54 protein-coding genes, 2 pseudogenes and 3 riboswitches (2 of these 59 running past the window's edge) are annotated in these 55862 nt (G+C 69.4%); of the genes and pseudogenes, 29 read left to right on the top strand and 27 right to left on the bottom strand.

Features of this window, described 5'->3' with window-relative positions:
• On the bottom strand, positions 1-476 hold the start of the coding sequence (locus K2224_RS17695) for a sugar ABC transporter substrate-binding protein (RefSeq protein WP_221907478.1). It extends 583 nt beyond the left edge of the window; only the first 476 of its 1059 coding nucleotides appear in the window; it begins with the start codon at positions 474-476; its stop codon lies beyond the left edge, outside the window.
• 257 nt (positions 477-733) lie between these two features.
• Here K2224_RS17695 and K2224_RS17690 point away from each other — a divergent pair, with 257 nt between their 5' ends.
• A complete protein-coding gene (locus tag K2224_RS17690) occupies positions 734-1408 on the top strand; it encodes a FadR/GntR family transcriptional regulator (protein ID WP_313904781.1) in 675 nt (224 codons plus the stop codon).
• Positions 1409-1614: 206 nt separating this feature from the next.
• Positions 1615-3696 (top strand): alkaline phosphatase family protein, encoded by a 2082-nt coding sequence (locus K2224_RS17685; protein WP_221907476.1) that lies wholly within the window; start codon positions 1615-1617, stop codon positions 3694-3696.
• Positions 3697-3839: 143 nt separating this feature from the next.
• Here the strand turns inward: K2224_RS17685 and K2224_RS17680 are convergent, their stop codons facing one another.
• Positions 3840-4277 carry a hypothetical protein gene (locus K2224_RS17680; RefSeq protein WP_221907475.1) on the bottom strand — a complete coding sequence of 146 codons (438 nt, stop codon included), beginning with the start codon at positions 4275-4277 and terminating at the stop codon, positions 3840-3842.
• A gap of 783 nt (positions 4278-5060) precedes the next feature.
• On the opposite strand from K2224_RS17680, the gene K2224_RS17675 reads away from it, so the two are divergent.
• Entirely contained in the window at positions 5061-5294 is a 234-nt protein-coding gene (locus tag K2224_RS17675; RefSeq protein WP_221907474.1) for a hypothetical protein, read from the top strand.
• Positions 5295-5409: 115 nt separating this feature from the next.
• Here the strand turns inward: K2224_RS17675 and K2224_RS17670 are convergent, their stop codons facing one another.
• A complete protein-coding gene (locus K2224_RS17670; RefSeq protein ID WP_221907473.1) occupies positions 5410-5748 on the bottom strand; it encodes a helix-turn-helix transcriptional regulator in 339 nt (112 codons plus the stop codon).
• A gap of 197 nt (positions 5749-5945) precedes the next feature.
• Positions 5946-6668, bottom strand: coding sequence for an MBL fold metallo-hydrolase (locus tag K2224_RS17665; protein ID WP_221907472.1), 723 nt, complete (start codon positions 6666-6668; stop codon positions 5946-5948).
• Between the two features lie 120 nt (positions 6669-6788).
• Between K2224_RS17665 and K2224_RS17660 the strand changes: the two genes are divergently transcribed.
• The 4 genes from K2224_RS17660 (at position 6789) to K2224_RS17645 (ending at position 10640) form a co-directional block, all read left to right on the top strand.
• Positions 6789-7349: an SDR family NAD(P)-dependent oxidoreductase gene (locus K2224_RS17660; RefSeq protein WP_221907470.1), complete on the top strand. Its 561-nt coding sequence runs from the start codon at positions 6789-6791 to the stop codon at positions 7347-7349.
• Positions 7350-7622: 273 nt separating this feature from the next.
• On the top strand, positions 7623-8426 hold the full coding sequence (locus tag K2224_RS17655; RefSeq protein WP_221907469.1) for a hypothetical protein: 804 nt from the start codon (positions 7623-7625) through the stop codon (positions 8424-8426).
• Positions 8427-8550: 124 nt separating this feature from the next.
• The gene (locus tag K2224_RS17650; RefSeq protein ID WP_221907467.1) at positions 8551-9168 is read left to right on the top strand and encodes a class F sortase; all 618 of its coding nucleotides are present in this window, start codon (positions 8551-8553) and stop codon (positions 9166-9168) included.
• A gap of 230 nt (positions 9169-9398) precedes the next feature.
• A complete protein-coding gene (locus tag K2224_RS17645) occupies positions 9399-10640 on the top strand; it encodes a sensor histidine kinase KdpD (protein ID WP_221907466.1) in 1242 nt (413 codons plus the stop codon).
• 27 nt (positions 10641-10667) lie between these two features.
• On the opposite strand, the gene K2224_RS17640 is transcribed toward K2224_RS17645, so the two are convergent.
• Positions 10668-11891, bottom strand: a complete 1224-nt coding sequence (locus tag K2224_RS17640; RefSeq protein WP_221907465.1) for an amidohydrolase family protein — start codon at positions 11889-11891, stop codon at positions 10668-10670.
• Positions 11892-11957: 66 nt separating this feature from the next.
• On the opposite strand from K2224_RS17640, the gene K2224_RS17635 reads away from it, so the two are divergent.
• Together K2224_RS17635 and K2224_RS17630 are read left to right on the top strand one after the other, a co-directional pair.
• A complete protein-coding gene (locus K2224_RS17635) occupies positions 11958-12578 on the top strand; it encodes a TetR/AcrR family transcriptional regulator (protein WP_221907464.1) in 621 nt (206 codons plus the stop codon).
• 31 nt (positions 12579-12609) lie between these two features.
• Positions 12610-12945, top strand: coding sequence for a hypothetical protein (locus K2224_RS17630; protein WP_221907463.1), 336 nt, complete (start codon positions 12610-12612; stop codon positions 12943-12945).
• A 145-nt stretch (positions 12946-13090) separates the two neighbouring features.
• On the opposite strand, the gene K2224_RS17625 is transcribed toward K2224_RS17630, so the two are convergent.
• Positions 13091-13891, bottom strand: coding sequence for an alpha/beta fold hydrolase (locus tag K2224_RS17625; RefSeq protein ID WP_221907462.1), 801 nt, complete (start codon positions 13889-13891; stop codon positions 13091-13093).
• Positions 13892-14066: 175 nt separating this feature from the next.
• Here K2224_RS17625 and K2224_RS17620 point away from each other — a divergent pair, with 175 nt between their 5' ends.
• On the top strand, positions 14067-14921 hold the full coding sequence (locus K2224_RS17620; RefSeq protein ID WP_313904780.1) for an AraC family transcriptional regulator: 855 nt from the start codon (positions 14067-14069) through the stop codon (positions 14919-14921).
• Between the two features lie 242 nt (positions 14922-15163).
• Here the strand turns inward: K2224_RS17620 and K2224_RS17615 are convergent, their stop codons facing one another.
• Together K2224_RS17615 and K2224_RS40645 are read right to left on the bottom strand one after the other, a co-directional pair.
• A complete protein-coding gene (locus K2224_RS17615; RefSeq protein WP_260692737.1) occupies positions 15164-15799 on the bottom strand; it encodes a VOC family protein in 636 nt (211 codons plus the stop codon).
• Positions 15781-15918, bottom strand: a complete 138-nt coding sequence (locus tag K2224_RS40645; RefSeq protein WP_260692736.1) for a hypothetical protein — start codon at positions 15916-15918, stop codon at positions 15781-15783. Before K2224_RS40645 ends, K2224_RS17615 begins: the two co-directional genes overlap by 19 nt.
• A gap of 320 nt (positions 15919-16238) precedes the next feature.
• On the opposite strand from K2224_RS40645, the gene K2224_RS17610 reads away from it, so the two are divergent.
• The 3 genes from K2224_RS17610 to secY all read left to right on the top strand — a co-directional run bounded on the left by K2224_RS17610 (position 16239) and on the right by secY (position 19188).
• Positions 16239-16745 carry a SigE family RNA polymerase sigma factor gene (locus K2224_RS17610; RefSeq protein ID WP_221907460.1) on the top strand — a complete coding sequence of 169 codons (507 nt, stop codon included), beginning with the start codon at positions 16239-16241 and terminating at the stop codon, positions 16743-16745.
• A gap of 10 nt (positions 16746-16755) precedes the next feature.
• Positions 16756-17151 carry a cellulase gene (locus tag K2224_RS17605; protein WP_221907459.1) on the top strand — a complete coding sequence of 132 codons (396 nt, stop codon included), beginning with the start codon at positions 16756-16758 and terminating at the stop codon, positions 17149-17151.
• A 726-nt stretch (positions 17152-17877) separates the two neighbouring features.
• Complete coding sequence (secY, locus tag K2224_RS17600; protein ID WP_221907457.1) at positions 17878-19188, top strand: preprotein translocase subunit SecY; 1311 nt, start codon at positions 17878-17880, stop codon at positions 19186-19188.
• A gap of 128 nt (positions 19189-19316) precedes the next feature.
• On the opposite strand, the gene K2224_RS17595 is transcribed toward secY, so the two are convergent.
• The gene (locus K2224_RS17595; protein ID WP_260692735.1) at positions 19317-19937 is read right to left on the bottom strand and encodes a GrpB family protein; all 621 of its coding nucleotides are present in this window, start codon (positions 19935-19937) and stop codon (positions 19317-19319) included.
• Positions 19938-19997: 60 nt separating this feature from the next.
• Between K2224_RS17595 and K2224_RS17590 the strand changes: the two genes are divergently transcribed.
• Complete coding sequence (locus tag K2224_RS17590) at positions 19998-20306, top strand: WYL domain-containing protein (RefSeq protein WP_221907455.1); 309 nt, start codon at positions 19998-20000, stop codon at positions 20304-20306.
• 43 nt (positions 20307-20349) lie between these two features.
• On the opposite strand, the gene K2224_RS17585 is transcribed toward K2224_RS17590, so the two are convergent.
• A complete protein-coding gene (locus K2224_RS17585) occupies positions 20350-21075 on the bottom strand; it encodes a dienelactone hydrolase family protein (protein WP_221907454.1) in 726 nt (241 codons plus the stop codon).
• A gap of 234 nt (positions 21076-21309) precedes the next feature.
• On the opposite strand from K2224_RS17585, the pseudogene K2224_RS17580 reads away from it, so the two are divergent.
• Positions 21310-22284 (top strand): annotated as a pseudogene (locus K2224_RS17580) (PLP-dependent cysteine synthase family protein); the annotation flags it as partial.
• A gap of 423 nt (positions 22285-22707) precedes the next feature.
• Positions 22708-23250, top strand: coding sequence for a DUF2231 domain-containing protein (locus K2224_RS17575; protein WP_221907452.1), 543 nt, complete (start codon positions 22708-22710; stop codon positions 23248-23250).
• A 248-nt stretch (positions 23251-23498) separates the two neighbouring features.
• Here the strand turns inward: K2224_RS17575 and K2224_RS17570 are convergent, their stop codons facing one another.
• Entirely contained in the window at positions 23499-24206 is a 708-nt protein-coding gene (locus K2224_RS17570) for a TetR/AcrR family transcriptional regulator (protein ID WP_260692734.1), read from the bottom strand.
• Between the two features lie 224 nt (positions 24207-24430).
• Positions 24431-24991: a class I SAM-dependent methyltransferase gene (locus K2224_RS17565; RefSeq protein ID WP_221907451.1), complete on the bottom strand. Its 561-nt coding sequence runs from the start codon at positions 24989-24991 to the stop codon at positions 24431-24433.
• Positions 24992-25567: 576 nt separating this feature from the next.
• Here K2224_RS17565 and K2224_RS41695 point away from each other — a divergent pair.
• Together K2224_RS41695 and K2224_RS40640 are read left to right on the top strand one after the other, a co-directional pair.
• Positions 25568-25774 (top strand): SDR family oxidoreductase, encoded by a 207-nt coding sequence (locus K2224_RS41695; protein WP_399018848.1) that lies wholly within the window; start codon positions 25568-25570, stop codon positions 25772-25774.
• A complete protein-coding gene (locus K2224_RS40640) occupies positions 25771-25896 on the top strand; it encodes a hypothetical protein (protein WP_260692733.1) in 126 nt (41 codons plus the stop codon). Before K2224_RS41695 ends, K2224_RS40640 begins: the two co-directional genes overlap by 4 nt.
• Before the next feature lie 137 nt (positions 25897-26033).
• Here K2224_RS40640 and K2224_RS17555 read toward each other — a convergent pair whose 3' ends face one another.
• From K2224_RS17555 to K2224_RS17535, 5 genes are all read right to left on the bottom strand, one after another.
• Positions 26034-26885: an LLM class flavin-dependent oxidoreductase gene (locus tag K2224_RS17555; RefSeq protein WP_221907449.1), complete on the bottom strand. Its 852-nt coding sequence runs from the start codon at positions 26883-26885 to the stop codon at positions 26034-26036.
• A gap of 267 nt (positions 26886-27152) precedes the next feature.
• Positions 27153-28019: a TauD/TfdA family dioxygenase gene (locus tag K2224_RS17550; RefSeq protein ID WP_221907447.1), complete on the bottom strand. Its 867-nt coding sequence runs from the start codon at positions 28017-28019 to the stop codon at positions 27153-27155.
• 14 nt (positions 28020-28033) lie between these two features.
• Positions 28034-28993 (bottom strand): threonine/serine dehydratase, encoded by a 960-nt coding sequence (locus tag K2224_RS17545; RefSeq protein ID WP_221907445.1) that lies wholly within the window; start codon positions 28991-28993, stop codon positions 28034-28036.
• Positions 28994-29037: 44 nt separating this feature from the next.
• The gene (locus tag K2224_RS17540; protein ID WP_221907444.1) at positions 29038-29835 is read right to left on the bottom strand and encodes a GNAT family N-acetyltransferase; all 798 of its coding nucleotides are present in this window, start codon (positions 29833-29835) and stop codon (positions 29038-29040) included.
• A gap of 369 nt (positions 29836-30204) precedes the next feature.
• A complete protein-coding gene (locus K2224_RS17535; protein WP_221907442.1) occupies positions 30205-30399 on the bottom strand; it encodes a hypothetical protein in 195 nt (64 codons plus the stop codon).
• A gap of 178 nt (positions 30400-30577) precedes the next feature.
• Here K2224_RS17535 and K2224_RS17530 point away from each other — a divergent pair, with 178 nt between their 5' ends.
• Together K2224_RS17530 and K2224_RS17525 are read left to right on the top strand one after the other, a co-directional pair.
• Positions 30578-31237 (top strand): hypothetical protein, encoded by a 660-nt coding sequence (locus tag K2224_RS17530; protein WP_221907441.1) that lies wholly within the window; start codon positions 30578-30580, stop codon positions 31235-31237.
• Positions 31238-31475: 238 nt separating this feature from the next.
• Positions 31476-32660: an FAD-dependent monooxygenase gene (locus tag K2224_RS17525; protein WP_221907439.1), complete on the top strand. Its 1185-nt coding sequence runs from the start codon at positions 31476-31478 to the stop codon at positions 32658-32660.
• 23 nt (positions 32661-32683) lie between these two features.
• On the opposite strand, the gene K2224_RS17520 is transcribed toward K2224_RS17525, so the two are convergent.
• Complete coding sequence (locus K2224_RS17520; protein WP_221907437.1) at positions 32684-33766, bottom strand: PLP-dependent cysteine synthase family protein; 1083 nt, start codon at positions 33764-33766, stop codon at positions 32684-32686.
• A gap of 123 nt (positions 33767-33889) precedes the next feature.
• Positions 33890-34800 (bottom strand): annotated as a pseudogene (locus K2224_RS17515) (MFS transporter); the annotation flags it as partial.
• 388 nt (positions 34801-35188) lie between these two features.
• On the opposite strand from K2224_RS17515, the gene K2224_RS17510 reads away from it, so the two are divergent.
• Positions 35189-35647 carry a hypothetical protein gene (locus tag K2224_RS17510; protein WP_221907436.1) on the top strand — a complete coding sequence of 153 codons (459 nt, stop codon included), beginning with the start codon at positions 35189-35191 and terminating at the stop codon, positions 35645-35647.
• A gap of 20 nt (positions 35648-35667) precedes the next feature.
• On the opposite strand, the gene K2224_RS17505 is transcribed toward K2224_RS17510, so the two are convergent.
• Entirely contained in the window at positions 35668-37569 is a 1902-nt protein-coding gene (locus K2224_RS17505; protein ID WP_260692731.1) for a divalent metal cation transporter, read from the bottom strand.
• On the bottom strand, positions 37566-38867 hold the full coding sequence (locus K2224_RS17500; RefSeq protein ID WP_221907434.1) for a magnesium transporter MgtE N-terminal domain-containing protein: 1302 nt from the start codon (positions 38865-38867) through the stop codon (positions 37566-37568). Before K2224_RS17500 ends, K2224_RS17505 begins: the two co-directional genes overlap by 4 nt.
• Before the next feature lie 351 nt (positions 38868-39218).
• Here K2224_RS17500 and K2224_RS17495 point away from each other — a divergent pair, with 351 nt between their 5' ends.
• Both K2224_RS17495 and K2224_RS17490 read left to right on the top strand, forming a co-directional pair.
• Positions 39219-39932, top strand: a complete 714-nt coding sequence (locus tag K2224_RS17495) for a lytic transglycosylase domain-containing protein (protein WP_260692730.1) — start codon at positions 39219-39221, stop codon at positions 39930-39932.
• Between the two features lie 75 nt (positions 39933-40007).
• Complete coding sequence (locus K2224_RS17490; protein WP_221907433.1) at positions 40008-40430, top strand: metalloregulator ArsR/SmtB family transcription factor; 423 nt, start codon at positions 40008-40010, stop codon at positions 40428-40430.
• 10 nt (positions 40431-40440) lie between these two features.
• On the opposite strand, the gene K2224_RS17485 is transcribed toward K2224_RS17490, so the two are convergent.
• Entirely contained in the window at positions 40441-41823 is a 1383-nt protein-coding gene (locus tag K2224_RS17485) for a nitrate/sulfonate/bicarbonate ABC transporter ATP-binding protein (RefSeq protein ID WP_221907432.1), read from the bottom strand.
• Between the two features lie 28 nt (positions 41824-41851).
• Positions 41852-43609: an ABC transporter permease subunit gene (locus K2224_RS17480; protein ID WP_221907431.1), complete on the bottom strand. Its 1758-nt coding sequence runs from the start codon at positions 43607-43609 to the stop codon at positions 41852-41854.
• A 583-nt stretch (positions 43610-44192) separates the two neighbouring features.
• Positions 44193-44366: riboswitch (M-box (ykoK) riboswitch) on the top strand.
• 299 nt (positions 44367-44665) lie between these two features.
• On the opposite strand from K2224_RS17480, the gene K2224_RS17475 reads away from it, so the two are divergent.
• From K2224_RS17475 to K2224_RS17465, 3 genes are all read left to right on the top strand, one after another.
• Positions 44666-46318: an NRAMP family divalent metal transporter gene (locus K2224_RS17475; RefSeq protein ID WP_221907430.1), complete on the top strand. Its 1653-nt coding sequence runs from the start codon at positions 44666-44668 to the stop codon at positions 46316-46318.
• A 77-nt stretch (positions 46319-46395) separates the two neighbouring features.
• Positions 46396-46737 (top strand): hypothetical protein, encoded by a 342-nt coding sequence (locus K2224_RS17470; RefSeq protein ID WP_260692729.1) that lies wholly within the window; start codon positions 46396-46398, stop codon positions 46735-46737.
• A 131-nt stretch (positions 46738-46868) separates the two neighbouring features.
• The gene (locus tag K2224_RS17465; protein ID WP_221907429.1) at positions 46869-47144 is read left to right on the top strand and encodes a hypothetical protein; all 276 of its coding nucleotides are present in this window, start codon (positions 46869-46871) and stop codon (positions 47142-47144) included.
• A gap of 279 nt (positions 47145-47423) precedes the next feature.
• Here K2224_RS17465 and K2224_RS17460 read toward each other — a convergent pair whose 3' ends face one another.
• The 3 genes from K2224_RS17460 to K2224_RS41400 all read right to left on the bottom strand — a co-directional run bounded on the left by K2224_RS17460 (position 47424) and on the right by K2224_RS41400 (position 48708).
• The gene (locus tag K2224_RS17460; protein WP_221907427.1) at positions 47424-47822 is read right to left on the bottom strand and encodes a helix-turn-helix transcriptional regulator; all 399 of its coding nucleotides are present in this window, start codon (positions 47820-47822) and stop codon (positions 47424-47426) included.
• Positions 47806-48189, bottom strand: a complete 384-nt coding sequence (locus tag K2224_RS17455) for a hypothetical protein (RefSeq protein ID WP_221907425.1) — start codon at positions 48187-48189, stop codon at positions 47806-47808. Before K2224_RS17455 ends, K2224_RS17460 begins: the two co-directional genes overlap by 17 nt.
• Before the next feature lie 75 nt (positions 48190-48264).
• Positions 48265-48708 (bottom strand): winged helix-turn-helix domain-containing protein, encoded by a 444-nt coding sequence (locus K2224_RS41400; protein ID WP_221907424.1) that lies wholly within the window; start codon positions 48706-48708, stop codon positions 48265-48267.
• 464 nt (positions 48709-49172) lie between these two features.
• A riboswitch (M-box (ykoK) riboswitch) is annotated at positions 49173-49346 on the bottom strand.
• Positions 49347-49759: 413 nt separating this feature from the next.
• Positions 49760-49934, top strand: a riboswitch (M-box (ykoK) riboswitch).
• Positions 49935-50237: 303 nt separating this feature from the next.
• Here K2224_RS41400 and K2224_RS17445 point away from each other — a divergent pair.
• The 3 genes from K2224_RS17445 (at position 50238) to K2224_RS17435 (ending at position 53820) form a co-directional block, all read left to right on the top strand.
• The gene (locus K2224_RS17445; protein ID WP_221907422.1) at positions 50238-51605 is read left to right on the top strand and encodes a magnesium transporter MgtE N-terminal domain-containing protein; all 1368 of its coding nucleotides are present in this window, start codon (positions 50238-50240) and stop codon (positions 51603-51605) included.
• Complete coding sequence (locus tag K2224_RS17440; RefSeq protein ID WP_260692728.1) at positions 51602-52894, top strand: NRAMP family divalent metal transporter; 1293 nt, start codon at positions 51602-51604, stop codon at positions 52892-52894. The genes K2224_RS17445 and K2224_RS17440 overlap by 4 nt, the downstream gene beginning before the upstream one ends.
• A 146-nt stretch (positions 52895-53040) precedes the next feature.
• Positions 53041-53820, top strand: a complete 780-nt coding sequence (locus K2224_RS17435; RefSeq protein WP_221907420.1) for an SDR family NAD(P)-dependent oxidoreductase — start codon at positions 53041-53043, stop codon at positions 53818-53820.
• A 148-nt stretch (positions 53821-53968) separates the two neighbouring features.
• On the opposite strand, the gene K2224_RS17430 is transcribed toward K2224_RS17435, so the two are convergent.
• On the bottom strand, positions 53969-55862 hold the 3' portion of the coding sequence (locus tag K2224_RS17430) for a M56 family metallopeptidase (protein WP_221907419.1). 1721 nt of this gene lie beyond the right edge of the window; the window shows 1894 of its 3615 coding nt (coding positions 1722-3615); its start codon lies beyond the right edge, outside the window; its stop codon occupies positions 53969-53971.

The following is a 55862-nucleotide window of genomic DNA, read 5'->3' as shown; positions in this document are numbered from 1 at the left end:
AGGTACTCGCAGGCCCTCTGGCCGTACGCCTTGTTGTCCGCCCGTACGACCATGGCGACCCTGCCCTTTTCCGGAGCGACGTCCACGGCGACCACCGGGACACCCCTGCGCTCGGCCTGGTCCAGGCCCGCGGCGATCGCGGCACTGTCCAGTGGGGCCACCACGAGACCCTTGACGTCCTGGTTGAGCTGGTTGTCGATGTCGGTGATCTGCTGGGACGGGTCGCTGTTGGAGTTCACCGCCTTCAGGGCGTCCACGCCCTCCGACGTCGCCATCTTCGGCACATAGTCGTTGTACGACTGCCAGAACGGCGATGTGAGCAGGGGCAGCACGACGCCGACCTTGCCCTCGCCGCCTCCTTTGCCGCCGGCGGCGTCTCTGGTGCTTCCGCACCCTGCCAGAGCGAGAGCGGCACAGGCTGCCGCAGCCGCCGCGCGGGCTGTCCGCGAGGAGAATCTCGGGGTCTTGCCGGCCATAGCTGCAGCTCCTCACCGATGGCGGTGCACTGAGTCATGGGGGTTGCGGGACGCCAAGGAGGTGGACGGCCGGGTTGCTTCACCGGTCGGCACGACTATTCATCGGACCATTCAGCCGTGTCAATGGGCCCTCATCGGTTTTCTCGCCAGAAAAAGCCGTAGTGGTCCGACCAATTGCGGAACTAGACTCCGCGCAGCGAACCTGGGAGGCGGAAGTGACGACGCGCGCGGAGCAGGCGGAGGAGCCGAAGGGAACGGTGACGCAGCGCGCCATCGACCAGATCAAGTCGATGATCGGGGAGGGACGGCTGGCGCCGGGGCAGCGCCTGCCCACGGAACGCGAGTTCGCGACCCGCCTCGGGATCTCCCGCAACTCGATGCGTGAGGCGGTCCGTGCGCTGACCACCATGGGCGTACTGGAGGCCCGACACGGTTCGGGGATCTACGTGACCCAGCTCGAGGCGGGCAACCTCCTGGGGACCTTCGGCGCCGTCGCGGACCTCTCGCCGGGCCCGCGAATGCTCGAACTCCTGCAAGTGCGCCGGGTGTTGGAGTCCACCGCGACGGCCCTCGCCGCCGCGCGCATCGGTGCGGAGCGCCTGGCCGAGGTGGCGCAGCACCTTGCGGCGATGCGGGCGAGCGCCGATCCGGAGGAGATCCTCGCGCACGACGTCGCCTTCCACCGCGCGATCGGGAGGGCCTCGGGCAACGAGTCCATGGCGGCGATCCTCGAAGGGCTCTCGTCACAGACGTTTCGCACGCGGGTGTGGCGCGGCTACGAAGAGGAGGGCGCTTTTGAACGGACCCACATCGAACACACGCGGATCTACGAAGCCCTGGTCGACCGCGATCCCGACTCGGCGGCCGCCGCGGCGTCCGTACACGTGGCGGGTGTCGAACGCTGGCTGAGAAACCAACTGGACGGCGCATAGCCGCACCTGCCGACAAGGCGGTCCGACAGGGCCGCCGACGCCCTCCGCGCAGACGAACCACCAAGGCCGCAGACTGCGACGCCCATTGCGGTCGACGTCCGGCTGACCACCGCTCGGGCGGAGTTCACACAGCGTTGGTTTCCACTCGCTTCGATACCGGCTGCGGTATCCGCCCCCGAGTGTCCACGCCCTTGCGAGGAGCTTTCATGGCCCCCGATCTGATCACCCCGACGCCCGAGCCCGAGTTCGGCGACAGCCCCGAGACGGCGACCGGAGCCACCCGCCGTCGCTTCCTTCAGGGCGCGGGGGTCGCCGCCGGAACGCTGGTGATCGGCGGGACCGCCGGGACGGGCGATGCGTACGCCGCCCCGGAGCCCGGTCAGGTCCCGCCGAGGGGCTACCGGCGCAACATGTCCGACCTGAAGCACGTCGTGATCCTGATGCAGGAGAACAGGTCCTTCGACCACTACTTCGGCACCTTCCCCGGCGTGCGCGGCTTCAACGACAAGCAGGCGCTGCGGTTCCAGGACGGCACCACTGTCTTCCAACAGAAGGACGGCAGCGGCAACATCGTCACCCCGCAGATCGACGACGGAGCCTGGGGCAACGACCACGGAGCCTGGGGCGACGTCGACCATCGCAAGTGGGACCGGTGGGTGCAGCACAACGGCGCGAGCTGCATGAACCACCACAGCGACGCCTACATGGGCTTCTACCGTTCGCTCGCCGCCCAGTACACCATCGCCGACCAGAACTTCTGCTCCGAGTTCGGGCCGACCGACCCCAACCGCAAGTACCTGTGGAGCGGTACGGCCAACACCGAGACGGGCAACACCGACGAGTCCAACTACTCCCGCCCCTGGATCACGGTGGCCGAGCAGCTCCAGCAGGTCGGCATCGACTGGCGGCTCTACTCCGACAACAGCGGCAACGGGCGACAGGGTTACCTCAGCAGCTGGGTCGGCGACTACGGCGACAACGAGCTGAAGTACTTCAAAGGGTTCGACCCGGAGGGGCTGAGCGCCGACGACCCGAAGCTGCGCCCCGGCACCGGGCTGATCTGGCGCGGCAACGCCACGTACTACTCCGGCATGACCTCGCCGAACGACGACTCCGACGACAACCTCGACGCCGTTCTCAAGAGCTTTCATGACGCCTGCCGGCCGGACGCGGAACACCCGCTGCCGGCAGTCTCCTGGATCGTGGCGCCGTACGGCTGGTCCGAGCACCCGGACGCGGACAGCCTGCACGGCGAGCGCTACGTCAAGAAGGTGCTCGACATCCTCCAGAGCAACCCCGACATCTGGAACCACACCCTCTTCATCCTCAACTACGACGAGAACGACGGGAAGTTCGACCACGTGCTGCCGCCGTGGCCTGAGCCGGGCACGTCGCGCGAGTACGCCGGCGACTACCCACTCGGCTTTGGCCCCCGGGTGCCGATGCTGCTGGTGTCTCCGTGGACCCGCGGCGGGTACGTGGTCTCGGAAGTCTTCGACCACACTTCGACGATCAAGTTCCTCGAGACCTGGGCGACCCACCTCGGCAAGCCGTTCCGTTGCCCCAACATCAGCGACTGGCGGCGCTCGATCGCGGGCGACCTGACCAGTGCCCTCGACTTCGCCCACCCGCAACCGGGGCCCGCCGCCTTGCCGGACCCACTCGCCGAGCGGTCGGTGCCGATCGCGGCCGACCACATGAAAGCGCGCCCGCTGAGCTTCCATCCGCACGCGACGATCTCGGAGGACAGCGCGTCGGGCACGGTCACCGCCAGGATGACCCTGACCGGCGGCCCGACGGGCAAGGCCATGAGCTTCCAGGTCTTCCCCGACAAGTACCGGGCGTTCTCCAACACGCCGTTCACCGTCACCGTGCGCAAGCCGCGTGAGTACACCTGGGACACCAAGGCCACCGAGGGCAAGTACGCGTTCTCGATCTACTCCAACGACGGCTTTGTGCGGTCTTTCGCCGGCCAGGTCGCGCCCGCCGGAAAGAGGGACGCCGGCCTTGCACGCGTCGAGGTCGACCTGCTGATGGGCGAGGGCACCAAGCGCGAGGCTCAGGTGAAGCTCACGCTGCACAACGACGGCACCAAGCCGATGGACTACAGCCTTACCGCCAAGGACTACCTCGGCGGTACGCAGAAGGTCACGGTGGCCCACGGCGAGAGGAAGGTCGTCATGTGGCCGACCCAGGAGGGCTACTACGACGTGATCGTCACCGTCGGCACCGACATCACTTGGACGCAGCGCTACGCCGGCCGGATCGCCACTGCCGAGAAGGACTGACCGGTCAGGAAGTCCGAGGCGAGCGCAGCCACCCTGGTCGCCAACGCCCCGGTCTCATCGAGCGTTGAGTTGTTGAGTCAAGGTGCCCTCTGGGCGGCCGGAGCCAGCTGCAATGGCTCCGGCCGCCTTCAGACGGGGGGTGGTCAGCCCTCGTACCGTTTGAGGTACAGCTGCTTTCCGCCTTGTTGACTCAGCCAGATGCGGCGCTCTTCACCCGGGCCGACCAGCCGCGGGTTGTCGAACCGATGCGGGACGGCGGAGTCGGGATTGACCGTCACCGTGACGCGCTCCAGGCACCACTCCGGCGTCGTGCCCTCCGGTTCGAGGCGGATGTAGGCCGGGTACCGGTCGAGGTCGTCGGTGTCCAACTCCGGCCTGCGCGGGTCGTTGACCTCGGCCTCCGCGACATTGGAGTCATCCCCCAGGATGTAGGTGAACTCCGAGCCGGTCTCGAAGTCGTCGCCACCGGAGCTCAGCACGAACTCCCGGCCGGCGATCCCGAGATACACCCAGCCGTCGGTGCCGGCCGCACGAACGTCGGCGGTGGTGATCTGCGCAGAGATCTTGGTGATGTCTGCCATTGTGGGTTTCCTTTCTGTGTTCGTGGCACGCCTTTGTGGTGCCACGACGTTCTTGCGCCAAGCCCGTTTCGGCGGTTGCGGACAGCCGTGGGCAGTGACGGTTGCGTGTGCAGCACTGGACCGTTGTAGGAGGGATCCCAGTGAGGCGTGTGAGCCCGATCCCAGGCGCGAACAACTCCCGGGTGATGCCGCGGCCTGGCATTCCTTCGCCATCCGCAGCCGGGCCGCGCGTCGGACGAGCGTGCGGGTAACTGCCCTGATGATCAGGCTCGTTGAGATCCCTACGACATGGACATGCCCGAACAGCGAAGGCCAAAGCCTTCTGCGAACAAAGGGCACCCCAGAGAGCGAATCGCGCTCTTTTCGTACCATCGGAACCGCGAATCGACATCAGTTTCCAAACGATGACCAGCGGCCCTCTACGGGCATCGCCTCCCCGCTGCGAACTGACGTTGCGTCACTGGTCGGGAACGGGAGCACCCTGACTCGCCCGAACCGTGGCCGCGGGGATGGGGAAGACTCGCGGTCGTTACGGGGCGGCCGTGTTCATCGGGGCCATCAACGAGCAGTTGTGGCCTTGGTGAGGTGGGTGGCACCTCGATCGGCGTCGGTGAATCGCAGCTCGGGACGCTCTCAGGCAACTTTCGGTGGCGAGGGAGCAATCGTCCCTACCCGCTCGGCGCCAGCTGGGGTGCTGGCAGCAGTCAGGTGTGCCGGCCCCGCGGAAGCCCAGTCGTCCCGCCCTATCTATTTCCTGAGTTGCGCAACCTCTAAAATGAGGTCATGGATTTTGAGGGGAAGAGGCGCGTGGAGGCGGCGGTGCTCGGCGGAGGGCCGGCGGACGGGCTGCGTATGCGGGTCGCCGATCGGCCTTCGGTGATTCAGGTCACCTATCCGTGCGCGCTGGAGGGGACATCCACGACCGATGTGCGGGCCGAAGCGCTCTACATCTACCGACGTGACTTTCGTGTGAAAGAGGAGCCCCTGCGATACGGGTTCGATGGGGCCAGTCCTTGATGTCGGCGTGACCGGCGCGACGTCTTGTTGTGCGAGCCCAGCGGTCCGGGAGGGGCGCTTCCGCTCCCCGCCCGGACCGCCGGGGCCCAGACATCATTGGGGCTCAGGCTCAGGCTCAGGCGCGGAAACGGTGGGGCTTCGTCCGTGACGCCACTGCGGAGCGGGCGGAGAGTTGAGCGACCAGGAGTCGTACCACCGCGACAACGTCGGGGTCGTCCACGAAGTACACGATCCGTCTGCCCTCCCGCCGGGAGCGCACCAGACCGCCACGCTTCAGCCTCGACAGATGTTGGCTCACCGTGGGCAGTGCAAGGGTGCCGCCGGCCCGCTCCGCGAGGCCCGTCACATCGCTTTCTCCGTGGAGCAGTGTCCAGACGATGCGCAGGCGCGGCGGTGAGCCGAGCAATCCGAACACGGCGGCGGTTTCGTCCAGTACCTCGGCGGACCGGTCCACCACATCATCCTCGCCTTCGCCGCCCTGAGGCACTGTTCGACTTCGCCACTTGGGGCGGCGCTGCCTGCCCGATTGCTCAGTTTAGTTGTTGCGCAAGTCATGTGGGGTCGTTCGCTCAGGAAAGGGCTGGGCGGTAGGTCGCGGACCGCGGCGGACCAGCAGCGCGGACAGGCAGCGATCGAGATGTTCGTCCGGCTCTACGGCGCGAAGTCCCGCAGGCCGTCCGGAAGGTGGCCTTCTCCGGCCTCGGGCGGGGCCGGGCAGGCAGGTGCGGTCTGGCCAATCGAGAAGGTCGTACCGGGCGCGGCATAGTCGATGGGACCGTTGAAGCGGGCCGAGGCGCGTGCCACCGCCTGGTGCGGGATGAGGAAGCGGCCCACATGGGTGACGATCAAGCGGCCCGCCCGAGACGCGCTGGCCGTGTCGCCGGTGTCTTCGGGCGTGTGGTGTACCCACTCGCCCTCGGCCGGTGCCTGGGCGCTCTCCGCCTCACACAGCAACGCATCGCATCCGTCGGCCAGTTGTGTGAGGTTGGCGCACGGCGCCGTGTCCCCGGAGTACACCAGCGATCGGCCCTCGGCCTCGATGCGCACGGCGAACGCCGGGATACCGTGATCGACCGCCCGGCTGGTCAACGTGAGTGCGCCGACGCCCGCCTGATGCCCGTCCCACAACTCGTGGACGGCGAAGGCGGACTCGACCGGGCTGCGCGTCGAGGTGTTGGTCAGGAAGTGGGCCAGCCGGTCTGCGATGCCCGGTGGCCCGTACAGCGGGATGGGCGCGGCAAGCTCGATGTCCGCGAAGAGCGCCGCGTAGTAGGCGGTGAGCAGGTCCGCGCTGTGATCGGCGTGCAGGTGCGAGATCCAGATCGCGTCCAGCTCTCGGTCATGCCGGTGTGCGGCCGCGGTCGACGTGGACATCGGCCGCCGTGGCGCGCTCCGCGGCCTCGACAGACACCTCCGGCATCCCCGCCACCGGTCGCTAGGACTGCCGACCACCTTCGGCCCTCCCGGGCCGCCCGACGACTTACGGAAGATCAGATGCTGCACCACAAGACCAAGCCCCTGCACCCCGCCGGGCGTACCGTCGTCATCACCGGAGCCTCCACCGGGCTCGGCAAACACTGCGCGCTCCAGCTGGAACAGCGCGGCTTCCGCGTCTTCGCCGGTGCCCGTAAAGCCGAGGATGCCGAGAAGCTGCGGGCCGAAGCGTCCTCCGCGCGCCGGAGCCGCGGCCGTATCGTCGATGTCTCCTCGAGGCTGGGAAGCATCGCCACCCCGATATGGGACAAGGCGCGGGAGACCGGCCAGAGGATACTGGACGAGACTCCCCAGGCCATCGCCGAACTCTGCCGAGCACTCTTCGAGGAATTCCTGCGGATGAACGAAGAACGGGCACAGAAACGGGCACAGAGCAGCAACACGCAGCCGGAGGACTTCGCGCGCACCGTCTTCCGCGCACTGACCGCCGCCCGGCCCCGCACCCGCTACTGCGTCGGCAACGATGCCCGGACCGCCGCACTGCTGTCACGCCTGCTGCCCGACACCGCCCTGGACCGCGGCCTCGGCCGGCTCACCAAGGCGCCCAGCGAAGCCAGGTGAAATATCAACCACTTCTCCACGCGGCCGTTTACTTGAATTCCTAACCGTTGCTCGGTGCTTCTCCGTCTTTCGGCCGAGGGAATTCAAAGGCGACTCGGGACTCCCCGGGACCAAAGTCCCGGGACTTGTCGCAGTTTTGTCACCGCGCACTCGCCTTCGGCTCACTGTTACAAATCCGACGGATCGCCGTGATGTGGGATGAATAACTTTCCTGACGTCGCCGCCGAACGGAGCGGACGACAACAGAGACTCGGACCTGCAAAGGAACTCCCGATGACTTCTTCCCACCGCACGGCAACGCGCCGCCGCAACCTCGTACGCACCTCCGCGATATCCGCACTCGCGGGCTCGGCGCTGCTGCTTCCGGCTGCCGCCGCGTTCGCCGACAGCCCGGCTCCTGCGGGCTCCGAGAGCCCGACCGCCGAACAGGGCAAGAAGCAGGACGGCGATCGGAACCAGGAAAACGGCGGCCAGGAAAACGGCGGCCAGAAGAAGCCCGGCCAGGACGAGAGCAGCCAGGACAAGGGCAGCAAGGGCAGTGAGGCCGGTCAGGAGACGGACAAGGGCAAGAAGAGCGAGCGGAAATTCGTCCGCGCCCAGAACCTGGCCGGTGGCTTCACGGCGAAGGTCTACAAGCTCGGCCAGAACCACTTCCAGGCCGACATGTACGCCAAGGCTCCCGACACCGGCAAGCTCATCACGTACGACACGCTGGAGACCAGCGGCGGCAAGCCCGCCTATGGTCAGCACAACGGCGCCCACTTCGTCCTGCAGCCCGACGGCACCATGACCTCCTGGGTCGAGGGCGGCAACAAGAAGCCGGACAACAAGGACGGCAAGAGCAAGGACGCCAAGGCCAAGGACGCCAAGGGCAAGAGGCAGGACCAGGGCACGGCCACCCCGAAGAACCAGGGCAAGGTCATCCCCAAGGGCGGCGTCAAGGCCGGTGCCGAAGGCGTCGAGTCCGGTGACCACACCATGCTGCTCGCCGGCGGCGGTGCGGCCACGGCCGCCGCGGGCCTCGGCTTCGCCGCGCTGCACCGCCGCAGGGCACGCCAGTCCGGCGACAACGCCTGAGCCACCCGCATCCCTCACAGGAGTTGAGGCGGCCCGCCCCTCCCTCACCGGCGCGGGCCGCCCACTTCCCTCCTCCCTCCTCCGTCCTGCTCCAACGACGTTCCGCCCTGCCTCTGGAGTCGCCGTGACCACTCCTCCTGATTTCCGCCTCCGCCGCACCGCGATCGGTGCCGCGCTCGCTCTCGCCCTCGCCGGCGGATTGACGGCGTGTGGCAGCGGTGACACCCCCGGCCCCGACGTCAACATCAACAACGCCGCGACGACCCCGGCCAAGAACACCGCCCCGCCCATGGCGCCGTCCAAGCCCAAGCGCCTGCAGATCCCCGCCGCGGGCGTGAACGCGGGCCCGTTCGTCCCGCTGGAGGTGGGCGGTGACGGAGAGTTGGGCGTCCCGCCGGTGGACAAGGCCGAACAGCCCGGCTGGTGGACCAAGAGCCCGACCCCGGGCGAGAAGGGCGCCTCGATCATCGTTGCCCACTACGACACCAAGAACGGCCCGGCCCTGATGCGCAACGTCAAGAACATCAAGGTCGGCGACGAGATCAAGGTGCTGCGCGAGGACGGCTCCACCGCAACCTTCAAGATCCGCGAACGTCAGCAGGTCAAGAAGGACGCCTTCCCCACCCAGAAGGTCTACGGCGACACCGACCGCCCGGAGCTGCGCCTGCTCACCTGCGGCGGCGAGATCGTCGACGGCCACCGCTCAGCCAACATCATCTTCTACGCCGACCTCGTGAAGTGACCCGCAGCCACCCACGTCCCCCGAGCCCCCGGTAGCCAAGCCCCCGCGCTGCGTCGGGACCGGACCGCCGCACCTCACCCCCGCGGCGCGCAGGTGCCGAGCAGAAACGTGCAACGCGGCGTGCGCTTTCGCCGTCTTGTCCCGGTGAAGACGCATGCGCCGTTGGTGACAGTTCTGCGGGGAAGAGAGAGATGGCATCGCCTACGAGAGGACGCCGGCCCGGTCGTGGCATGGGGGTGCGCGGCCGGATCGCGCTGGCAATCTCCGCGATGGTGATGTCCGCCGGGGCCGTCTTCGGGCTCTTCGCGCACCTCGCGCCCACCCTGGTGCGCGACAGAACGGACCACGTCCGCGAGCACCAACTCATGCGCGTCGCCTCGGCGCTGCACAGTTACCGCCACGACGGTGCACTGGCCGCCGGCTCACGGTGGAACGACGCCTCCCTGCCCGGTCCGCTCGCCGACGTGGCCCGGCGGGGCCGGACCGCCACCTACCTGGGCGGCGGAAGCACCCGGCGCCTGTACGCGGCCGCCGGTATCAGCGGCAAGGTGCTGTCCATCCCCGCGGCCCCCGTGGAGCAGGACCCGTTGCAGACAGCGGTCGACCGGGCCCTGGTGCCGTTGTCCGTCTCGGTGGCCGCGCTGCTTGCGGTGGTGGGCTGGTTCCTGGCGAACGGCCTGTCACGCCGGGTTCGGCTGGAGGCCGCGGCCGCGCCCGATATCGCGATCGGCGGCCGGGCGCCGGAGCCCGGCCACGGCGCCACGGGCCGGGAGGAGGCCGCCGCGCTGGGCCGGTCGTTGCGCGGGCTGACCGCGGCCCTCGTACGGCGGGAGCAGACCGACCGCGAACTGACCGCCGGGATCGCCCACGAGCTGCGCACCCCGGTGACCGGCGTGGTCGCCGCCTCCGATCTGCTGCCCCATCCACGGGCGGTGGAGATGGTCCGCACCGGGGCGCAGCGGTTGAGTGCGCTGGTCGGGGAGCTGGAGGAACTCTCTCGACTGGACTCGGGCACGGAGCGCCCGCGCCGGGAACCGCTGCACCTGGCCCCACTGGTGCGGAACGCCATGACGGGTCGGTCCCGGGACGACGGCGACGACGGCTCGGCCACCGTCTCCGTCACGGTGGTCGACGAAGGCCGGGTGGTGGAGACGGACCCGGACCGTGTGGACCGGATCCTTGCGATCCTGTTCGACAATGCCGTCCGGCACGGCCGCTCGCCCGTCGAGATCACGGTGGACGGGACGCGCGTCGTCATCCGTGACCACGGCCCCGGCCTACCGGAGGAGTTGATCGTCGACGGGCCGCGCCGGTTTCGCACCGGCGCCCCGGACCGAGGCACCGGCCGTGGTCTGGGACTGGCCATCGCCACCGGGCATACGGCGCTGCTCGGTGCAAGGCTGCGGCTGGACAACGCCGCAAGCGGTGGCGCCCAGGTGACCCTTGAGTTCCCCGAGCCCGGTGACGACTGAGCGTTCCGGGCGGGCTGCCCGCCGGTCTCAGTCGACGACGGCACCGGCCTTGATCACGTGGCGCAGATGCCGCTCGGGACGGGTGAGGACGGTCAGATCCGCCAGCGGATCGCCGTCCACGACGAGCAGGTCGGCGTGTGCGCCCGGCGCGAGGGTGCCGATGTCGCCCTCCATCCGCAGCAGCCGGGCCGCCGTGCTGGTGGCCGAGCGGATCACATCCGCCGCGGGCTGGACCTCGGCGCGCAGCGTGAACTCCGCCAACTGGGCCGGGTGCAGCGGCCCGAGCAGGTCGCTGCCGTAGACCAGGTTGACGCCCGCGCGGTGGGCCTTCTCCAGCGCGGCCAGTCCCTGGTCGCGGACCTCGGTGAGCTTGCGGTAGGACGACTCCGGCAGGCCGGACTGCCGGCTGAGCTTCGCCGTCTCCTCGTAGGCGATCAGGGTGGGAACCAGGAAGGCGTCCCGCTCCACCAGAAGGGCGACGGTCGCATCGTCGATCAGGTTGCCGTGTTCGACGCAGCGGACGCCGGCCCGCAGGGCCCGGTCGATGGCGCGCGGATGGTAGGCGTGCGCGGTGACGTACCGGTTGTGGTTCTCCGCCTCCTGCACGGCGGCGCGTATCTCCTCCTCGCTGTACTGGACTGCCGCGATCTCGTCGTGCGGTGAGGCCACCCCGCCGGAGAGCAGCACCTTCAGGTGTGCGGCGCCCTTGCGGAACTCGTCCCGGGCTGCCGCGCGGACGGCGTCGACACCGTCCGCGATCCGGGCGAAGTTCGGCCGGCCCTCGCAGCAGGGCACCGAGTCGTCCCCGAGCGGGCGCAGGTCACCGTGGCCGCCGGTCTGGGAGAGCGCCTTCCCACCGTGGACGAGCCGCGGTCCGAGCGCCAGCCCCTCGGCCAGGGCCTGGGCCATGCCGTGGTCGGCGCCGCCGACGTCGCGGACGGTGGTGAAGCCCCGGCGCAGCATCCGTTCGGCTTCCGCAAGAGCCCGAACGGTCAGATATCCGGGGGTCCAGGAGGCGATGGCGGACAGGTTGAGGGAGGTGATCAACAGATGGACGTGGGCGTCGATCAGACCGGGCAGCACGGTGGCGCCGGCCGCGTCGAGCACCTGCACGTCCGGGCCGGCGCCGGGCGGGCGGCCGGTGCCGGTGGCGGCTATCCGGCCGTCGGCGACCTCCATCCAGGACGGGTCGGTACGGATGCCGGTCTCGGGATGGAGCAGGTGGGCGTCGGTGATCAGCAGTCGGCTCATGGCGAAGGTCCTTCCCGACCTCGTTTCAATACGACCCGTATTGAATACACCATGTATCGTGATGTTGTGAATCCCACTCCGGTCGAACCCTCCGCGCCCCGGCCCCCGCGGCGCCGCGTCCACACCAGAGCCCGCATCCTGTCCGCGGCGGGCGAACTGTTCCTGTCCGCGGGATACGCGCGGACGAGCATCGAGGACATCTGCGCCGCGGCCGGCTACACCCGCGGGGCCTTCTACTCCAACTTCGCCACCAAGGAGGACCTGCTGCTGGCCCTCTTCGACGACCAGGCGGCCGAGCGGATCACCGAGCTGGAGCAACTGGCCGCCGCAGCAGAACAGTTGGGGGCCGAGGAGCGGGCGCAACGCCTGGTCGAGGCGCTGCTGCGGGTCGAGGCCGCCGAAACCGGATGGATCCTGCTCTTCCTGGAGTTCCGCCTGCTGGCCGCCCGCACCTCCGAGCTCGCCGAGCGGGTCGCCGCACACGACCGTACGGTGACGGCGGCACTGGCGGCCCTGCTGGAGCGGGTCCTGCCCGAGTTGGTACCGCCGGGTGCCGCCGCCGAGCAGGCAGCCGAAGTGATCCTGGCCGCACGCGAGGGCCTGCTCGCCCGTACCGCCGCGGGCGGCCCGGCAGCCGAGGGCCTGCTGAACGCGACGACGGCGGTGCTGACCGGGCTGCTGGGATGACGCCCGGTCCCGCCCGCTCCGCGTCGCGGAAATGGGCACGGCCACCGGCTTCAACGCGGCCCTGCTGTGCGCCCTTCTCGGCGACCAGGCAGTCACCACCATCGAACTGGACACCGCACCGGGTCGGGAGCCCGACGCACCCTGCGACCTGATCCTGGCAACGTTCTCCGTGGACCGGCTTCCGCCCGCCTGGCGAGCACAGTCCGCACCCGGCGGACGCATCATCACCCGCTGGAACTCCGCCTGGTGCTGCTACGGCACCCTCGCGCTGACCACCCACCACGACGGCAGCACGACGTCGGACTCACAACGGCCTACGACCGCCGGCAGACTCTCGGCCGCCCGAGCGTCGACCAGCACGGCATGACCGTGGAGCCCCAGGCACGCACACCCCGTGCGCCCCCACCCCGGGGCCGGCACCGCGAGCCCTCCGTAACGCTTGTGCGGACCTGCCCGACAGGGCGAGCGGCGTTGTGTGCGCTCGGCGCCCGGCGCTCGGCGTTGCGGTGCGGTCAGCGCTGAAGGGGTGTCAGGAAGTCCGCGAGGGCTCTCGCGACAGCGTCGGGCGCCTCCACCGGCAGTAGGTGACCGACGCCGGGCACGGTCGTCAGAGTCGCGTGCGGGATGTGGGGCAGGAGATGGTCGCGCAGGACCTGCGGCGGTTCCACCACGTCGTTCTCGGCGGCCAGTACGGTCACCGGAACGTCGATGTTGCGGACGGCGCGGGTGATGTCCCGCGCGATCCCGCGCAGGGGCCACTCGTGCCGGGCCTCGGGCCCGGCGGCCAGGCTGTCCCGCACCGCAGTGGCGCGCACTGCCGCAGGCAGCGGCGTGGCGGTCAGGACATGGTCGAGCGCGTGCTGCACCGTCTCGGGGGAGTCGTAGGCGTGGGACAGCCGTTGCCGGAACTCCTCGGTCACCGTGGCGGGCGGCTGTGGCGGTGCGGGCGCGACGAGCACCAGCCCGGCCAGTCCGGTCGGCCTGCGGGCCGCGACGAGTTGGCTCGCCTTGCCGCCCATCGAGTGGCCGACGAGGACGTACGGCCCCGTCACGCAGGCGGCGACCACCATGCCGAGATCGTCGGCGAGTTGGTCGAGGTGATGAGGCCCGGGCAACACCCGTGAGGTGCCCCAGCCGCGCTGGTCGAAGCGCACCGTCGCCTGCCCGGTCGGCAGCCGGCCAAGCACCCCGTTCCAGGTGTCCGCGGAGCCGCCCCAGTAATGCACGAACACCAGCGCCGGCCCGGTACGCCCCCCTGTCCGCACATCGAGCTGCCCACCCGCCACAGGAACCGCTGTTGTCGTTTCCACCATCGTCCCGCCTTCCCCGTCGGCTGCGGCAAGCCGCTCCCGCAGCCCTGCCCCAGCTTCCAACCAGTAGTCTGACCTGCCTGTCAGGCCCAGTCCTGACGGTAGGCGGGGGAGTGGAAGCTCCCTGGCGGAAAGGAACACGATCCTTGTGGAAAGCGGACACTCTGCGGTGCGGCAAGTGCACTACCTCCCTGCCGTCGGATCCGCGTACGGGATCGAGGTCCTCTCGTTCGCCGCGCTGCATTCGATGGACGTCCAGCGCCACCGCACCCGGCCGCAGCGCCCCGACTTCCACGTGCTCGCCATCGTCGAATCCGGAACCGGCACCCACGAAGCGGACTTCCACAACCACCGGCTCGGACAAGGCAGCGCCGTGTGGATCCGGCCCGGCATGGTGCACCGCTGGAGCGATATCGACGCCTGCGACGGTCCCCTGGTCCTGTTCCGCCCCGGCTTTCTCCCCGGCTTCACGGTCGCAGCGGCCACCACGCCGGTGTGCTGGCACCTTGAGGATCAGTGCCTGGCCCTCGCCCTGCTCGCAGCCGATCACCTCGACCGAGAGCACCACACGGCCGCGCACACACCACGTCTGGCTTCCCCCGAACTGCTCTCCCACCTGCTGGCGGCACTGATCCTGCGCACACTCCCCAACACGCCGGCTCCCACCGGCGCGACAGGATCCGCCGGCCGGCGCACCGAGGTGTTCCGCGCCTATCGGGCCGCTGTCGAAGAGCACTTCACCGACTGGCACCACGTGACCGACTACGCACAGGCACTGGGCTACGACGTGCGCACCCTCACCCGGGCCGCCCGTGCCGCCACCGGCACGGGCGCCAAGGCCCTCCTCGACCAGCGCATCCTGCTGGAAGCCAAAAGACTGCTCGCGCACACCGACCTGCCGGTCAGCAGCTGCGCCCGGCGCCTGGGCTTCCGCGACGTCGGCAACTTCACCACGTTCTTCCGACGCCAGGCCGACATGCCCCCCACCACCTGGCGTTCCGCACACCGCACAGCCGGCCGACACAGCGCCTGACTGCCTGGACCGCCGCGACTCGTCGCGGTCCGGCCGGACCCTGCCTATCTGGAGGCAGCCTCCCATGTCCGGGTCGCCGTAGATCGCATCGAGGTCGGTGGTCGTCTCGAAGCCGAACTGCTCGGCGAGCGGCGTGAGTCTGGCCGGCTTACGGCCGAAGACGACGACGTTTTCGACGTCGGGGTGGGCGGCGTGGACGGCGGCATGCGCGCGGCCGAAGCCCGTGCCCAGCAGACCGATCTTCATCGGGGGTCCTCCTCGTGGTTGCCGTGGGTGTTGCTGTCCCCGTTGCTGTTGCCGTTGCCGTCGTTGAACAGACCGAATCGGTTGCCGTGCGGATCCCGCAGTCGCCTGAGGCGGGGCCCGCCGGGTCGGGCCTCGGGCCCCTGCTCGACGTGGGCTCCCGCCGTCCCGGCCTGCTCCACCAGGGATGCGACGTCGTCGGCCAGGAAGCACGGCATGGCGTAGTCGGCGCCGTCCATGCGCCCCGTGTGGTCGTACAGCCCGCCGGCCGGACGCGGTCCCTTCGGCCCGACGGTGAGGACGGACTGGCAGGGCCCCTCGCCCTCGAACTGCCAGCCGAAGGCCCGCGCGTAGAAGTCACGAGTGGTCCTGGGGTCCGTGGTGCCCATTTCGAACCAGCCGAACGTGCCGGGCTGCGGTTGGCAGGTGACCTGCTCCATCTGCCGATGGGTGGCGTCCATGCGCTGCTCGAAGCGGGGCGCGTTGCTCTGGGAGAACAGTGCGAAGGCATTTCCCTTGGGGGCGCGCAGCCGAGCGAGGACAGTGACATCACCGACGGAGGTGGGGGAGACCTCCACGCCGGCGCCCGATGCCCGCAGTCGCTCGACGTCGGCGATCACGTCTGCGGACAGCACCGTGAGGGGTCCTTCCCGAAAGACCAGCCCAGCAGTGGTCCGTAGAAGTCCTGGATCGACTGGGGATCGCCGGTGGCGAACTCGAACCAGACGACGTTGCCAGGGAACATGAAGCTCATGACGCCCTCTCTGTGCGTGAGGTGGCCGTTGGACAACGTCCAGACCTCGGTCGGGAGTGGCCGCGCCCAAAGCCAAACCAGAAGGGCTTGAGGACCGGTGACGTCGTAAAGCGCGGGCGGTTGGTCTGGGGCCTGTGATGTGTTCAGATCGGCGCGCGGTGCCTGGGCGGTGTGGCAGATGGGGCGCTCCAGGAGTTGGGCCGGGGATACGGGGCCGAGGTCGGCATGTGAGCCAGCTCACGTCTGGCGACTGCATAGCGGGACGTGGGCCAGTGCCTTTGTAGGGATGTAGGCAAGTGTCGAGACGAGGGGCGGCGTTGATGGGTCAGTTGCGGGCCGATGCGTTCGACCGGTTCGTGGCGGATCGTTGGTCGTCGCTGCTTCACCTGGCGCATCTGCTCACCGGTGGAGATCGGCATCGAGCCGAGGACCTGCTGCAGGAGGCGCTGGTCAAACTGTGGTTTGCGTGGCCGAGGGTGGCCGAACAAGCGCCGGAGGCGTATGTGCGCCGGGTGCTGGCCCGCGCGGCGGCTCGCTCGGCGCGACGTCGCTGGTGGGGCGAGCGTCCGGTGGAACGGCTGCCGGAGCTTCCCGAGGTTGGCGATGTGGCCACTGCTGTGGAGGAACGGACTCGGTTGGAGGCCGCGCTGGCATTGCTGCCGGTGCGGCAGCGCGCCGCGGTGGTGCTGCGCTACTACCAGGACTTGTCCGAGGCGCAGGTTGCCGAAGCGCTGGGGTGTCCGGTGGGCACCGTCCGGTCGCTCACGTCACGGGGGGTGACGCGATTGCGGCAGCTCCTGGGTGACGCCATCGAGCCGGTGAAGTGAAGGAGACATCATGGAAGACTTTGAACACGAACTCGCGCGGATGATGCGCGCTAGCCAGGCAGACACACCCTTTGACGATCAGCACAGGCAGCGGCTGCAAGCCGGGGTCCGTGCCCGGCGGCGTGCTCGGAGGGTCTGGATGGCTACCGGCTCGGCGCTGACGATCGCCGGGCTCGGTGTCGGGCTGGAAGTGCTGCCGAGCGCTTCCGCTCAGGGCGGGTCCACCGTTCCCCGGCAGCAACCCAGCTCCACGACCGTGCCGGCCCCCGTCCCGAACCGCACCTGCACTGCCGTGCCGGTCCCGATTCCGACCTACTCCTCAACGACCGTGCCGGTCCCGATGCCCACCCGCACCTGCACTACTGCGCCGGTCCCGATCCCGGCCCACACCTCCACGACCAAGTAGCTTCGGCCAAGGTTCAGGCTGTGGCAGTTGAGAGGCGGACGGAAACGGCAGGGATGCCGAGCCATGGTGCAGGGCTCTTGGAGCGGTGGGCATCGTCCCGCTGGCAGAGCAGCTTGACGCCCAACTGGCAGCGCGCGGCCGGGATGGGGGAGATGGAGCGGTAGTGCCGTAAGTACCCTCCGAAACTCGCCTGCTTCGAGTCGACCACCACCACCGACCGCCCGCCGACGGGCGGATGCGCGAGTCGACACCGGTGATACCGGCCTACCTGCCCAGTCGGTTGCCCACGCCGAGACCCGGTCATCGGGTCGCGGCAGGTCAGGCGACCACCTGAACCAACTACCCGCCCAAATCCACACGCTGGGCACCTACGGCAGCAACTATCTGCCGGAGATCGTCGCGCTACCGAAGGCGCCAATCACGATATCGCCATGCGGTTCCGCCATCAAAGGTGTGCCCAGCGCCACGAGTTCCAGTACTTCGCGTCGGTCCTTGCTGCGCTCGGAAAACCACTCCTGGACAACGGTGACCGCTGCCTGCCAACGGGAATATTGACGTGCGTCCAGATGGGCGGAAGTCGTTGCCGCACCGCCCGCGAAGGCAACCGCGCCCGCTTCACCTTCGGGTGATCCGGCCGCCGGGGTGGAAGCAACTCGGCGGGCAAGGACAGTCGGGAATCAGTGCAGATGCTCTATCAACTTGCGAGATTAAGGACGATTTGAAAAAGTGCCCACCGTACTCGTCAGGATCTTCAAAACGCCCGGTCTTCGCAAAAAGATACTCTGCACGCTGGGAATATTGCTCCTCTATCGGTTGGGGCAGAACGTTCCGGTCCCCGGAGTGGACTACCGGAACGTTACGCAGTGCATCAGGGAAGGGGTCGGCAACGGCGGCCTCTTCGGCTTGATCAACACGTTCAGCGGTGGTGCGCTACTACAGCTCACCGTCTTCGCCCTGGGGATCACGCCGTACATCACGGCGAGCATCATCCTTCAACTGCTGACGGTGGTGATCCCGCGCCTGGAGGCACTGAAGAAGGAGGGCCAGGCGGGCACCGCGAAGATCACCCAGTACACCCGGTATCTGACGCTGGGACTGGCGGTGCTCCAGGGGGCCGCGCTGGTGGCCAAAGCCCAAAGCGGCGGGCTCTTCCCCACCTGCCGACTCCGCGCCCAGATCGTCCCGGACGCCTCGATCTTCCAGACCTGCGTCATGGTCGTCACCATGGTCGCCGGCACCGCCGTCGTAATGTGGTTCGGAGAGCTCATCACCGACCGCGGCATCGGCAACGGCATGTCGCTCCTGATGTTCACCTCCCTCGCCGCCAGCTTTCCGGCCAACCTGTGGGGGATCAAGAAGTCGGGCAAAATCCTGAGCGGTTGGGGCGAGTTCGCCATCGTGATCGCGGTCGGCCTCTGCATGGTTTGCCTCGTGGTCTTCGTCGAGCAGGCGCAGCGCCGGATCCCGGTCCAGTACGCAAAACGAATGATCGGCCGCCGCTCCTACGGCGGCACTTCGACCTACATTCCGCTGAAGGTGAACCAGGCGGGCGTGGTTCCCGTCATCTTCGCCTCATCAATTCTCACCATCCCCAGTTTGATCGATTTCGGCGGCAACTCGGCGTCGGGGTGGTCCCGGTGGATCGCCACCAATCTCACCAGGGGTGACCAACCGATCCATCTCGCACTTTACTTCCTGCTGATCGTCTTCTTCGCGTTCTTCTACGTCACCATCTCCTTCACCCCCAAAGAAGTTGCCGACAACATGAAGAAGCACGGCGGGTTCATCCCCGGTATCCGAGCCGGGCGACCGACGGCTGAATACCTGGGCTACGTGCTCAACCGGATCACCTGGCCGGGAGCGATCTACCTGGGACTGATCGCCCTTGTGCCCACAGCGGCACTCGTGTTCTTCAACGGCAGCAATTTCCCGTTCGGCGGCACGAGCATCCTCATCATCGTGAGCGTCGGATTGGAGACCGTGAAGCAGATCGAGAGTCAGCTCCAGCAGCGCAATTACGAAGGGTTTCTGCGCTGACGCGCATTGCCTGGCCATGGCCACCGTGGCCAGAACGAACTGGTCGACGTCGGCGTGCTGCGGGCCGAGCCGGCCCTGTTCGGCCCGGTTGCCGACGGTCAGTGGACCGTGGACCGGTGAGGAGGGAATCAGCGCCGGTGGGTCGCGGGCCGGGCCGTCATCGTGGTGGACGGTCGCCACCCCGTGGCCCGTGCCCAGGGCTCGGCGACGGCGACCACAAGATCGACCACGGGATCCTTGACATCGGCGTAGGTGGCGAGATCCGGAACGGCCTGCGCCAGCACCTGCTTGAAGCGGGCGTAGGCCGGTACCGCCTCGGGGTGTGCCCGCAGCCAGTCACGGAAGAGGAGCGCCAGCCGCTCGTTGGGCGAACCGGCCCTCCGGACATGGAGGTTGACGTCCAGCCCCTGATGACCTTGGCGGATCCACAGCCGCTTCGTCCAGCGTGCCGGATCGTCGTCACTGCCTGCGGGAACGTGGTCATGTCGATACGGAGCGAGGACGAAGCCCCGTTCGGCCAACGGCCTGGTGAACGCGCCCTCCACCTCCTCCAGTGCGCGCACGCTGACCTGGAGGTCGAGAACCGGCTTGGCCGCCATACCGGGGACGGCCGTGCTGCCGATGTGCTCGACATGGAGCGCGAGCGGCCGGAGCAGGTCGTACAACTCTTCTGCCACGGCCTCGGCCTGGACCGTCCAGCCGGGATCGGGAGCGACCACTACGACGTCGGGGGAGGAGTCCTTGTGCATCGGGCGATTGTAGGCACCCCGGAATCCGACGATGCAGGCCGGTCGGAGCTTCGAGCGCCGATGATGGGGCGGTGTCGCGGAGGTGGCGACACCGCCCGCGCCACCGTCCCCGCCGACGCGGACACCGTCCGCACCCGCACCGGCGCACTCCCCGACCGCATCACCCCACTCGACGACGGCACCTGCACCGCCGACATCTCCGCCGACAACCCCCTCCACATCGCCCAACGCCTGCTGAACCTCGGCCCCCAAGTCACCCTCGAAGCAGACCCCGAACTCGCCGGGCACCTGAGGGCTCTGGGACAGCAACTCCTCGACGCCGCCCACAGCATCAACGCACCGGCCGAGCCCGAACAACCGGCCCCATGACTACCGCCGACCGGTAACCGTCACCCAGCCCCGACGCACCGGCTCACTCCGTCACGGGAAGGCACTCGGCGAGCAGGTCGACGATGTCGCGCCAGGCTCGCTGCGCGTGCTGCGGGTGGTGGCCGACGCCGGGGCGCACGGTGTGGTCGACCGGTGGGTGGTGGAAGGCGTGCAGGGCTCCGCCGTAGACCGTGAGGCGCCAGTCGACGCCCGCGGCCTGCATCTCGGCGGTGAACGCCTCCCGTTGCGCGGGCGGCATGATCGGGTCTTCCGAACCGACTCCGGCCCACACGGGGCATCGGATGTGTGCGGCCTCGCCCGGTCGGCCCGTGGTCACCGCGTTGATTGTCCCGATCGCGCGCAGATCGACGCCGTCGCGTCCGAGTTCCAGCGCGATGGCGCCCCCGGTGCCGTAGCCGATGGCGGCGATCCGGTCGGGGTCGGTCCGCGGTTCGGCCCGCAGTACGTCGAGGGCCGCATGGCCGATGTCCCGCATCCGCTCGGGGTCGGCGAGCAGCGGCATGCAACGGGCCAGCATCTTCTCGGGGTCGCTCACATAGCGCCCGCCGTGGAGGTCGAAGGCCAGCGCCACGTAGCCCAGTTCGGCGAGCGCATCGGCCCGGCGGCGCTCGACATCGCTGAGCCCCATGCCCTCTGGTCCGAGCAGCACCGCGGGCCGGCGGTCGACGCCGGTTGGGAGCGCGAGGTGCCCGATCATCGTGAGACCGTCGGCCTGGTATCGGACCGTGCGCGTGGTAACCGTCGTCATGGGACTGGACTGTAGTGATCGTCGAGCCTGGTGAGGTCGGTGTTCACCGCCGGCGGAACTGCGCCGGGAGCGACGATCGAGGGCGCGATGACACCGCCGATCAGCTCTGTCGCCGGCAACCCGCCCCCTTCCGCCCCGGCCGCGCCGATCGCGTGAAGCCGAAGCCCCAGACACATGCGATGCCGAAGGCCGGGAGTCGGCTCCCGGCTTCGGGCCTTCCGGCAGACTGCTGTGATGGACGTCTACGAATCCCTTGTCGACGTGGTCGGCAACACCCCGTTGGTGCGGCTCAACCGGATCACCGTGGGCCTTTCCACGCCCGTCTACGCGAAGTTGGAGTACGTCAACCCGGGCGGGAGCGTCAAGGACCGCATCGCACTGTCCATGGTGCGGGCCGCCGAGGACGCCGGGCTGCTGCGGCCGGGCGGCACCATCGTGGAGACCACCTCGGGCAACACCGGTGTGGGGCTGGCCATGGTGGCGGCGCAGCGCGGCTATCGCTGTGTGTTCACCCTGCCGTCGAAAAGCAGCACCGAGAAGGTGTCGGTGTTGCGCGCCTACGGTGCCGAGGTCGTGGTCTGCCCCGGCGACGTGCCGCGCGAACACCCCGACCACCCCAGGTCGGTGGGCGAGCGGATCGCCCGGACCACCCCCGGTGCGTGGCTGGCCGACCAGTACAGCAATCCCGCCAACCCCCGTGCGCACCACGGCGGTACGGGCCCGGAGCTGTGGCGGCAGACCGAGGGCCGGATCACGCATCTGGTGGCCGGCATCGGCACCGGCGGCACGATCAGCGGCACCGGCGGCTACCTCAAGGAGGTCAGCGGCGGCCGGGTCCAGGTGATCGGCGCCGACCCGGAGGCATCCGTCTACTCGGGCGGACCAGGCACCGCGTACGCGGTGGAGAGCATCGGCCTGTTCCGCCATCCCGATACCGTGGACGACTCCTGGCCCGAGTCGTTCCACACCGACGTGGTGGACGGGTTCGAGCGGGTCAGCGACCGCGACTCGCTGCTGACCGCCCGTCGGCTGGCCCGAGAAGAGGGGCTGCTGGTGGGCGCATCGGCCGGGACCGCGGTCGCCGCGGCGCTCCGAGTCGCCGCCGGGCTCGGTCCGGACGACCTGGTGGTCGTGGTGCTCCCGGACTCCGGCCGCAACTACCTGAGCAAGGTGTTCGACGACGAGTGGCTCCGCGAGCAGATCGGCGACGACTTCCCGGCCGGACGGCCCGATGGGGCCGGAGCTGCGAGGCCCGCGCCGGGCAGCGCCACCTGAGGGGCGCCGGTGACACCTGGCCGGTGACATCTGGTCGACGCGCTCATACAACATACGGGTGTCCTGCGGGAGTTGGAGTGGCGGCAGAATGCCTGGCCTGGCAGCGCCAGGCACGCGCAGCCACCCAGGCAATGGGCAGTGGTGAGGCCGCCGCCCGGGTCGCCGAGACCCAGGCCAGCTCGCTCCTGGTGGTCGAATCCCGCTCGCCGGGAATCGACGCCGCCCCGCCGGCTTCCATCCCGCTGACGTCGGCGGTCTGTGGGCATCGGAGTCGTGGATGCTGTTGGACGACTATGAGCGTCTACACGCTTGTAGTAGATTTTCGGCCGCCAGCTACTTCGGAAGCAGGGGGAGGCCATGGGCCCCACGGTGATCAATGGGATACCCGCGCATGTGCTCTTCGTCCATGTCGTGGTCGTGCTCGTACCGCTCACCGCGCTTGCGCTGGTGGTCTGCGCCGTGTGGCCCGACCTGGCCCGGCGGTTCGGAATCGCCCTTCCGGTGCTGGCCGTGGTGACGCTCGTCAGCGTGCCGCTCACCACCCACGCAGGAGAGTGGCTGGAGCACCATGTGGACCGCGATCCCCTGGTGCGCCGGCACACCGAGCTGGGGGATGGTCTGTTGCCGTGGACGCTGGGCCTGTTCGCACTGGCGGTGGCGCTGTGGTGGATGCAGCGACGTACCAGGACCGCTTCCCCGGCCGACGCCATCGCGGCGGCCGACGGGGAGCGGTCGGGAACGGGCGGACGAGGTGCGCTGAAGGCTGTGGCCGTAGTGCTGTCGCTGGTGTTGGGAGCCGGTGCGGTCGTACAGACCTACCGCATCGGGGATTCGGGAGCCCAGGCTGCCTGGCACGACAACTTCTCCACCACGCGCACACCCGAAACGGGCGGTCGGTAAGCGGTCGTTCAGTCGGCGGTCGGCCGCGAGCGAAGGTGCAGGCACCTCGTCGTTCGGTACTCCGATCAGCGCCGAATCTCCTTTGCGCAGGCAGGAGTTGAGGTCATTGGCCCACGTTGTGCCCAGGTGTGTGACGCCGCGATCTGGTGCCGGGTGAGGCCGTAGGCGGCGAATGGCTGGGCTCGGGCATACGAGGTGGCCGACGGGCGCCGGGGGCTGCCGCGCCGGGGGCGTGGCACGGTGCCGGATCAGCGTTGCAGCCACTCGTCGAGAAGCTCGGCCTCGGCTTTGCTGAGGCTGGGCAGTTCGGGCAGGTGGGTGCGGAATGCCGCAACGACGGCTGCCTGATCCTGAGCGGAGACCGCGGGCTCATCTGTGAGGATGGCGCCGGCGACCGTATCGAAGGCGGCGTCGGCGAGGCCCGGGTCGTCATGCCCCGGTGGCAGTGTCAGGAGGGTGTGGACGGTTCCGACCCCCGCCGCGCGGATGAGGTTGACGGCGCGTTCCTCGCTCACCCGAAGCCGCCCGGCGGCGGCGATTCTGTGCACCCGCTCGGCAAGGACCCGCACTCCCATGGCCTGGGCGGGGGCGTCGCGTGCGCGGGCCGGGTCGAGCAACAGGCCGTAGACATGCGGGTTGGCCAGGCCGAAGCTGATCTGCATGTCCCATCCGGCGCGGAGGTCTTCCACGGGGTCGTCCGAGGGCGCGCTGGTCTGCTTGTTCGCCACATGTTCGGCGAAGACATGCTCCGCGGCGGCATCCAACAGGTCGTCCTTGCCCGGGAAGAAGCGGTACAGAGCAGGAGGCTGCAGCCCCGCCTCGTGGGCCACACGGCGCGTGGTCACCGCGGCCGGGCCCTGCTCGCGCAGCAGGCCGGCCGCGGCCTTCACGATGCGGTCCCTGGTGACGTCCCGCCGCTGCGTGTTCGATGCCATGGCAACGATGGTATCGCCCAAGTGTGACGGGTGATGTTATCGCTGATATCGACCCGGATCGAGCCCGGCCGGTCGACTACGACAGGCCGGGCTCCACTCAGTACCGCAACAGCCGCAACCCCGGACGTCTGGCTCCGTACATGATCGCTCAGGCAGGTCCCGGCACCGGTGGCACGGTCGTGGCGCGGTGCGCGGGACTGTGTGTGCGGTCATGTCGCTCCGGCTGAGCCGCGGGGCGAACGTGTTCAGGCAGACGTCTCGCGGCAGTCGCAGATGGGTGTCCGCGCGGGATGGACCGGTGGGTTGACCGGCGTCAGGTGGTGGACCCGGGCCGGCGGAAGGTTCCCCAGCACCGTCTCCGTGCGGAACGTGTGTCGACGCAGGATGCGGCGCAGTACGCCGAGCCCGGCGAGGGTGCGCTCGCGGTCGACTGCGTCGGTGAGTGTCCGGCGTACGGTTTCACCGCCCACGTACCCGAAGAGGGACAGCGTGCCGCCGGGCCGCAGGGATCCGAGGAGTCGGTCGAAGATCTCTTCGGTCGTGTGGGCGTCGAAGTTGGCGAACGGTAGGCCACACACGATGGTGTCGTAGGAGGCGAGTTCTTGTTCTTGGATCAGGCCCGTGTGGATGCGCAGTCTCGGGTCGCCGGCGTAGGTGTGTCGCAGGAGGGCGGCGAAGCGCGGGTTGGCCTCGATCAGGTCCAGGGTGTCCAGTTTGCCCAGTGAGTCGGTGATGTGGCGGGTCACCGCACCTGTGCCGGGCCCCACTTCGAGTACCGCACGGCGGCGGCCGGGATTGGGGATCATGTACCGGGTGAGGGCCCTGCAGAGCCGGGTGCCGCTCGGGGCGATGGCCCCCACGTCTCGACGGGTCTTCGCATATTCCCGGAGGAAAACGGTTACTTCGGCCACGCGCCATCCATCTGTCTAGTGCTTGCGAAATTAACGAGGTGCGAGTGATGACACCTTCTTAGACGGCCATCGTGGCGACTTCGTGCCGAGCAGTGTGCCCTTGAACTGGTAAAACAACTGATGAGCGGTCGGGGAGATGTCGTGAAGGAGATGTGCCGGGGGCTCCTCGCTCCCGTCACGCGATCCCGTGCCGCCCGGAACATCACTTCACGAGTGCAAGGCCGGAATTTGCCCGATCTTCCTGGCTTTGATCGGAGTTGTGCGGGCTTTCCCCCGTTGTGGCGCAGTGGCGGCGGCCGCTGTCGAGCGTCGATCGCTTTGAGGCTGAGCGGCACCGGCGTGCGCGGATACGCATCCCACAGTTCCCTGCGCGGATCAGCGCATGGCGGTGCATGCGTGTGATTCCAATGGAATTATCAGCGTTAACGTATTTTCCGTTCCATTGGAAGCAACGTCAGATGGGAGCCACCGATGTTGATCGTCACGGGAGCCACCGGACGTCTCGGGGAACTGATCGTCAACCGCCTGTTGGAGCGGGTGCCGGCCGAAAGGATCGGCGTCAGTATGCGCGACGTGAGCAAGGCCGCCGACCTCGCCGCGTCGTCATGGACGACGACGAGTGGATCTCCGCAGCAGTCGCCGGCGGGATACCGCGGCAACCTGCGGAGCTCTCCTTGACGATGTTCACTGCATCGCGCAATGGCGAGTTCGACGTCAACGACTCCACATCGGAAGCCGTCATCGGCCACCCCGCGAAGACCGTCCAGGAAGTGTTGGAGGCTGCCGTACGCCCCCGGTGAACCCGACCGGCCCTTGGCCCTGGCGGGTCGAGGTCTCTGCGGCGCGACCCGCCAGGGAAAGAGGGTATGTCTCTCAGGGCACAGTCACCCTCGGCGCGATCCGGCTCCGGCTCCGGTGAGGAGGTGGCGGACGATCCCTAGAAGAGGGTGTCGGCAAGGCGGTCGATCTGGTCGACGTCAGGGGACCAGCAGTAGAGCATGACCTCATCGGCGCCGATGCCGATGAAGTCGTCGACCGCCTTGCGGATCGTCTCCGGCGTGGTGAGAAGCCCATTGGCCACGTGGTCGGCGCGGCCACTGAATCCGTAGTAGTCGCGGACGTTGCGTCGGGCTTGCTCGACGGTGCTCTCGGGACCGAGGGCGACGTTGGCCTGGGCGACCAGGCGCGGTCGGCCCGGGCGATCGTGCTTCTCCCAGACCGCCTCGACGTCGCGGAACAGGCCGGCCATGAACTGCGGAGGCAGCGCGGCACCGAGGAAGCCGTCGCCGAACCGGGCGACGCGCTCGATCGCGGCTGGGGCGAAGCCTCCGAACAGTACTTCCGGGCCACCGGGCGTCGCCGGCACGGGGCCGATGGGCCCGACGTCTTCGCCGAACGATTCGCCGCGCCAGATCCGGCGCAGTACGGGCATCTGCTCGTCGAGGCGGCGACCCCGGCGTCGGATGTCGATGCCCGCGGCCAGGCAGTCGTCTTCGCGACCGCCGACGCCGATGCCGAGCGTGAACCTGCCGCCCGACATGCGGTCGAGGGTCGCGGTCTGCTTGGCGAGCATCGCCGTGTTGTGGACGGGCGCGATCAGAACCTCGGTCTGGAGGCGGATGCGGGAGGTGGCGCCGGCGAGCGCAGCAAGGGTGACGAGGGGCTCAGGATTGTCGAAGACGAGCCGGTCGAGCAGGCCGAGGGTACTGAACGGGCCGGTATCGGCGCGCTGGGCCCAGGTCAGCAGCAGGGCGGGATCATCGATGGGGAGACCGAGGCCGATCTTCATGAGGACTCCTTGGGAGGGTATGCCGAATCGGGTGCCGCCCCTCCGTGGTTCCGCGTCGCTGTGCGCGGGCCTGCTCCCGTTCTGCGGCTACGTTTCCAGGGAGCGTGAATCTTCAGAGTGCGGTGACCATATCGCGGTCGGCCGCGCCTGAGCAACGTGTTTCCAGCGCCGGTGTCTTGGGGGCGGCCAGGCCCTCCAGAAGCCCCGGCCACGTCGCGCCCGTGCGTGGGGTGGGGCGCGACGTGGCGGGTGGGGGAGGAGATGTGGTCAGAGCTTCAGGAAGGGCTTGTCTCCCGCGATGTTGATGCGGTGCATCAGGCGCTCGTGCGGGAAGTAGTCCGCGACCGCGAGGTGCTGGGTGCAGCGGTTGTCCCAGATCACCAGGTCGCCCTGGGCCCAACGGTGCCGGTAGATCAGCTCGTTGGTCTCGATGTGGCGGCAGAGGAAGCCCAGCAGCGCCCGGCTCTCGGACTCGGTCACGCCGTTGATCCGCGTCACGTACGGGTTGGAGATGTACAGCGCGCGGCGCCCCGTCTGGGGGTGCGTACGGATCAGCGGGTGCTCCACAGGGTCCTGGTCCGCGAACTGCTGGTCCGGGTCTATGCCCTTCTTGCGCAGCGACTTCTGAAGGTTGCCGTAGTCCGGGCCGAACGCCTTGCGCACGTCGTGCGTCGCGGTCAGCTGGAGCAGCAGCTCCTGCATGGGCACGGACAGCGACTCGTACGCCAGGTACATGTTGCCGTAGAGGGTGTCCCCGCCGACCTTGGGCGTGATCTTGGCGTAGAGCGCGGTGCCGAGCGGGGGCTCGGCCCAGCCGCTGTTGTCGGTGTGCCAGTCGTTCAGCCCCGGCGGCTTCTGCTCGTTGTTGTGGAGCACCATCACTTCGGGATGGCCCTCAACGGTCATCGGCAGCAGGTGGCTGTGCGTCAGCAGCGGCCCGAAGCGCGCGGTGAACGCCTTCTGTTGCTCGACCGAGATGTCCTGCTCCGGAAAGACCAGCACGTTGTACTGGTGGAAGGCGTCCTGGACCGTCTTCCACGCCTCGTCCGAAAGCTCCTGCGACAAATCGAGACCCGTGACCCGGGCTCCGATGGCGGGGCTTACCGGCTCGACGACGGGCAGGTTTTTGCTCATGTTGATATTGCTCCTCAATGCGAAATAGGCGTGGTGAGCGGCTGACCGGTGGTGGTCAGGGTGTGCAGCAGGACGTCGGGATCGATGACGCCCCCGCTGACGACGGCTACGGGGCTGTGCCAGCCGTGAGCGGAGGAGTGCTTCAGCGCGGCTGCGTAGGCCGCGGCTCCTGCGCCTTCGCAGACGATCTTGTCGGCGAACGCCAGTGACGACAGCGCCTCCGCGATCTCCTGCGGAGTCACCGTGAACACCCCGGCCAATTTGTCCTTCAGCCGCTCGAACTGAGCTGGAATGACGAAGCTCGCGCCGATTCCGTCCACGAACGAACGCTCGTACGTCACTTCCGTGGGACGCCCCGCGCGCAGTGATGCGGAGAGTGGGGCTCCGGTGCTGATCTCCACGGCGTAGACGGGGACCTTCAAGTAGGTCGCCAGGCTGTAGGCGAGGTTCCCGCCGCCGTACGGCACCAGCACCGCGTCCACATCCGGCAGATCGTCCTGGATTTCCATCCCGATCGTGGCGATGCCCATCGAGACGTACGGATCACTCTCCGAGGAGAGGAAGAAACCCGGCAGGTCGGGAAAGGAGGAGGAGACCATGGTGCGACGCCAGATCGGGTACGGGACCGCAACGATCCGCGTCCTTGGGTTGTACGCCAGTATCTGCGACCGCTTCGCCTCCGGGATCGAGTCCGGCACCACCACCGTGTACGCCAGATCCAGCTCCGACGTCACATGCGCCAGGCCCTGCGCGAAATTGCCCGAGCTGCCTGTCACAACGCCTTCGCGGACGATCCGGGACCATACCTCCGGACGGAACCGCCGGTACGCGTGGAGCGCACTGAGTGCGCCTCGGGCCTTGAAGGAATTGGTGATCTGAAGGTTCTCGCACTTCAGGTGAATGTCCACCGGGCTCGGCGACTTCGCCTGAAGCAGCGGTGTGCGGCGGATATGCGGATCGATGAGTTCGCGCATGCGCCGTACCGAGGCCGGGGAAATGGCCTCGGATAAGAGAGGTTTCAGCATATGGCTTTCGCTATCGGGTAGGATAATTCCTCGGTCAGACCGAGCTTCCGGGCCATCGAAATACTCGGCGTCTTGTCCGCGTGACACGTAATGACGGAGCGCAGGCCCTGCTCGGTGCCCCATCGGCTGACCAAGGCGAGGGCCATGAGTGCCAGGCCCTTGCGGCGGTGGTCGGGGTGGGTGTGGACACCGAGCTCGATCAGCCCCCCGCCGATGACGCCGTGTGCGTCTGCCGCCACCTGGCCGTCCTTGACCAAGGCGAAGCCGGCCGTGTGTTGGGCGTATTGGGCGCTGGTACCGAAAATGCTCCGAGCCATCGGGGAATCGAGCCCGGAGAAGGTCTCCGCGTCGATCCGGACCACGGCGTAGTCGTCGGGGACGGCCGGCATGGGGGCGATGAAGCCGAAGTGGGTGCGGGTGAAGTGGAGCCGCCGCCCCGCGGTGAAGCCGGCCTGTTTCGCCCAGGCACCGGTGCCTGGGCCCGGCGGATAGACGAGCTGTACCTCGCCGTGCCCGGCGAGCAGCGTCTTGGCCTCAGTGAAGAAGGCGGGGGTCATGGCCCCGCCGGCAATGCAGAACGGTGCAGTGGTGGCGACCAGACAGGAAACGGGCGCGTCGTTGTGGAAATGCGCCCAGGCCCTGCCTGGGATGGCTCCGTCGATGACCGCGTGGACGAAGGCCAGGTTGGGATGGTCGGGGTCGAACAGGGAGACAAGACGCGGTAGGTCGGCTGCGGCCACCTCGACCAGCTGCGTCTGGTCCAAGCCGGGGGCTGGCGGGGCGGCGCTCATTGATTCTCCATCGGGGCTCTCCACGGGTTCGGAAACGAGGCGGGCCGTACGCACAGAGATTCGATCCTAGGATCCGCAAGGTCCAATGGCGTTCCCCGTGGCTCAAGTTAGGGGGGTACGGGGGGACTTAGGGGGGTCGAGGACGCTTAGGGGATGATCGGAGGGGCAACTTCGGTGGGTGATGCGGCCTGGGCGACTGTGCGGTTGGTGGTTGGCATGGTGGACGCCGTCCGCACGCGTACCGCCGGTCAGGCGGTGGTGGACGTGCGGCACGCAGACATCCACGACCTGCCGTTGCCCGACCACACCGCGCGAACCAGCGCGGCCGACAGGAGATGCCGGGCGGACTTGCGGTGGGCGCATGCCGGGTCAGCGGGAGACGCTGTCCAGTCGTGATGCCAGTTCGGCGGGTCGGGAGAGCATCGGCCAGTGCCCCGTCGGCGGATGGCGCAGGTCCATTCCGGCCGTCGGCTCGAAGACCGGGTTTCCGCCGGCCGCCAGCGCCCGCACCTGTTCGGGGGTGAATGCCGAGGCGATCACCGTGCAGGGCGAATCCGGCAGCACCGAGGGACGGTCCAGGGGGCGAGTGGCGGTCGCGAACGGTTTGAGAAGTGGCCAACTCGGCCATACGCTCCAAGCGTTCACGGGTGAGTCCCGCCAGGTTGTCCGGCCCGCCGTCGTTCGGCCGCTGCCCGGCCGACTGCCCGGCCGGGCAGGGGATGCCCACCGGTAATCTGCCTGGATGACGCCTTCCATACCCACGCACACGCAGACCTCGGTGAGCGGCAAGCATGTGCGCGAGGCCGTTGCGCACTGTGTCGCCACCCTTTCCGGTGCTTCGTCCGGCCCATGGCATGCAGCCGCCGGCCAACTGGAGTGGACATGCTGGGAGACCCTGGAACACCTCGCCGACGACCTGCTCACCTATGCGCTCCGCTTCGGGCTCGCGAACCCCAGCGGTGTCCCACATGTACCCCTGCGTATCTCCACCGATCGTCCCCAAGGGCCGGCCAACGTCGTCTTCGGCGACAAGGCCGCAGGACCGGAGGGCCTGTTGACCGTCGTGGAGGCATGCGGCGGACTGCTCGCGACCGTCGTGGACAGCACCACTTCGAGTGTGCTCGCCCCGCATGTCTTCGGTGCCTCCGACCCGGAAGGGTTCGCGGCCATGGGTGTGGTCGAAACCCTCGTTCACACCTACGACATCGCCCAGGGGCTCCAGCGCGACGGGGCCCCGCCGGAGGACTTGAGCAAGCGCGTTCTCACCCGGCTCTTTCCAGACGTGACCGTCGAGGAGAGTGCCGCTTCCACGCTCTTGTGGGCTACCGGACGCCTCGACACACCCGCTCGTCCTCGCCGGAAGGACTGGCGCTGGTACGGAGCGCCGCGAGGGCTTCACTGATCGGCTCCTCGCCCGGGCAACTCCTCCGCGCCCCGCGGAAGTCCACGACACCGCTGCGCTCCTCGGCGCAGCGCAGCGGCTTGCCGATGCCGTTTCATCCACGCGTGGCCGCGTTCCACCGCTGGTCGCTGGCCCGCCCCACCTGGACCGACGCGGGGATTCTCGCGTTCGGGGCAACCTTCGTGCGGGTGCTTCGCGTCCACCTCAGGAGTCCCAACTGACGTGGAGGAACCTCCAGATGAAGAACGCGAATGTCCTTGTCTCCGGTGCCAGTGTGGCCGGTCCGGCCCTGGCGTACTGGCTGAACCGCTACGGGTTCAACGTGACCGTGGTGGAGCGGGCCCCCGACCTGCGCCCCGGTGGCCAAGCGATCGATGTGCGGGGGCCAGCGCTGGAAGTGGCCGAGCGTATGGGGCTCCTGCCCGAGATCCGCCAACTCGCCACCGACATACGCGGCATGACGGTCGTCGGCGAGTCCGGCCAGGAGCTGTACAGCAGCACCGAGCAGACTTTCACCGGCGGTCGGATCGACAACCCTGACGTCGAGATCATGCGCGACGATCTGTGCAGCGTCATCCACCGGGCCACCGAAGACAACGTGCGTTACCTGTTCAACGACTCCATCACCTCCATCACGCAGGATGAGGACCGGGGAGTCCACGTCACCTTCGAACGCAGTGACCCCCGTGATTTCGATCTCGTCGTAGGCGCCGACGGATTGCACTCCAACGTGCGCAAGCTCGCATTCGGCCCGGAGTCCGATTACCTCCACCACCTCGGCAGCTACCTCGGACTGTTCACCGCGCCCAACTTCCTCGATCTCGACTACTGGCAGATCTACCACCAGAGCAGGGAACTGGGCGGCATCATCATGAGCGCCCGAAACAACACGGAGTCCCGGGTGTACCTGGGCTTCCAGCAGGCAGATCCGCTGGAGTACGACTACCGCGACATCCAGTCGCAGAAGCGCCTGCTGGCCGATCGTTTCGCCAATGCGGGATGGGAGTTCCCCCGCGCACTGAAGTACATGTGGGACGCGCCCGACTTCCACTTCGACTCATTGAGTCAGATCCGTATGAACAGGTGGTCGCAGGGCCGAGTGGTGCTGCTCGGTGACGCGGGATACTGCGGTTCGCCCATGACGGGACAGGGCACGAGCCTGGCTCTGATCGGCGCCTACGTACTGGCGGGCGAACTCAAGGCCGCGCGCGGCGACCACCTGGCGGCGTTCGCAGCCTATGAGCAGGAGCTGCGGGAACACGTCGCAGGAACGCAACAGCTCGCGTTGGACAACAAGGAACGCATGGAGGAGGCGACGGCCGCCACCTCCCAGGACGAGTCGGAGCTGGCGCAGGCTATCGGTGACCGCGATATGCGGGAGTTCTACGAGTTCATCAACTCCCTTACGCTGAAGAAGTACTGAGCGAGCCGGTCTCACCTGCGCGGCTACCCGGCCGGCCATTCACCAGTGCGCGCGAACCGCTCGATCTCGGCCTCGTACGGCGTGGGGTCGAGCCCCCGCGCAGCCACCCATGCCGGATTGAGGTGGGTGTTCCTGTACGGATCGGCGGTGTCGCCGATGAGGGTGACGATGCTGCCGCTTGCGCCCGCTTCGCGCATCCGTGCCACGAGGTGACACGTCCCCCAAAAGTTGGTGCCGGTCGCCGGGCCGGCTTCGATCCCGGCAGCAGTACGAAGCCAGCGCAGGGCCGCGATGGACGCAGCGTCCGTTACCGGGATCATCAGGTCGATCACCGCCGGCAGGAAGCCGGGCTCGGTGCGCGGACGGCCGATGCCGGGTATCCGCGAGGGCATCCCGGTGGTGTAGTCGCCACAACCGCTCGCCCACGCGGGGAAATAGGCGGAGTTCTCCGGGTCCACCACGGCCAGCCGCGTCGGGTGACCGTGGCGCCGGAGGTGGCGTCCGATCGCCGCAGAGGTCGCCCCCGTTCCGGCACCGGTGACAATCCACTCGGGGACCGGGTGCGGCTCCTTGCTCAGCTGCAGGAAGATCTCGTCGGCGATCGTGGGCATGCCACACGTGGCGAGCGCTCGCTCCGCGTTGGCGAAGTGGTCCAGGAAGTGGCCTCCGAGCCGCTCGGCCAACACCCTCGCCTCCACCTGCACCGCGGCCGGTGGCCGCTCACCCACCTGCCAACGGCCGCCCGCCTCTTCGATCCTGGTCAGGATGTCCGCAGAGGTGCTCGCCGGTGCGACGGCCGTGAACACCAGGCCCAGCAGTTCTGAGAAGTGGGCTGCGGCGATGGCGACCGCCCCGCTCGTCGCCGCGATCACCGGTGTGTCAGCCCTGATGGCGCCACGGGCGATCGCCTCGCAGAACATGGCCCGCACCAGGCGGTACTTCATGCTGCCGGTGGGATGCGCCGACTCGTCCTTGACGTAGATCTCGACGTCCGGGATTGCGGAGAGCGACAGCGGGCGTAGGGGCGTCGGTGTCAGATGCCGGCCATCTCCCTCTACTCGCCGGATCGCTTCGGCAGCCCATGAGTTGGGATTCTCCATGGCCATGACCGGACCCTACTGGAGCCACGACACCGGCAAGGTCTTCCTGCCCAGCGGTCATCACATGACAACGAACATGCCGCCATGCCGGCTACTCCGGCCCGGCCAGGCACATCCTCTCGGAGGATGACCGTGCGAGATGGCCAGGCCCGCCAAGTTGCCGAAAAGGAAGGCACGTTGGCGGAACAGATTCAAGTCGATCATCGGAGCCGCCACCCGCCGCTCGACGGCGACGAACGCCACCAGCAGCGTCAGGCCGCCGATGGCCAGTACGTCGACCAGTGGGTTGGTCCAGCCATGGTGTGCCCGCCGTAGGGTTGCAGCCCGAAGGTGACCGCGATCAGGACCGCACTCAGGCCCACCGCGAAGGTGACGTTGCCCCACCAGTCGATCCGGCCGCCGCCGAGCCGGCCGGTCTCGCGCAGGGTGCGGTAGGCCCACACCGTGAAGAACACGCCGACGGGTACGTTCACCCAGAACACCGCCCGCCAGTCCCAGGCGACCAGCAGTCCGCCGGCGACCAGGCCGATGAACATGCCCGCCAGGCCGGCGACCTGGTTGATATCCAGGGCGAAGCCGCGCTGCTCCTCGGGGAAGGCATCGGTGAGGATCGCGGCCGAGTTGGCCGTCAGCATCGACCCGCCGACGGCCTGCACCACCCGCCAGGCGATCAACCACGTCGCCGCGTGCCCGCCGTCGAAGGGGTCGAAGGACAGCAGGACCGAGGCGAAGGTGAAGACGGCGAATCCGCTGTTGTAGATCCGGACCCGGCCGTACATGTCGCCCAGTCGGCCCACCGTGACCACCAGGACGGCCTGGACCAGCCGGTACCCCATGATCATCCACAGCAGGTAGGCGATGTTGCCCGGAGCCAGCGGGTCCAGGTGGATGCCACGGAAGATCGCCGGCAGTGAGATCAGCACGATCGAGCCGTCCAGCGCGGACATGAAGACCGCGGCGGTCGTGTTCGTCAGCGCCGTCCACTTGTAGCGGCCATCGGGCGGGCGGAGGTGGGTGCGTATCAGGGGAGGAGTCGTCATCGGCCTGCTTCCTCGTCGATGAGTCGGCGTCAGATGCGCTGTGCCAGCCGCTCCAACAGCGGGGCGGCCGTGGCGAGCTGCTTCAGCTCTGCCTGGGTGGCGCTCGGCCAGGCCGCGGGCCCGCAGGGCGCTGAGCGTGGCGCCCACGGCCTGCGCTGTGATCTGCGCCTCCCGGGCCGCACCGAGGAAGTGGTGGGCCCCGAGTGGTTTATCAATCTGTGTTGTTGAATTGGGGTGCCGGGTGGTCATGCCTGAGATGCCGACGGCCCCGGTCACGCCTGGTCACCCCCGATGACGGACGGACCCGCCGGCGAGATCGCCAGCCGGGCCGCTGCCACGACACCGGAGGCGCATGAGGGCCACGATGGGAGAGGAAGGTGAGATGCCCATGAGGATCGTGCCCCGTCGTTGGAATGCCGAGGTCATGGCCATGGTGGCGGTTCTGGTCGTGGTCGGTGCCGAGCTGCTGGTGCTCGTCCTCGCCACCCCCGGGCAGCGCCCCGTGATCAGCGGAGTGCTGCTGGGCTCCGCCGCTGCCGTGTTGGTGGTGTTCGGCGAGGTGTGGCACGTGCTGCGCAGACGCCATCGGCGGGGTGGGCATCCGCGAGGGCCGGGACGGGAGGGTGAGACGTGGTTCAGTGCCGAGGCGCTGGAAGGCTTCCCGGCCGACGACATCCGGCAGTGGCTGGTGGGCCCTGATGCCATTGATCCGAATCGGTTCCACGCCGCCTGGGTGCTGGCCACTCACGGCCGCGACGTGCGGTGGATCGTCCAGCATCTCGATCTGCCGGAGGAGGCCGTGCGGCTGCTCGTCGGGGCCGCACGCCAGCGCGAAGGCGTCGGCTGACATCGGTGCGGGAGGGGCGGTCAGGCACTGCCGAGCTGGATCGCCTTGATGAGCAGGAGCAGGGCACTGAGGATCAGGTATCCGCGCAGGGCGGTCATACCGAGTCGGGTGCCGGTGGACCATCGCACGGGCTTGAGCAGTGCCAGCGGCGGCATGCGCCAGGCGACCTTGTCGGCGCGGGTCATCGGGGGCGGCGGGGGAGTGGGGGCTCGGCGGCGGGTGACGCGTAGTGCGACAGCGATCGCGATCAGGGCCGTGACCAGGGTGACTGCGAGCCAGACGGTGAGCTGGGTGACGTTGACGGAGGGGAAGAGCGTGGTGGCCATCAGCGTGCCGGAGAGCATCAGCAGGACGGCGATGATGGTGGTGGCGAGCATGTTCAACCAGCGGTGGTTGACCCAGGGGCCGAGTACTTCGGGGTCGTTGCAGAGCAGGAGCAGGAAGACGCTGGCGGAGGGCAGCAGCAGCCCGGCCAGGGCCTGGACGGCTTCGGTGATCAGGCCAAGTGGCGCGCCGGGGATGAGGACGACGGCGGCGGCTACGAGGACCAGCAGGCTGTAGGAGGTGTAGAAGGGTTTGGCCTGGCGGAAGCCGCGGTGCAGGGAGTGCCGGAGGTTGAAGACGTCGCCGAAGGCATAGCTGGTGGCCAGGGTCACGGCTGCGGCGCCGATGATGCTGGCGTCCAGGAGCACGATGGCGAACAGCGTGCCGAGGATGCGGTCGTGGCCGCCGAGGGCTTCGGCGACGCCGGCGGCGTCGGTGAAGTGCCGGTACGCGCTGGTTCCCCGGGCGGCGAAGTCGGCGACCATGATCAGGGCCGCGGCGCCCAGCGTGACGACGACGGAGCCGATGACGGTGTCGGCGCGTTCGTAGCCGATGAAGCGGGGGGTGATGCGCTTGTCGATCACGTTGGACTGCTGGAAGAACAGCTGCCAGGGGGCGACGGTGGTGCCCACGATCGCGATGATCAGCAGGACCGCTTCGCTGCTGATACCGCCTTGGATGCTCGGAACGACGAAGCTGTGCGCGGCATGGGCCCACCGGGGATGTGACATCAAGGTCAGCGGGATCAGCAGCAGACTGGCGGCGATGAAGGCGAACATGGCGCGCTCCCAGCGGCGGAAGGAGCCGCTGGCGGTCACGCCGATCAGCACGACCGCGGCGATCGGCACGACGACGTAGTCCGAGACGCCCAGGTAGCCGGCGGCCAGCGAGATGCCGATGAACTCCGTCACGAGGGTCAGGAAGTTCAGCAGGAACAGGTCGCCGACGCTGAACCAGCCCCAGAAGCGGCCGAATCGTTCGATGATCAGGCGGGCGTGGCCGACGCCGGTCACCGCGCCCAGCCGTACCACCATCTCCTGATTGACGATCAGGACCGGGATGAGGAGCAGCAGGACCCACAGCAGCGAGTAGCCGTAGTTCTGGCCGGCCTGGGCGTAGGTGGCGATGCCGCCCGCGTCGTTGTCGCCCACCATCACGATGATGCCGGGGCCGACGATCGCCAGGAGGGTCAGCAACCGGGCCTTGAAACCGGGGCGTTCCTCGACGTGTTCGCGCGGGACGCGACCGAAGGCGCCTTGGATGTCGCCGAGATGGGCCTCGTCGAGTACGGCACTGGCCCTCGGCGGGCGGACCGGGGGCGCAGGGCGGGCGACGGTCTTCTTCTCGGGGCGCTCGGCGCGGCGCTCCGGCGGTGGCTGCGGGGGCTCCGGCTCCGCCGGGCGTGGCTGCTTCTCCGGTACGCGGGGGCGGTCGGATGGGCCGGGAGGAGCGGGCTGTTGTGCTCCTGGGCGGGCCGAGGGTGCCGGGCGGCCGGGCCGGTCCGGTCTGCCCGACGGCTCTGAACGGGGCGGAGGTTTCGAGCGGTCGGGCCGTTCCGGATGTTCCGGGGCCCCGTGCGGCCGGTCGTGGTCACTCATGAGTGGGGCGGTGCGTCGTGCGGCGGTGCGCCGGGGGCCGGCTCGTCCGCGTGGCGGGGCGGGCGCGGGGCGGGCTCGCGGCGGCGCCAGTCCTCGGGGATGACGGCGTCCAGCACGTCGTCGACCGTGATGACGCCGAGGATGCGGTCCTCGTCGTCGACCACCGGCACCGTGAGCAGGTTGTAGTCGGTCATGAGCAGGGCGACGTCCTCGACGTCGGTGTCGGGACCGGCGCGTACCGGATCACGGTCCACGACGTTTTCCAGCGGGCCTTTCGGATCGGCCTGGAGCAGTTCCACGAGGGTGACGACGCCGATCAGCCGCTTCTCCTCCCCGACGAGGTAGACGCTGGTCAGGGCCTCGGGCTGCAGGGTCCGGGCCTCACCCGCTGCTCGTAGCGCCCGGGCGACCGTGGTGTTGCCCGTCGCGGTGAGGACGTCGAGCGCCATCAGCCCGCCCGCGCTGGAGGGATTGAAACCCATCAGAGTGAGCACCTTGGTGCGCTGCCCTGCCGGGAGCGCGTCGAGGACCGGCTGCCTGCGGTGCTGTGGCAGCTCGTTGATCGCATCCGCGGCGTCGTCGGCGCGCATCCGGGCGACGACCTCGGCGATCTCGGTATCGGTCCGCTCGCGCAGCAGCCGGAGCTGCGAGTCCGGTTCCAGCTCCTCGAACACGTCGGCTTCCAGCTCGGGGTCGGCGTGCACGGTCTGGAGGATCTCGTGCGACTCGGTGCGGTTGGCGTCCTCCAGCAGATCGGCGAGGTCCGCGGGCTTGAGTCGCCCGAGGCGCGCGAACGGCCCGCGCACCCGGGCGGACCGTGCGTGCCCGATCAGCGGCTCGAAGGACTTCCAGTCCCGCCAGTCGGGTTGCCCGCCCCGTGCGCCCAGCACGCCCCGGAGGCGCGGCGGCCGGTGCGTGTCGAGGCAGGTGACCACCCACCCTTCGGGCCGTTGTGCCAGTTCGATGTCATAGGCCCTGACCAGCTCGACGTCGACCACATCGATCACTCGGTGACCGAGCACATCGGCGCGCAGCAGGACCTCCCCCTCACGCCGCTCGAAGTGCCGGAGGTCGACCCGCGGGCTGGCCAGAGTGATCGGCTTCCCCTCCAGGTCGGCGAGCTGCTTGGCGGGCAGGAAGACCTCGCGCCCGCCCACACGCGCCACCACCCCGGTGACCTGCGGGTAGTCCCGGCCGCGCAGCCGGACGATGACGTCGGAGAGGCGGCCGACCACCTCGCCGTTGCCGCCTACCAGCGGGCGGTGAAGAAGACCGGTCAGATGCACGACACGCTCCACGCCACCCAACCTAGGCACCACGCGCCCGATCGGAACGACCGGTGCTGCGGCGCGCCAGGGCAAGCCCTCCAGCGGCCCAGCAGGGCGTCTGCCCCGCGGGAGCCCGGATGTCGGGAGGGATCGCCGAGGCCCCGGCGATCACAGGGCTCTCCGGGGGCCGTCCGGGCCGGAACCCTCGCATCGGCGGCGCCGGCGGCCGTGTCACGGCGGCCGGCCGCGTCCGGTTCCCTCGTGTGGCAATCCCCATAATCGCCGGCTCGGTTGCGCGATCTTGCAACTATCACGGAGTCCTACGCGTCCCACCGGTCAACGACACATCAACCGGATGCACCGACCGGACGGACTGGGCACATGCAAGAACGACAAGCCGGAGCGACGGACAGCGGCTGGGACCGGCGACAAGGCCACCAGCCCGCAGGTCCCTCTTGGGAGGCGTCGTCGCACCACGCCGCGCCGCACCGCGGTTCTCCGGCGGAGAGCGGAGGCAGGCGCCACGGCCGCCGAGGGCGTCGGACGGGCCTGGTCCTCGGAGCCGTACTCGTCGTCGTCGCCCTCGGTGCCGTCTGGTGGCTGACCCGGCCGCCCACACCGCCGACCATTCCCGCGCAGTATCTGGCGACCATTCAGTCGGCCACCAAGACCTGCCCGGAGCTGAGCGTTCCGATGCTGGCCGCGCAACTCGACGCGGAGAGCCACTGGAATCCGCAGGCGGATTCCGGCCGGGCCCAGGGCATCGCGCAGTTCCACCCGTCGACCTGGGCGGAGTGGGGCAAGGACTACACCGGCGACGGCAAGGCCGACGTGTGGAACCCGGCCGACGCGATCCCGGCCCAGGGCGCCTACATGTGCCACCTGTTCAAGCAGGTCAAGGGCGTTCCCGGCGACCCCACTCAGCTCGCGCTCGCCGCGTACAACGCGGGCCCCGGCGCGGTGCTCAAGGCCCACGGCATCCCGCAGATCTCCGAGACGAAGAACTACGTCAGCCGGATCGAGGCACTGATCCCGCAGTACGCCCAGACCTACGCCAAGCAGATCGGCGCGTCGCCCAGCGCTCCGGCCAACTGACGGCCCGCTTTTCAGCGCGGCGGTTGTGCTTCCGGCGGACCGTTTGCGCGGCGGTGGTGGGGTTAGGGTATTTGCATGGGAGCGCAAGTTGAGGCGTGGGATGCGGCTGGGGCCGAGCGTGCGATCGCAGTGCTGAAGGCGGTGGCCGATCCGACGCGGTACCGGCTGCTGTGGGCGCTGAGCCGGCAGGAGTTTCCGGTCGGCAGCTTGGCGGAGATGGTGGGCGCGCACGTGGCCGCGGTCTCGCAGCACCTGGCGAAGCTCCGCACGGCGGGCCTGGTGGTCACCCGGCGGGAGGGTACGCGGATCTACTACCGGGTGGCCGACCCGCATGTGCGGGGACTGCTGGAGGAGGCGTCGCTGGTGGCCTCGGCGGTGGCGTCGGAGGCGGCCGGGTCGGTGAGCGGGCCGGGGGAGACGGCCGCGGTGGCGCAGGAACGGCCGGCGGGGGCGGCCGGTCGGCGGGTGCGGGCCCGGCGGCCCGCGACGGCGGAGTAGCGGCCGCGGCTCACAGCAGGGTGCCGGCTTCGTCGAGGCGGTACTCCTGGGGGTCGGCGTCGTAGGAGTAGAGCTCGGCGTAGCGCCCCCAGTCGGTGGCGGTGTCCAGCTGCTGTTCGATCTGCTCGCTGGTGTAGTGGTGGGCGAGCAGGTCGCGGAAGAAGCCGGCGCGCAGGGTGCGGTGCGGGTTCTGCCGAAGGCTGGTGGTGATCAGTTTGACCAGGGGGATCTCCAGCGCGGCGGGGGCGAAGATCGCCTTGGACTGTTGGACGTCGGCGTCGGCGAAGGCGGTGCCGCGTTCGGTGAGGACGAGGTCGTCCTCGCTGATCTTGGCCAGCCCCAGGAGGTCGAGGGCGTCGACGAGCGGCAGGATGTCGTCGATCTCCAGGCCGAGTTCTTCGGCCAGATCGGCGAGGTCGCAGCGGCCTCCTCGGTGGTCGACCATTTCGGCGAGGCCGGAAAGGGCGTCGACGCTGGTGGTGGGCAGCGGGGTGTTGGCGTAGGTGCGCTTCTCCCGTTCCATGGCCTCGGTACGGCCGGGGAGGCGGGTTTCCTTGGGGCGGCCGGTCATGGTGCGGTAGACGCGGTCGATGAGGTCCTCGAAGGCGGCCGCGTCGCGGTCGCGGGGGCGGTCGAGGGCGACGTCGAAGGTCTCGCGGATGGTGCCGGGGCGGGAGCCGAGGACGACGATGCGGTCGGCCATCAGGACGGCCTCCTCGATGTTGTGGGTGACCAGGACGATGGCGCGGGTGGGGAACTGGCCCGATTCCCACAGTTCCAGCAGCTCGCCGCGGAGGTTCTCGGCGGTGAGGACGTCGAGGGCGGAGAAGGGTTCGTCCATCATCAGCACGTCGGGTTCGACGACGAGGGCGCGGGCGAAGCCGACGCGCTGGCGCATGCCGCCGGAGAGTTCCTTGGGGTAGGCGGATTCGAAGCCGTCGAGGCCGATGAGGTCGATGGCTTGGAGGGCGGCCTTGGCGCGCCGGTCGGTGGGGACGCCGCGGGCTTCCAGCCCGATTTCGACGTTCTGCTGGACGGTGAGCCAGGGCAGCAGGGCGAAGGTCTGGAAGACCATGGCGGTGCCGGGGTTGGCGCCGGTCAGCGGGGTGCCGCGGTAGGCCACGGTGCCGCTGCTGGGCGGGATGAGGCCGGCCAGGCAGCGCAGCAGGGTGGACTTGCCGGAGCCGGACTTGCCGAGCAGGGCGACGATCTCCCCGGCGCGGACGGTGAGGTCGATGCCGGTGAGGACCGGGAGTTCGCCGTCGGCGCCGGCGTAGGACTTGGTCAGGGCCTCGGCGGACAGCAGGACGTCGTCGTCGGCCGGGCGGGCCCGGTGCGGCTGCGGGGCGGCGCTCCGGCGGGTGCGGAGGTTGCGGAGGGTGCTGAGGACCATGGGGGCTCCAAGGCTGTCGGGCAGCGGGTCAGGCGGCGTAGCGGGTTTCGGCCAGGCGGTACAGGCGGCGCCAGAAGAGGCGGTTGAGGCCGACGACGTACAGGCTCATCACGGCGACGCCGGCGATCAGGTGCGGGAAGTCGCCGTGGGCGGTGGCGTGGGAGATGTAGGCGCCCAGGCCGGTGGCGGTGAGGGTGGTGGCGCCGAACGGGACGATCTCGGAGACGATCGAGGCGTTCCAGGCGCCGCCGGAGGCGGTGATGCCGCCGGTGACGTACGAGGGGAAGATGCCGGGGAGGATCAGTCGCCGCCAGCGTTGCCAGCCGTGGATGCCCAGGTCGTCCATGGCCTCGCGGAGGTCGGTGGGGATGGACATGGCGCCGGCGATGGTGTTGAAGAGGATGTACCACTGGGCGCCCAGCGCCATCAGCAGGACGCCGCCGACGTCCAGGGACAGTCCGGTCCTGAGGAAGAACCAGACGGCGAGCGGGAAGAGGAAGTTGGCCGGGAAGCTCGCCAGGATCTGGACCAACGGCTGGGCGATGCGTGTCAGTTTCGGGGAGAAGCCGATCCGGACCCCGATGGGGACCCAGACCAGGGTGGCGCCGACGACCACCACGACCACCCGGGCGAGGGTCGCCAGGCCCAGCAGCAGGGGCTCGCCGAAGACGCCGAGCCCGGTGCGGTCGCGCAGGTAGCCGACGAGGTCGGTCAGGCCCCACAGGATCATGCCGCCGGCCACGACGGCGAAGGTGATGTCGCCGGTTCGCTGTCGGCGCCGGTCGGTGAGGAGCCGTCGGTCGTCGGTGCCGAAGATCCGGCCCGCCCGGGCCAGCCCCCGCCCCACGGGCCCCAGCAGGCGTCCGGCCAGCGCGGGCCAGTGGGAGCGGCGCAGCAGGTCCAGGACATAGGAGCGCTGGACCTCGCTCGCCTCGGACTGCTCGTTCTTGAACTTCTCCACCCAGGCCGTCAGCGGGCGCCAGAAGAGGAAGTTCACGCCGATGACCATGACGGCCATGGTGACGATCGCCCAGCCGACCTTGCCCAGGTCGCCGTCGGCGATGGCCGCGCCGGCGTAGGAGCCGACGCCGGGCAGGGCGTAGTCGCGGTTGTTGACGCTGATGGCCTCGGAGGCGACGAGGAAGAACCAGCCGCCGCCGAAGCTCATCATGCCGTTCCACACCAGCCCGATCGCCCCCGCTGGCAGCTCCACCTTCCAGAAGCGCATCCAGCGGGTGAAGCGGAACGAGCGGGAGAGCTCGTCCAGTTCGCGGGGGAGGGAGGTGAGGGAGTGGTAGAAGCCGAAGGTCATGTTCCACGCCTGCGAGGTGAAGATCGCGAAGATCGACGCGCACTCCAGGCCCAGCATCGAGCCGGGGAACAGTGCGACGAACCCGGTCACCGCGACGGTGAGGAAGCCCAGCACCGGCACGGACTGGAGGATGTCCAGGGCCGGGATGAGGATCCGCTCCAGGCGGCGGCTGCGGGCGGCGGCCACGGCGTAGACGAAGGTGAAGACCGTCGAGATCGCGAGCGCGACGAACATCCGCAGCAGGCTGCGCGCGGCGTCGTAGGGCAGTCGGCCGGGGTCGGTGTCGACGTGGACGTTCTGGCCGGTGGCGAAGCGGATCGTGGTGCCCTGGCCCACCCGCAGGGTGGCGTACAGCAGGACCAGCACGGCGGCGGCGACCACCACGTCCACCCAGCCCATCCGGGACATCCGGCCGGCGACCCGGGAGGGCAGCGAGGCCCGCACGACCTCCGGGCGCGTGGGGAACGACGACATCACATCAACCTCCGACCACACTGTGGCCCCGGCACCGCCGGCGCCGCGACCGTGGCGGACGGCCATGGTGCGGGTGCGGGGCGGATTTCCGGCCCGGTGTGGGAGAAATCAGACTGGGGAAGGGCGCCTGTCGCGGGGACGTGCCACGGCCCGTGCGGGGGATCGGGGCGAACGGGCGAGGCGCGAGGGACCTGGCCTCGGCTGCCGCGCGGACGGCGGGGGAGAGCGGCGGACGCGTCAGTGGCTGCCGGTGAGGCAGCGGGGACTGAGGGGGTCATGACCCATGGCTGCCTCCGTTCCGTGATGCCGTTCCATGGCGCCCGCCGGATGCCGCATCCGAAGTGCGACGGGACGGGTGCCGCGAGCAGTCTGCCCCTTATTGCATCCATACGCAAATAAATGCGGTGTCGGCGCGGTCGCCCCTCTGGGCTACTTGCGCATGCGTGCAAACATGGAGAGAGGTGCAGGCTGCGGATCAGGGCTCGGCGGGTGCGGGGCGGGTGTCGAGGCGTGCGCCGGCGGCCGGCTTCCGACTCTACTTGCGTCGATGCGCAAATAGGTGCAGACTCTGAGAGGTTTGAAGAAGGCACCTCGTTCGGTGAGGCGTCTGCAGCGGACACAGGCCACTGACCCCACGACGTCGAGAGACGCCCAGGGTCAGGACAGGTCTCCCCGGCCCAAGGGGTGACCCCAAGTGGCTTCCCCCGTAGGGGATTACGCCGTGCAGTGCCAAAGCTCTGACGAGATGGGGTGAACCGGCCCGGCAGGCCGGTCCGCTCCTTGCCGAGTCGTACGGCGCCCCCGCGCGCCCCGGCCGGGAGGAGGCGAGAGACATGGACCGCGGTCCTCATAGTCCGGGCCACAGTAGGCCCCACCTCCGCCTGCCCCTGCTCCGTTCCCGCATGCGGTAACCACCCTCCGCGCGCTTCTCGCGCCCCTGTCCCGGCACCCGTGCGGCCTGCCGCCGCCGCGGGCCGCCGGCCTGCGCGCCGAGGGCAACGGGTCGCCCCCCGCATGCCCAAAACCTCCCCCCTCGGGGGAACGGGAGGTCCCTCCATGACCGAAACCATGCTCACCAACCCGACCACGGCGGCACCCCGCACCGCCGTCCTCGACGACGCCCACGTCGGCGACATCCGCGGCGCCCTGGGCACCATCAAGCAGGACGACACCGCCCCGCGCCACGGCCTCACCGCGAAGCTCAAGACCCTGCTCGCGATCATCGGCCCCGGCCTGATCGTGATGGTCGGCGACAACGACGCCGGCGCCTTCGGCACCTACACCCAGGCCGGCCAGAACTACGGCACCCGCCTGCTGTGGACCCTGCTGCTGCTCGTCCCGGTCCTGTACGTCAACCAGGAGATGGTGCTCCGGCTCGGTGCCGTCACCGGGGTGGGGCACGCCCGGCTCATCCTGGAGCGGTTCGGGAAGTTCTGGGGCGCGTTCTCGGTCATCGACCTGTTCCTGCTCAACGCGCTGACCATCGTCACCGAGTTCATCGGCGTCACCCTCGCCGTCGGCTACCTCGGACTGCCGAAGACCGCCAGCGTGCTGGTCGCCGCCGCGGTGGTCATCGTCGCCGCCTCCACCGGTTCCTTCCGCCGCTTCGAACGCACCGCGGTCCTGCTCTGCCTGGGCTCCCTGCTGCTGATCCCGATCTACTTCATCGCCCACCCCGCCACCTCGCAGATGGCGCACGACTTCGTCGTCCCCGGCCTGCCGGCCCACTCCCGACTCTCCGACGTCATGCTGCTGATCATCGCGATCGTCGGCACCACCGTGGCGCCCTGGCAGCTCTTCTTCCAACAGTCCTACGTCATCGACAAGCGCATCACCCCGCGCTTCATGCGCTACGAGAAGGCCGACCTGTGGCTCGGCATCGTCATCGTGGTCATCGGCGCCGCGGCCATGATGGGCTTCACCGCGGTCGCGTTCGCCGGAACCGGCGGCTTCGGGAAGTTCGACGACGCGGCGGGCGTCGCACACGGCCTGGAGGCGTACGCGGGCAGGACCGCGGGCGTGCTCTTCGCCATCGCGCTGCTTGACGCCTCGATCATCGGCGCCTCGGCGGTGTCGCTGTCCACCGCCTACGCGCTCGGCGACGTCCTGGGCCTCAAGCACTCCCTGCACCGCGGCATCAAGGGCGCCAAGGGCTTCTACGCCGTCTTCGCCGGCCTCATCCTCACCGCCGCGATCATCGTGATCATCCCCGGCTCCCCGCTGGGCCTGCTCACCGAAGGCGTCCAGACCCTCGCCGGTGTCCTGTTGCCCTCCGCCTCGGTCTTCCTGCTCCTGCTGTGCAACGACCGTGCCGTACTGGGCCCGTGGGTCAACGGCAAGGCCATGAACGTCTTCACCTCCTTCGTGGTCGCCGTCCTCGTCACCCTCTCCATCATCCTGACCGCCGCCGTCCTCTTCCCCGACATCACCTCCGCCGCGATCCTCGACATCATGGCGATCTGCGGCGTCGCCGGCCTGCTCGCCCTCGGCTACGCCGAACTGCGCCGCCGACGAAAGGGCTGGAGCAGCGGCGGCCGGCCCATCGACCGCACCGGCAAGGAAACCTGGCGGATGCCCCCGCTGGACCAACTGCCGGCCCCCATCCTCTCCACCGGCCGCAAGATCGGCCTGACCGCCCTGCGCACCTACCTGCTGGTCGCGATGGTCCTGGTCATCGTCCGCATCGTCCAACTCGCCATGGGCGGCTGACCGCCCACCCGATCCGGTGGCGGCGGGACCTCCCCACCCGCCGCCACCAACACCCCCGTACGAAGAAGGGAGGGACCGTGCGCCTGCTCCCGCACCCCACCGACACCCGGCCCACCACGCCGCCCCGACACCCCCGCCACACCACCGACCACCGCCCCGGCCCGTCCCCCACCGGCCACGTCTGCCCGCGGATCCGATTGACCCTGCACGACGGCACCGAGCGGGACTACCTCCTCGACGGCCCGAGCAGCTGCCCACGGCCCCAGGGCCCGCACGCCACGTACGAACCGCGCGTACACCTCGCCTACGTCCTCGCCCGCCAGGGCCACGACACCCGCTGGCTCGCCCGATTCGCCGACCTGCCGCTGCCGGCCGCCGAGCGCGTCACCGAAGCCGCCGCCCGGGCCGGCCGCACCTGATACGGCCCTTGCGCCGCACGTTCGCATCGGGGGCGCACGATCGCCCAAGTGCCGCACACCGCCGAACCGTTCGCCCACTCGCCGCCCAGTCCGCCTCGACTGCCGCGCCACCCCACGGAGGTGACTCCCACATGTCCGTCTTCACCGCTGTCCACATCCGCCGCACTGGCACCGCCATCCACGGCCGTAACCCCGGCCGCAGCATCCTCGACGCGCTGGCCACCGCGGCCCGGCGCATCGCCGACAGCCCCCTCGACAACGCCGTCCTGCACACGCTCCCCGGCCCGACGACCGTGCCCGAGTCCACCACCGAGGAGCGCCCCGCCCGCCCGCACGCCCACTGGCACACCGTCCCGGGTCCCCAAGGCCGCCGACGCCTCGAAGCCCACTGGCACGTAACGCCCTGACTCCCTCCACCTGCGTACCACCTGCGCACGGGAAACAGCGGTCCGGCAAGCCCTTCTCGCCGGACCGCTTCGACGCATCGCCGTGCGGCTCGTTCATCCCCGTGCGGCTCGCTCCCGTGCCTGACTGGGCGTCAGCTGCCGGAGATCGGACCCGACACACGCCTGCGGCGTTCGGTGATCCGGGAGATCCCCGCATCACCGAACGCCGCACTGACGCCATATGTTCTGTTGTTGTCTGCCCTGTTCCCTGCCGTCTTGTTCCCTGCCGTCCGCGGTGCTTCACCCGACTCCGGCTGGGGCTCCGGCTGCGGGCCGGACGGGGCGCGCGGGGTGCACGGGATGCGCGGCCAACTGCCGAGCGGCCATGAGAACGGCTGGGAGGTGGGGGTTGCTGGTGCCGTACAGGACGCGGCTTCCGCTGCCGGCCACCGTGACCAGGCCCGCCGCACGCAGCTGGGCGAGGTGCTGGGAAACGGTCGCGTAAGGGGCCCCGATGTACTCCGCCAACTGGCCGATCGAGAGGTCGCGGTCGGCCAGCGCCTGTAACAACCGGAGCCGGACCGGACCGGCAATCGCCTTCAACGCCGCTGTCACGGCGGCGATTTCGGAGACTGCGAACGGCACGTTCGTGGCACACACCGGGAGCAGGTCGCCGTCGTGGTCAGTGCGCGGTTGCACCGGCCGACCCCCTTCCCGGGACGGATGCGCGACCGTCGGCGCCGTCGTCACGCTGCCAGTGCAGGTCGCGCACGGACGGAACGCGGGAGAGCATGTCGACGAGCCGGTCGAGCAGTCCGGTTTCCGTGACGTCCAGGGTGGCCGTCAGGTGCAGGTGCGCGGTGACCGAGTCGTACCGGGCGGAGCGCAGAGCCTCCAGTCGGGCGCCGGGCTGGCTCAGGGCCAGTACGCACAGCGCGCGTACCTTGTTCTCGGCGTGCCGGTCGCAGCGCACGTGGAGGGTGACCAGTGCGCGGCTCCGGGACGTCGTCGTACCGGACCCGGGGTGCCTGGTCTGCTTGCGAAGGGAACGAGGCAGGAATCGCATATCGGTTTTCCTTGGGATCTCGGCGACTTGGCGGGGAGGACCGACAGGCGCGGGCGGACCGTCGGTCCTCCCCGCTCAGCGGCGGGACGTGGGCGTGGCCGACGGGTCGAAGGCGTAGCCGACCATGCGTACGGTGCGGATCAACCCCTGGTGTCCAGGACCGAGCTTCCGGCGCAGGCGGGCGATGTGAACGTCGACCGTGCGCAGGTCTCCGGCGGGTGTCTGCTGCCATACCAGTGACATCAACTGCTCGCGGCTGTAGACCCGGTGCTGGTGAGCCACCAGATGGGTGAGCAGCTCGAACTCCATGCAGGTGAGGTCCAGTTGGCGTCCGTCGAGTGACACGTGACGACTCCCGCAGTCGACGACCAGTCCACGAACGCGGTGGACCGGCGCCCTGGGCAGGTCCAGCACTTCGTGACGGGACGACGGCGACTGGGGACCGGGCCGGCGGCACCAGCGGACCCGGGAAGGCCGCTCCAGCAGTGCGTGCCGGTTCGAGCGGTGGTGGAGCTTCATGACTGTTTCCTTGGGATGGGTCGGGACAACGACGCCGCACTCGCTGACCGGGGGCGCACAGCCAGGCAGCGCCGAGACCCCTTCAGGCCGGCTTCGAGGCAGCGTTGAGTCGGCTTCGAGGCAGCGTCGAGTCGGCGTCGACCGTCGGGGCCGGTGATGGCGTGCCGGTGGGCGTGCAGTCCGACGTGCGGAACGCGCGGTGAATGAGGACGCGCGTGAACGGGGCGCGCACCAGAGCGGGCCGGTTGGCCGCTCGAAAGCCGGTGAGAGCACCGGTGGGTGCGTGGGGGAGAGGTGGCTACCGCGGCGTGGAGGCCGAGGCAGGCATAAGGATCCCGTTCACGGGGCGCCCGTGGTCGTGGTACGGACTACTGCAACTATGGTCCATGCCTCTCGCCTCCTCCCGGCCGGGGCGCGCGGGGGCGCCGTACGACTCGGCAAGGAGCGGACCGGCCTGCCGGGCCGGTTCACCCCATCTCGTCAGAGCTTTGGCACTGCACGGCGTAATCCCCTACGGGGGAAGCCACTTGGGGTCACCCCTTGGGCCGGGGAGACCTGTCCTGACCCTGGGCGTCTCTCGACGTCGTGGGGTCAGTGGCCTGTGTCCGTTGCAGACGCCTCACCGAACGAGGTGCCTTCTTCAAACCTCTCAGAGTCTGCACCTATTTGCGCATCGACGCAACTACGGGTCGTGTGCTTGGCGCACGTGCTGTGAATCACGACGTTCCGGGCTGATGCAGCACGCCCGTTAGTGGTGAACCATCCCTTCGACCTACCACCGACAACCCGGACTTCACGACCGAAACGGTAACCGTGAACCGGTCCGGCGGGGTCCTGGAGCTACCCCGGCCATCAGCGGCATCGGGCTCCGGGCGATCCATGGCGCATTTCGCTCGTTGCTCAGGACGGGCCCTGACTCGTCGCCGACGCAACCGAGCTCCGGCCCGAAACAGGGACCGAGACGGTCACGGTCCCGTAGGTGCGAGGTCAAGCGCAGGTCATGGATTGGGAGGGGGCGAGGGCGGGGGCGTATCGTTGAGCCGGTTTTGATGAGACACCTCGTTCGGTGAGGCGTCTTCACGGACACAGGCCACTGATCCCACCCGTCGAGAGACGCTCCGGATCAGGACAGGTCTCCCCGGCCCAAGGGGTGACCCCAAGTGGCTTCCCCGTGCTTGAGGGGACACGCCGTGGAGTGCCAAAGCTCTGACGAGTTGGGGTGTGCCGGGGCCTCTGCCCGGCTGCCCTGCCATATGGCCGTGACGTCGTGAGCGCGGCCGGGACCGGGAGGAGGCGAGAGTGGACAGTAGTCCGGGCCATAGTCGGCCCCATCCCGCGTTGTCCTCACTGTCCCTTCGCGGCCCGAGGCGGCCCGCCCTCCTCCACTGACCTGACCCCGCCCGGCCCCCTTGCGGACCTGCCCGGTGAATCAGGCCCGGTGGCCCCTGGACCGAGTCCGGCGGCGTGGGGAGAGCATGCTGCCGTGGCCGCCCGGTGCCCCGATATACCGGGGCAAGGGGGTGTCCACCTTGTCCGTCAACACGCTGCTCATGTCCACCTCGGCCCGTCTGCGCGACCGCCGGGTCACCCAGGAGCGCCGCGCCACCGCCTCCAGAGCCGTCCGCACCTCGCTGGTCTCGCTGGCCGGGCTGGTGGGCGGTCCGGTCACCAACCAGGCCGGCGAGGAGGTCGGCCGGGTGGTCGACGTGGTCGCCCGGCTGTACGGCGAGGAGTCGTATCCGCCGGTCACCGGCCTGATCCTGCGAATAGGGCGGCGGCACACCTTCCTGGCGTCGGACGCCATCGGCAACGTACACGCCGGGCACGTACGGCTGCGCACCGCGCGGATCGACATGCGGGACTTCGCCCGGCGCCCCGGTGAGGTGCTGCTCGCCAGGGACGTCCTCGACCACCAGCTCGTGGACGTGGACGGCGTGCAGGTGACCCGGGCGGCCGACCTGTACCTGGCACCGCTGGTCGACAAGGTGGTGCTCGTCGGGGTGGACGTCTCCCTGCCGACGCTGCTGCGTCGGCTCGGGCCGCGCCGCTGGCAGGCCCGGCCGACTCCGGAGCGGGTGCTGGACTGGCACGCGGTCGCCCCGTTCGGCGAGCAGGCGACCGAAGGGCCCGCGGAGGTCCGGCTGCGTGCCTCCCGCGCCGCGCTGCACCAGCTGCGCCCGGCCGATCTCGCCGACATCCTCGAAGACCTCGGCCGCAGCGAGCGCCAGCAGCTGCTGGGCTGGCTGGAGCCGGAGCAGGCCGCCGACGCGCTGGAGGAGATGGAGCCGGCGGAGCTGGAGAACCTGCTGCGCGAGGCCGCTCCCGAGCACGCCGCCCGGCTGGTCGACGAGATGGAACCGGACGAGGCCACCGACGCCCTGCGCGACCTCACCGCCGAGGAGCGCGAGAACCTGCTGCGCCGCATGCCCAGCGGCGAGGCGGCGGAGCTGCGCCGGCTGCTGACCCACCGGGAGGGCACCGCGGGCGGCGCCATGACCACCCTGCTGGTCACCACCCACCCGGACGAGACCGTCGCCCAGGTCCGTGCCCGGCTGGCCGAGCAGGCCGAGCACCGCACCGAGATCGATGCCGTCGCCGTCGTGGACGAGCACGGCCGACTGCTGTGCGACATCGGGCTGTTCGACCTGGCGGTGGCCGAGGACGCCTCGCCGGTGGCGGACCTGGTGGCCTGGCTGGCCCAGTTCGGCCCGCCGGTTGTCGTCCACGCCGACACGCCGTTGGCCGAGGCCGCCGACGAGTTGGTCACCGCCCGCGCCTCCTCGCTCCTGGTGGTCGACGACACCGACCGGCCCCTCGGCCGCATTCTGGCCGACGACCTGCTCGACGCGATGCTGCCCGATCGCGGGCGCCTGCACTTCCGGAGGTTTCTTCAGTGACCCGTGACCTTGACGTCGCTACTGGGCCGCCAGCCGCGGAGCGACCGGCCCGCCGTACCGGCTGGCGGCGTATCACCATGGTCGCGGCGATCGCCGGCCCCGGCCTGGTCGCCGCCAACGCGGGCAACGACGCCGCCGGAATCGCCACCTACGCCTCGGCCGGTTCCCAATTCACTTACGGCACGCTGTTCTTCATGGTGCTGGTCACGGTCGCCCTGGTGATGGTGCAGGAGATGGCCGTCCGGCTCGGTGCGTACACCGGCAAGGGCCTCGGTGCCCTGATCCGCGAACAGTTCAGCCTCCGCCTGACCGCACTGGCCGTCCTCTGCCTGCTGCTGGCCAACACCGGCCTGGTGGTGAGCGAGTTCGCGGGCATCGGCGCCGCGTTCGAGCTGCTGGGCGTCCCCAAGTGGGCGGTCATCCCACCGGCCGCGGTCCTGCTGTGGGCGCTGGTGCTGTTCGGCTCCTACCACTGGGCCGAACGCATCTTCCTCATCATGTCGCTGGCGTTCTTCGCCTACCCGGTCGCCATGGTCCTCGGACACCCCGACTGGGGCGCCGTCGGCCACCACCTGGTGGTCCCGCACATGGAGCCCGACAAGAGCTTCATCCTCCTCGCGGTCGCCCTGATCGGTACGACGGTCAGCCCGTACATGCAGTTCTATGCCGCAGCAGGCGTCGTCGACCGCGGCGCCAAGCCCGCCGACTACCCGCTCATCCGGGCCGACGCCATCCTCGGCGCGGTCTTCGCCTGCCTCATCAGCCTCACGATCATCATCGCCACAGCCTCCGCCATCGGCGGCACCGGCCCGCTCGACTCCGCCGCCCAGGCCGCCGAGGCCCTCAAACCGGTCGCCGGCCACAACGCCGAACTCCTCTTCGCCTTCGGCCTGATCGGCGCCTCCGCCCTCGCCGGAGCCGTCGTCCCGCTCTCCGCCAGCTACGCCATAGGAGAGGCAGCCGGCGTCGAACGCTCCGTCTCACGCAGCTTCCGCGACGCCCCGCTGTTCCTGGGCCTGTTCACCGCCCAGATCATCCTGGGTGCGGTGGTGGCGATGACTCCGGTCGACGTCATCCAGCTGCTGATCGGCACCCAGGTCCTCCAGGGCCTGATCAGCCCGATCGTCCTGATCTACCTGCTGGTGCTGACCAACCGCCGCTCGGTCCTCGGTAGCGCCGCCAACGGCCCGCGCTACCGCATCGCCGCCACCGCCGTGGTCATCGGTGTCGCCGCGATGTCCACCATCCTTCTGGTGCAGACGGTGCTCGGCTGGTTCGGCCTGGGCTGACCTCGGCGTTACGGCGCCCCCCCCCGCACAGGGGGAGTGCCGTCCGCATGCACATGGGGAAAGCAGCTCGCCGCGCGACGCATCGTCCGCTCCGAACAGCGACGCCCGGCCGCTGCTGCCGTGGACGAGCCGCCTAGGGTGCGGACATGAACTCGTCTAGCTACCTCTCCGAACTGTTCTCCCTGGACGGCCGGGTCGCCGTGGTGACGGGCGGCAGTTCCGGCATCGGCCGCGCCATCGCCGGGGCTCTCGCGCGAGCGGGAGCGAGCGTGGTGCTCGTGGCGCGCAGGGAGCCGGAACTGACCGCCGCGGTCGACGAACTGGCGGCGGACGGCTGCCGGGCGGCCCGGGTGAGCGCCGACCTGAGCACCCGCGACGGGGTGCGCGCGGCGGCGGAGCAGGCCGCCGACGTGTTCGGCGAGCCCGACATTCTCGTCAACAGTGCCGGGATCAACCTGCGGCCGCCGATGGGCGAGCTGGGCGAAGACGTCTGGGACGCCACGATGGCGGTGAACCTGGAGGCGCCCTACTTGTTGGGCCAGCGGTTCGGGCCCGGCATGGCCGAGCGCGGCTTCGGACGGATCATCCACGTCACCTCCCAGCAGGCGCACCGGGCGTTCGTCCAGAGCGGTGCCTACGGGGTCTCCAAAGGGGCACTGGAGTCGCTGGCCCGCTCGCAGGCCGAGGCGTGGTCACCACGCGGTGTGACCTGCAACACCCTGGTGCCCGGCTTCGTCCTGACCCCCCTGAACGCGCGGTTGTCGTCCGACCCGGAGCAGGTGGCGGCGCTGGCCACGCGCACGATGGTCGGGCGCAACGGCCTGGCCGAGGACTTCGCCGGAGCGGCGGTGTTCCTGGCCGGCCGCGGTTCCGGCTACGTCACCGGACAGGCGATCTTCGTCGACGGCGGGTTGTCCGTTCACTGAGCCCAACTCGGAGAACCGAGCCCAACTCGGAGAACCGAGCCCGAGTCGGAGATCGGCACCAGATCGAGAAGACCACCGAGAGCGAACGGCCATGTGAGGTCTCGGCCTTCAGCGCATCCGTTGACGGCTCACCCGGACCGACGACTGGCTAGTCACCCGGCATGGAACCCACCTGGTCGGCCGGTGGCGGCTGGATGTCTGCCGGCACGTCCCAGTCGGTGAACTTCACTTTGGTGGCCATCGGGCCGTACTGCGGCAGTGTCACCGTGCCGGCGATCTGCACGGGCAGGTTGGCCTCGTCCACCCATAGCTGTCTGGTCACCGTGCTGACGCCGGATTGCGCCAGGGCCAGGAGGGACTGCTTGTCCACGTCGCTGGTGGCGGCGTCCGCCGCGGCCCGCACGTCGTAGGCGATGTCGAAGCGGGTGGTCGGCTTCCCGTCGACCTGTTCTCTCGCTGCGCCGACGATCTGTGCGCCCGGCGGCACCGTCGCGTTCACGTCCATGGAGTTCTGCAGCCGTTTCGTCGACTCAGCCAGCATCGCGGATATCGGGTTCTTGCCGTCCGCTCCGAGCTTGGCCCACTGCTTGCCGCCGGGCAGCCGCAGCATGTCCGGCATGGAGAGGTAGGCGGTGTCGGGCAGCACGATCATGTGGGCCGTCCACTGCGTGCCCAGTGCGCTGGTGGCCACAACGCAGTCCATGGCGACCGCTGCAGACCGCAGGCGCATCAGGCAGTGCTCGTCGGTCGTACTCACGCTGCCCATGCTCACCTGCGCGGTGAGTTTGACGCTGCCCTTGCCCGCCATGGCCTTCTTGACCGCGGCGCTGAGCGCGGCGGCCCCGCCGTCGGGCCCAGCCGTACCGGGCGGCTTCGCCGAGCCGTCACCGGAGACCACCTTGGAGATCCAGGTCGCGACCTGCGCGCCGACGGCGCCCGCGTGGAGGATCTCCTGTTGGGTGGCCGAGTTCAACAGCCTGCGGTCGTGCTGGTCCAGCGCCGCCAGGCAGTCCGCGCTGCCTTTGTCGGCCTGCGTGAGGAACGTCGCCCACAGTCGTTGCGCCTGCGGGTCGGGGACGCGGAAATATCCGTGGGCGTCCCGGGTGAGTTGTCCGAGGTCCGCGCACAGCGGGCGCAGACTGGAAAGAACGCCGTCGGGGTCGTTCGGGTCAGGGGATGTCGCGGCGTCCCGCAGCACCTTGCCCATGCCGCCCATGATCCGGCCGAGACGGTGGCCGGCGAAATCCTGGCCGCCGTACGTCCACCACGCGGCCACTTGCAGTTTCTTGACCTGAGGTGGGGCCGGCGCCTGGTCGACCGGGGCAGGCAGCTGCGCGTGCGCGTCGGCGGGCGCCGACGAGGGTTGCCCCGCGTGGAGTGCCTCCTGGGTCACGGCGATGCCCACGGCGGTGGCGCAGAGCAAGCCGACTCCGGCACGGCGGACGGCCAGCCGCGTGCCCGTCACACCTGTGGGTACGGAGGCCCGCTGGGGTGTGGTGCCGCGCCGCCACCAGACCCGGACCGCCGCCCCGATGGCGGCCGCCAGGACCGCGGCGGCCACGCCGAGCACGAGGGCCGGGCCCAGAATGGGCTGCGCGTCCCGCCATGCCTCAACGGGCCGCCACTGGCAGGACGGTTGCAGGACGGTCAGCGACGGAACGCACCCGTCCAGCGAGGTGAGCGCGAACATCCCGCAGTACCCGGTGACCACGGCCGTCCCCGCCGCGACGAGCGCCACGGACAGCCGGTGGCCGCGGGCCGCGATGTCCGCGGCCACCGCGGCGACGGCCGCAGCCATCGTTAGGGCCACCAGCCCCCATCCCTCGAAGATCAGGTACTCGACGCCGCGCAGCCCGAGCGGTGGTTGCCAGGTGTGCGTCCACGCCATCACACCGACGACCACGGCCCAGCCCACCGCCCCGCCCGCCAGACCGGGCCGCACGGCGCGTAGCAGGGGCGGCGACGCCTCCCAGGGCACGGACCCGTCCGCGTCGTCCCGCACGGCGTCGCGAGCCCACCGAGGCGCGCCGACGGCCGGCCGG

This window comes from Streptomyces sp. BHT-5-2, assembly GCF_019774615.1.
Taxonomy (GTDB): Bacteria; Actinomycetota; Actinomycetes; order Streptomycetales; family Streptomycetaceae; genus Streptomyces.
The sequence above is the reverse complement of the archived record's forward strand: the minus strand, read 5'-3'. Positions and strand labels throughout refer to the sequence as shown.

Bases quoted from the DNA above. Each gene is read 5' to 3' on its own strand.
- K2224_RS17685 (WP_221907476.1), top strand. From the start codon at position 1,615: ATGGCCCCCGATCTGATCACCCCGACGCCCGAGCCCGAGTTCGGCGAC.
- K2224_RS17680 (WP_221907475.1), bottom strand. From the start codon at position 4,277: ATGGCAGACATCACCAAGATCTCTGCGCAGATCACCACCGCCGACGTT.
- K2224_RS17675 (WP_221907474.1), top strand. From the start codon at position 5,061: ATGGATTTTGAGGGGAAGAGGCGCGTGGAGGCGGCGGTGCTCGGCGGA.
- K2224_RS17665 (WP_221907472.1), bottom strand. From the start codon at position 6,668: ATGTCCACGTCGACCGCGGCCGCACACCGGCATGACCGAGAGCTGGAC.
- K2224_RS17660 (WP_221907470.1), top strand. From the start codon at position 6,789: ATGCTGCACCACAAGACCAAGCCCCTGCACCCCGCCGGGCGTACCGTC.
- K2224_RS17655 (WP_221907469.1), top strand. From the start codon at position 7,623: ATGACTTCTTCCCACCGCACGGCAACGCGCCGCCGCAACCTCGTACGC.
- K2224_RS17645 (WP_221907466.1), top strand. From the start codon at position 9,399: ATGGGGGTGCGCGGCCGGATCGCGCTGGCAATCTCCGCGATGGTGATG.
- K2224_RS17640 (WP_221907465.1), bottom strand. From the start codon at position 11,891: ATGAGCCGACTGCTGATCACCGACGCCCACCTGCTCCATCCCGAGACC.
- K2224_RS17630 (WP_221907463.1), top strand. From the start codon at position 12,610: ATGGGCACGGCCACCGGCTTCAACGCGGCCCTGCTGTGCGCCCTTCTC.
- K2224_RS17625 (WP_221907462.1), bottom strand. From the start codon at position 13,891: ATGGTGGAAACGACAACAGCGGTTCCTGTGGCGGGTGGGCAGCTCGAT.
- K2224_RS40645 (WP_260692736.1), bottom strand. From the start codon at position 15,918: ATGAGCTTCATGTTCCCTGGCAACGTCGTCTGGTTCGAGTTCGCCACC.
- K2224_RS17610 (WP_221907460.1), top strand. From the start codon at position 16,239: ATGGGTCAGTTGCGGGCCGATGCGTTCGACCGGTTCGTGGCGGATCGT.
- K2224_RS17605 (WP_221907459.1), top strand. From the start codon at position 16,756: ATGGAAGACTTTGAACACGAACTCGCGCGGATGATGCGCGCTAGCCAG.
- K2224_RS17595 (WP_260692735.1), bottom strand. From the start codon at position 19,937: ATGCACAAGGACTCCTCCCCCGACGTCGTAGTGGTCGCTCCCGATCCC.
- K2224_RS17590 (WP_221907455.1), top strand. From the start codon at position 19,998: ATGATGGGGCGGTGTCGCGGAGGTGGCGACACCGCCCGCGCCACCGTC.
- K2224_RS17585 (WP_221907454.1), bottom strand. From the start codon at position 21,075: ATGACGACGGTTACCACGCGCACGGTCCGATACCAGGCCGACGGTCTC.
- K2224_RS17575 (WP_221907452.1), top strand. From the start codon at position 22,708: ATGGGCCCCACGGTGATCAATGGGATACCCGCGCATGTGCTCTTCGTC.
- K2224_RS17565 (WP_221907451.1), bottom strand. From the start codon at position 24,991: ATGATCCCCAATCCCGGCCGCCGCCGTGCGGTACTCGAAGTGGGGCCC.
- K2224_RS41695 (WP_399018848.1), top strand. From the start codon at position 25,568: ATGTTGATCGTCACGGGAGCCACCGGACGTCTCGGGGAACTGATCGTC.
- K2224_RS17555 (WP_221907449.1), bottom strand. From the start codon at position 26,885: ATGAAGATCGGCCTCGGTCTCCCCATCGATGATCCCGCCCTGCTGCTG.
- K2224_RS17550 (WP_221907447.1), bottom strand. From the start codon at position 28,019: ATGAGCAAAAACCTGCCCGTCGTCGAGCCGGTAAGCCCCGCCATCGGA.
- K2224_RS17545 (WP_221907445.1), bottom strand. From the start codon at position 28,993: ATGCGCGAACTCATCGATCCGCATATCCGCCGCACACCGCTGCTTCAG.
- K2224_RS17540 (WP_221907444.1), bottom strand. From the start codon at position 29,835: ATGAGCGCCGCCCCGCCAGCCCCCGGCTTGGACCAGACGCAGCTGGTC.
- K2224_RS17530 (WP_221907441.1), top strand. From the start codon at position 30,578: ATGACGCCTTCCATACCCACGCACACGCAGACCTCGGTGAGCGGCAAG.
- K2224_RS17525 (WP_221907439.1), top strand. From the start codon at position 31,476: ATGAAGAACGCGAATGTCCTTGTCTCCGGTGCCAGTGTGGCCGGTCCG.
- K2224_RS17520 (WP_221907437.1), bottom strand. From the start codon at position 33,766: ATGGCCATGGAGAATCCCAACTCATGGGCTGCCGAAGCGATCCGGCGA.
- K2224_RS17510 (WP_221907436.1), top strand. From the start codon at position 35,189: ATGAGGATCGTGCCCCGTCGTTGGAATGCCGAGGTCATGGCCATGGTG.
- K2224_RS17505 (WP_260692731.1), bottom strand. From the start codon at position 37,569: ATGAGTGACCACGACCGGCCGCACGGGGCCCCGGAACATCCGGAACGG.
- K2224_RS17495 (WP_260692730.1), top strand. From the start codon at position 39,219: ATGCAAGAACGACAAGCCGGAGCGACGGACAGCGGCTGGGACCGGCGA.
- K2224_RS17490 (WP_221907433.1), top strand. From the start codon at position 40,008: ATGGGAGCGCAAGTTGAGGCGTGGGATGCGGCTGGGGCCGAGCGTGCG.
- K2224_RS17485 (WP_221907432.1), bottom strand. From the start codon at position 41,823: ATGGTCCTCAGCACCCTCCGCAACCTCCGCACCCGCCGGAGCGCCGCC.
- K2224_RS17480 (WP_221907431.1), bottom strand. From the start codon at position 43,609: ATGTCGTCGTTCCCCACGCGCCCGGAGGTCGTGCGGGCCTCGCTGCCC.
- K2224_RS17475 (WP_221907430.1), top strand. From the start codon at position 44,666: ATGACCGAAACCATGCTCACCAACCCGACCACGGCGGCACCCCGCACC.
- K2224_RS17465 (WP_221907429.1), top strand. From the start codon at position 46,869: ATGTCCGTCTTCACCGCTGTCCACATCCGCCGCACTGGCACCGCCATC.
- K2224_RS17455 (WP_221907425.1), bottom strand. From the start codon at position 48,189: ATGCGATTCCTGCCTCGTTCCCTTCGCAAGCAGACCAGGCACCCCGGG.
- K2224_RS41400 (WP_221907424.1), bottom strand. From the start codon at position 48,708: ATGAAGCTCCACCACCGCTCGAACCGGCACGCACTGCTGGAGCGGCCT.
- K2224_RS17435 (WP_221907420.1), top strand. From the start codon at position 53,041: ATGAACTCGTCTAGCTACCTCTCCGAACTGTTCTCCCTGGACGGCCGG.